Source organism: Sinomonas atrocyanea, from assembly GCF_001577305.1.
Classification (GTDB): domain Bacteria; phylum Actinomycetota; class Actinomycetes; order Actinomycetales; family Micrococcaceae; genus Sinomonas; species Sinomonas atrocyanea.
Genome location: NZ_CP014518.1, coordinates 670,472 through 726,113 on the forward strand (window position 1 = coordinate 670,472; position 55,642 = coordinate 726,113).

53 protein-coding genes, 2 tRNA genes and 2 pseudogenes (2 of these 57 cut by a window edge) are annotated in these 55,642 nt (G+C 72.5%); 29 read left to right on the forward strand and 28 right to left on the reverse strand.

The features are described 5' to 3' along the window. Window positions 1-77, reverse strand: the 5' portion of a protein-coding gene (locus SA2016_RS03175; RefSeq protein ID WP_066495181.1) for an RrF2 family transcriptional regulator. It extends 376 nt beyond the left edge of the window; 77 of the gene's 453 nt are visible here — the first part of the coding sequence; the start codon lies at window positions 75-77; the stop codon falls past the left edge of the window. Between the two features lie 10 nt (window positions 78-87). Continuing rightward, window positions 88-1,023: a LysR substrate-binding domain-containing protein gene (locus SA2016_RS21885; RefSeq protein ID WP_066501925.1), complete on the reverse strand. Its 936-nt coding sequence runs from the start codon at window positions 1,021-1,023 to the stop codon at window positions 88-90. Between the two features lie 72 nt (window positions 1,024-1,095). Between SA2016_RS21885 and SA2016_RS21890 the strand changes: the two genes are divergently transcribed. After that, window positions 1,096-2,022, forward strand: a complete 927-nt coding sequence (locus SA2016_RS21890; protein ID WP_174835373.1) for an EamA family transporter — start codon at window positions 1,096-1,098, stop codon at window positions 2,020-2,022. 45 nt (window positions 2,023-2,067) lie between these two features. Here SA2016_RS21890 and SA2016_RS03190 read toward each other — a convergent pair whose 3' ends face one another. The 3 genes from SA2016_RS03190 to SA2016_RS03200 all read right to left on the reverse strand — a co-directional run bounded on the left by SA2016_RS03190 (window position 2,068) and on the right by SA2016_RS03200 (window position 5,811). Continuing rightward, window positions 2,068-2,508, reverse strand: coding sequence for a hypothetical protein (locus tag SA2016_RS03190; protein WP_066495185.1), 441 nt, complete (start codon window positions 2,506-2,508; stop codon window positions 2,068-2,070). A 3-nt stretch (window positions 2,509-2,511) separates the two neighbouring features. After that, a complete protein-coding gene (locus tag SA2016_RS03195) occupies window positions 2,512-3,975 on the reverse strand; it encodes a phosphomannomutase/phosphoglucomutase (protein WP_229710790.1) in 1,464 nt (487 codons plus the stop codon). A gap of 129 nt (window positions 3,976-4,104) precedes the next feature. Further along, complete coding sequence (locus SA2016_RS03200) at window positions 4,105-5,811, reverse strand: thiamine pyrophosphate-dependent enzyme (protein ID WP_066495187.1); 1,707 nt, start codon at window positions 5,809-5,811, stop codon at window positions 4,105-4,107. Window positions 5,812-5,911: 100 nt separating this feature from the next. Between SA2016_RS03200 and SA2016_RS03205 the strand changes: the two are divergent. Further along, window positions 5,912-8,124, forward strand: a pseudogene (locus SA2016_RS03205) (RecQ family ATP-dependent DNA helicase). Between the two features lie 314 nt (window positions 8,125-8,438). Next, complete coding sequence (locus SA2016_RS03210) at window positions 8,439-9,209, forward strand: hypothetical protein (RefSeq protein WP_141305526.1); 771 nt, start codon at window positions 8,439-8,441, stop codon at window positions 9,207-9,209. A gap of 88 nt (window positions 9,210-9,297) precedes the next feature. On the opposite strand, the gene SA2016_RS03215 is transcribed toward SA2016_RS03210, so the two are convergent. Continuing rightward, a tRNA-Ser gene (locus SA2016_RS03215) sits at window positions 9,298-9,386 on the reverse strand. A gap of 199 nt (window positions 9,387-9,585) precedes the next feature. Beyond that, the gene (locus SA2016_RS03220) at window positions 9,586-11,757 is read right to left on the reverse strand and encodes a prolyl oligopeptidase family serine peptidase (RefSeq protein ID WP_066495191.1); all 2,172 of its coding nucleotides are present in this window, start codon (window positions 11,755-11,757) and stop codon (window positions 9,586-9,588) included. A gap of 38 nt (window positions 11,758-11,795) precedes the next feature. Between SA2016_RS03220 and SA2016_RS03225 the strand changes: the two genes are divergently transcribed. After that, entirely contained in the window at window positions 11,796-13,793 is a 1,998-nt protein-coding gene (locus SA2016_RS03225) for an FAD/NAD(P)-binding protein (RefSeq protein ID WP_066495194.1), read from the forward strand. Window positions 13,794-14,204: 411 nt separating this feature from the next. Here SA2016_RS03225 and SA2016_RS03230 read toward each other — a convergent pair whose 3' ends face one another. Next, on the reverse strand, window positions 14,205-14,996 hold the full coding sequence (locus SA2016_RS03230) for a VOC family protein (protein ID WP_229710789.1): 792 nt from the start codon (window positions 14,994-14,996) through the stop codon (window positions 14,205-14,207). A gap of 337 nt (window positions 14,997-15,333) precedes the next feature. Here SA2016_RS03230 and SA2016_RS03235 point away from each other — a divergent pair, with 337 nt between their 5' ends. Beyond that, on the forward strand, window positions 15,334-15,867 hold the full coding sequence (locus SA2016_RS03235; RefSeq protein WP_503413213.1) for a type IV toxin-antitoxin system AbiEi family antitoxin: 534 nt from the start codon (window positions 15,334-15,336) through the stop codon (window positions 15,865-15,867). A 175-nt stretch (window positions 15,868-16,042) separates the two neighbouring features. Here the strand turns inward: SA2016_RS03235 and SA2016_RS03240 are convergent. Beyond that, window positions 16,043-16,130, reverse strand: a tRNA-Ser gene (locus SA2016_RS03240). Between the two features lie 92 nt (window positions 16,131-16,222). Between SA2016_RS03240 and SA2016_RS03245 the strand changes: the two genes are divergently transcribed. The 8 genes from SA2016_RS03245 to SA2016_RS03280 all read left to right on the forward strand — a co-directional run bounded on the left by SA2016_RS03245 (window position 16,223) and on the right by SA2016_RS03280 (window position 23,549). Next, entirely contained in the window at window positions 16,223-17,206 is a 984-nt protein-coding gene (locus SA2016_RS03245) for an NAD(P)H-quinone oxidoreductase (protein WP_066495200.1), read from the forward strand. A gap of 189 nt (window positions 17,207-17,395) precedes the next feature. Next, window positions 17,396-19,696, forward strand: coding sequence for a carbon starvation CstA family protein (locus SA2016_RS03250; RefSeq protein WP_066495202.1), 2,301 nt, complete (start codon window positions 17,396-17,398; stop codon window positions 19,694-19,696). Next, on the forward strand, window positions 19,696-19,947 hold the full coding sequence (locus SA2016_RS03255; RefSeq protein WP_084249262.1) for a YbdD/YjiX family protein: 252 nt from the start codon (window positions 19,696-19,698) through the stop codon (window positions 19,945-19,947). Before SA2016_RS03250 ends, SA2016_RS03255 begins: the two co-directional genes overlap by 1 nt. Window positions 19,948-20,029: 82 nt before the next feature. Beyond that, on the forward strand, window positions 20,030-20,674 hold the full coding sequence (locus tag SA2016_RS03260; protein WP_066495204.1) for a bacterial proteasome activator family protein: 645 nt from the start codon (window positions 20,030-20,032) through the stop codon (window positions 20,672-20,674). Window positions 20,675-20,682: 8 nt separating this feature from the next. Next, on the forward strand, window positions 20,683-21,123 hold the full coding sequence (locus tag SA2016_RS03265) for a hypothetical protein (protein WP_066495207.1): 441 nt from the start codon (window positions 20,683-20,685) through the stop codon (window positions 21,121-21,123). Window positions 21,124-21,241: 118 nt separating this feature from the next. Further along, complete coding sequence (locus tag SA2016_RS03270) at window positions 21,242-22,096, forward strand: aldo/keto reductase (RefSeq protein ID WP_066495209.1); 855 nt, start codon at window positions 21,242-21,244, stop codon at window positions 22,094-22,096. Between the two features lie 25 nt (window positions 22,097-22,121). After that, complete coding sequence (locus SA2016_RS03275) at window positions 22,122-22,628, forward strand: rhodanese-like domain-containing protein (RefSeq protein WP_306505417.1); 507 nt, start codon at window positions 22,122-22,124, stop codon at window positions 22,626-22,628. A 21-nt stretch (window positions 22,629-22,649) separates the two neighbouring features. Then, window positions 22,650-23,549, forward strand: a complete 900-nt coding sequence (locus SA2016_RS03280) for an aldo/keto reductase (protein WP_066495212.1) — start codon at window positions 22,650-22,652, stop codon at window positions 23,547-23,549. Here SA2016_RS03280 and SA2016_RS21705 read toward each other — a convergent pair. Both SA2016_RS21705 and SA2016_RS03290 read right to left on the reverse strand, forming a co-directional pair. Next, window positions 23,546-23,923: a PilZ domain-containing protein gene (locus tag SA2016_RS21705; protein WP_169803040.1), complete on the reverse strand. Its 378-nt coding sequence runs from the start codon at window positions 23,921-23,923 to the stop codon at window positions 23,546-23,548. The genes SA2016_RS03280 and SA2016_RS21705 overlap by 4 nt on opposite strands. Window positions 23,924-23,937: 14 nt before the next feature. Beyond that, complete coding sequence (locus SA2016_RS03290) at window positions 23,938-25,434, reverse strand: glycosyltransferase family 2 protein (RefSeq protein ID WP_066495216.1); 1,497 nt, start codon at window positions 25,432-25,434, stop codon at window positions 23,938-23,940. A gap of 360 nt (window positions 25,435-25,794) precedes the next feature. On the opposite strand from SA2016_RS03290, the gene SA2016_RS03295 reads away from it, so the two are divergent. Further along, window positions 25,795-25,995 carry a hypothetical protein gene (locus SA2016_RS03295; RefSeq protein ID WP_141305528.1) on the forward strand — a complete coding sequence of 67 codons (201 nt, stop codon included), beginning with the start codon at window positions 25,795-25,797 and terminating at the stop codon, window positions 25,993-25,995. Window positions 25,996-26,067: 72 nt separating this feature from the next. On the opposite strand, the gene SA2016_RS03300 is transcribed toward SA2016_RS03295, so the two are convergent. The 13 genes from SA2016_RS03300 to SA2016_RS03360 form a co-directional block, all read right to left on the reverse strand. Beyond that, entirely contained in the window at window positions 26,068-27,885 is a 1,818-nt protein-coding gene (locus tag SA2016_RS03300) for a complex I subunit 5 family protein (protein ID WP_066495226.1), read from the reverse strand. A 3-nt stretch (window positions 27,886-27,888) separates the two neighbouring features. Continuing rightward, entirely contained in the window at window positions 27,889-28,236 is a 348-nt protein-coding gene (locus SA2016_RS03305; RefSeq protein ID WP_066495228.1) for a sodium:proton antiporter, read from the reverse strand. Next, window positions 28,233-29,006, reverse strand: coding sequence for an MnhB domain-containing protein (locus tag SA2016_RS03310; protein ID WP_066495229.1), 774 nt, complete (start codon window positions 29,004-29,006; stop codon window positions 28,233-28,235). The genes SA2016_RS03305 and SA2016_RS03310 overlap by 4 nt, the downstream gene beginning before the upstream one ends. Next, entirely contained in the window at window positions 29,003-29,296 is a 294-nt protein-coding gene (locus SA2016_RS21240) for a Na(+)/H(+) antiporter subunit B (RefSeq protein ID WP_066495231.1), read from the reverse strand. Before SA2016_RS21240 ends, SA2016_RS03310 begins: the two co-directional genes overlap by 4 nt. Then, a complete protein-coding gene (locus tag SA2016_RS21245; RefSeq protein ID WP_066495232.1) occupies window positions 29,293-29,592 on the reverse strand; it encodes a monovalent cation/H(+) antiporter subunit G in 300 nt (99 codons plus the stop codon). The genes SA2016_RS21240 and SA2016_RS21245 overlap by 4 nt, the downstream gene beginning before the upstream one ends. Continuing rightward, the gene (locus SA2016_RS03325; protein WP_141305529.1) at window positions 29,592-29,918 is read right to left on the reverse strand and encodes a monovalent cation/H+ antiporter complex subunit F; all 327 of its coding nucleotides are present in this window, start codon (window positions 29,916-29,918) and stop codon (window positions 29,592-29,594) included. Before SA2016_RS03325 ends, SA2016_RS21245 begins: the two co-directional genes overlap by 1 nt. Next, on the reverse strand, window positions 29,915-30,418 hold the full coding sequence (locus SA2016_RS03330) for an SUR7/PalI family protein (RefSeq protein ID WP_066495233.1): 504 nt from the start codon (window positions 30,416-30,418) through the stop codon (window positions 29,915-29,917). Before SA2016_RS03330 ends, SA2016_RS03325 begins: the two co-directional genes overlap by 4 nt. Next, window positions 30,415-31,863 carry an MFS transporter gene (locus SA2016_RS03335; protein ID WP_174835375.1) on the reverse strand — a complete coding sequence of 483 codons (1,449 nt, stop codon included), beginning with the start codon at window positions 31,861-31,863 and terminating at the stop codon, window positions 30,415-30,417. Before SA2016_RS03335 ends, SA2016_RS03330 begins: the two co-directional genes overlap by 4 nt. Window positions 31,864-32,017: 154 nt before the next feature. Next, window positions 32,018-33,139, reverse strand: coding sequence for an enolase C-terminal domain-like protein (locus tag SA2016_RS03340; protein ID WP_066495235.1), 1,122 nt, complete (start codon window positions 33,137-33,139; stop codon window positions 32,018-32,020). Then, window positions 33,139-34,929: a thiamine pyrophosphate-requiring protein gene (locus SA2016_RS03345; protein WP_066495242.1), complete on the reverse strand. Its 1,791-nt coding sequence runs from the start codon at window positions 34,927-34,929 to the stop codon at window positions 33,139-33,141. The genes SA2016_RS03340 and SA2016_RS03345 overlap by 1 nt, the downstream gene beginning before the upstream one ends. 1 nt (window position 34,930) lies before the next feature. Further along, window positions 34,931-36,631, reverse strand: coding sequence for a GMC family oxidoreductase (locus tag SA2016_RS03350; RefSeq protein ID WP_066495244.1), 1,701 nt, complete (start codon window positions 36,629-36,631; stop codon window positions 34,931-34,933). Then, complete coding sequence (locus SA2016_RS03355) at window positions 36,628-37,251, reverse strand: gluconate 2-dehydrogenase subunit 3 family protein (RefSeq protein WP_066495246.1); 624 nt, start codon at window positions 37,249-37,251, stop codon at window positions 36,628-36,630. Before SA2016_RS03355 ends, SA2016_RS03350 begins: the two co-directional genes overlap by 4 nt. After that, a complete protein-coding gene (locus SA2016_RS03360) occupies window positions 37,248-37,757 on the reverse strand; it encodes a hypothetical protein (RefSeq protein ID WP_066495248.1) in 510 nt (169 codons plus the stop codon). The genes SA2016_RS03355 and SA2016_RS03360 overlap by 4 nt, the downstream gene beginning before the upstream one ends. A gap of 120 nt (window positions 37,758-37,877) precedes the next feature. Between SA2016_RS03360 and SA2016_RS03365 the strand changes: the two genes are divergently transcribed. Further along, on the forward strand, window positions 37,878-38,447 hold the full coding sequence (locus SA2016_RS03365; RefSeq protein WP_084249265.1) for a very short patch repair endonuclease: 570 nt from the start codon (window positions 37,878-37,880) through the stop codon (window positions 38,445-38,447). Between the two features lie 87 nt (window positions 38,448-38,534). Next, window positions 38,535-39,182, forward strand: a complete 648-nt coding sequence (locus SA2016_RS22070) for a hypothetical protein (protein ID WP_066495251.1) — start codon at window positions 38,535-38,537, stop codon at window positions 39,180-39,182. 149 nt (window positions 39,183-39,331) lie between these two features. Here the strand turns inward: SA2016_RS22070 and SA2016_RS22075 are convergent. Further along, a pseudogene (locus SA2016_RS22075) lies at window positions 39,332-39,670 on the reverse strand (SDR family NAD(P)-dependent oxidoreductase); the annotation flags it as partial. Between the two features lie 80 nt (window positions 39,671-39,750). Here SA2016_RS22075 and SA2016_RS03380 point away from each other — a divergent pair. Next, window positions 39,751-40,734, forward strand: coding sequence for a DNA topoisomerase IB (locus SA2016_RS03380; protein ID WP_066495254.1), 984 nt, complete (start codon window positions 39,751-39,753; stop codon window positions 40,732-40,734). A 77-nt stretch (window positions 40,735-40,811) separates the two neighbouring features. Here the strand turns inward: SA2016_RS03380 and SA2016_RS03385 are convergent, their stop codons facing one another. Continuing rightward, on the reverse strand, window positions 40,812-41,219 hold the full coding sequence (locus SA2016_RS03385) for a hypothetical protein (protein ID WP_066495255.1): 408 nt from the start codon (window positions 41,217-41,219) through the stop codon (window positions 40,812-40,814). 708 nt (window positions 41,220-41,927) lie between these two features. Between SA2016_RS03385 and SA2016_RS03390 the strand changes: the two genes are divergently transcribed. After that, window positions 41,928-42,620: a sigma-70 family RNA polymerase sigma factor gene (locus SA2016_RS03390; protein ID WP_066495257.1), complete on the forward strand. Its 693-nt coding sequence runs from the start codon at window positions 41,928-41,930 to the stop codon at window positions 42,618-42,620. Between the two features lie 145 nt (window positions 42,621-42,765). Here SA2016_RS03390 and SA2016_RS03395 read toward each other — a convergent pair whose 3' ends face one another. Then, window positions 42,766-43,743: a glycosyltransferase family 9 protein gene (locus SA2016_RS03395; RefSeq protein ID WP_066495260.1), complete on the reverse strand. Its 978-nt coding sequence runs from the start codon at window positions 43,741-43,743 to the stop codon at window positions 42,766-42,768. 116 nt (window positions 43,744-43,859) lie between these two features. Here SA2016_RS03395 and SA2016_RS03400 point away from each other — a divergent pair, with 116 nt between their 5' ends. From SA2016_RS03400 to SA2016_RS03440, 10 genes are all read left to right on the forward strand, one after another. Beyond that, window positions 43,860-44,462, forward strand: coding sequence for a D-glycero-alpha-D-manno-heptose-1,7-bisphosphate 7-phosphatase (locus SA2016_RS03400; protein WP_066495262.1), 603 nt, complete (start codon window positions 43,860-43,862; stop codon window positions 44,460-44,462). Next, window positions 44,459-45,484 (forward strand): glycosyltransferase family 9 protein, encoded by a 1,026-nt coding sequence (locus tag SA2016_RS03405; RefSeq protein ID WP_218030593.1) that lies wholly within the window; start codon window positions 44,459-44,461, stop codon window positions 45,482-45,484. Before SA2016_RS03400 ends, SA2016_RS03405 begins: the two co-directional genes overlap by 4 nt. Further along, a complete protein-coding gene (locus SA2016_RS03410) occupies window positions 45,484-46,488 on the forward strand; it encodes a glycosyltransferase (protein WP_066495264.1) in 1,005 nt (334 codons plus the stop codon). Before SA2016_RS03405 ends, SA2016_RS03410 begins: the two co-directional genes overlap by 1 nt. After that, the gene (locus SA2016_RS03415) at window positions 46,485-47,771 is read left to right on the forward strand and encodes a glycosyltransferase (protein ID WP_084249267.1); all 1,287 of its coding nucleotides are present in this window, start codon (window positions 46,485-46,487) and stop codon (window positions 47,769-47,771) included. The genes SA2016_RS03410 and SA2016_RS03415 overlap by 4 nt, the downstream gene beginning before the upstream one ends. A gap of 2 nt (window positions 47,772-47,773) precedes the next feature. Next, entirely contained in the window at window positions 47,774-48,535 is a 762-nt protein-coding gene (locus SA2016_RS03420; RefSeq protein ID WP_084249268.1) for a D-sedoheptulose-7-phosphate isomerase, read from the forward strand. Continuing rightward, on the forward strand, window positions 48,532-49,149 hold the full coding sequence (locus SA2016_RS22465; RefSeq protein ID WP_306505419.1) for a PfkB family carbohydrate kinase: 618 nt from the start codon (window positions 48,532-48,534) through the stop codon (window positions 49,147-49,149). Before SA2016_RS03420 ends, SA2016_RS22465 begins: the two co-directional genes overlap by 4 nt. Before the next feature lie 23 nt (window positions 49,150-49,172). Then, on the forward strand, window positions 49,173-49,940 hold the full coding sequence (locus SA2016_RS22470; protein ID WP_306505420.1) for a PfkB family carbohydrate kinase: 768 nt from the start codon (window positions 49,173-49,175) through the stop codon (window positions 49,938-49,940). A gap of 58 nt (window positions 49,941-49,998) precedes the next feature. Then, window positions 49,999-50,730: an SDR family oxidoreductase gene (locus SA2016_RS03430; RefSeq protein ID WP_066501949.1), complete on the forward strand. Its 732-nt coding sequence runs from the start codon at window positions 49,999-50,001 to the stop codon at window positions 50,728-50,730. A 20-nt stretch (window positions 50,731-50,750) separates the two neighbouring features. After that, entirely contained in the window at window positions 50,751-51,734 is a 984-nt protein-coding gene (locus tag SA2016_RS03435; protein ID WP_066495267.1) for a DUF2332 domain-containing protein, read from the forward strand. A gap of 77 nt (window positions 51,735-51,811) precedes the next feature. Beyond that, window positions 51,812-53,674 carry an HNH endonuclease gene (locus SA2016_RS03440; protein ID WP_084249269.1) on the forward strand — a complete coding sequence of 621 codons (1,863 nt, stop codon included), beginning with the start codon at window positions 51,812-51,814 and terminating at the stop codon, window positions 53,672-53,674. A gap of 198 nt (window positions 53,675-53,872) precedes the next feature. Here the strand turns inward: SA2016_RS03440 and SA2016_RS03445 are convergent, their stop codons facing one another. After that, the gene (locus SA2016_RS03445; protein WP_084249270.1) at window positions 53,873-54,988 is read right to left on the reverse strand and encodes a glycosyltransferase family 9 protein; all 1,116 of its coding nucleotides are present in this window, start codon (window positions 54,986-54,988) and stop codon (window positions 53,873-53,875) included. A gap of 280 nt (window positions 54,989-55,268) precedes the next feature. Between SA2016_RS03445 and SA2016_RS03450 the strand changes: the two genes are divergently transcribed. Further along, window positions 55,269-55,642 carry the beginning of an aldehyde dehydrogenase family protein gene (locus SA2016_RS03450; RefSeq protein WP_169803041.1) on the forward strand. 1,102 nt of this gene lie beyond the right edge of the window, so only the first 374 of its 1,476 coding nucleotides appear in the window; it begins with the start codon at window positions 55,269-55,271; its stop codon lies off the right edge, out of view.

The following is a 55,642-nucleotide window of genomic DNA, read 5'->3' on the forward strand; positions in this document are numbered from 1 at the left end:
AGCGGGACGCCCGAGTCATTGGCTGCCAGGAGCATGAGGGCGCGCAGGCTCACATCCTCGAAGGCCGTCATGCGCATGGGGAGTATTCTACTCGCCGGTTTCACCTGGCGCCGAGCCCGTCGCGTCGGCGCCGGCGGCCGCCTCGTGCAGCAGCCGCACGAGCAGCTGAACGCCGGGACTCGCGGCCATGGTGCGCCGATACGCCGCGGAGATGACACGGCGGGGCCGTTCGCCTGCCACGGGCCGTGCCACGACGGTGCTCGGGAGCGGCGGCCGGCCGAGCCTCGGCACCAGGGCCAGTGCCGCGCCGTCGCCGGCGAGGGCCACGTGGGTGGCGAAGTCGGGATCGGTGAAGGCGACGCGCGGCACCGCCCCCTCGGCCTGGAAGAGGCGCATGAGGGCCTCATGGCAGATCGCGCCCTTCGGGGTGGCGCACCAGGTCTCGTCGAGCAGCTCGCGGCGGTCGAGAGCGAGCCGGCCGGCAAGCCGGTGGTCGCGGGGGAGCACCACGTCGGCCTCGTCCTCGCACAGCTGCTCGACGGCCACATGCGCCGGGACCTCCAGGGGGACCGAGTTCCAGTTGTGCACGACCGCGACGTCCGCGTCCCCGTGGGCCACGAGGGCGACGGCGTCGACCGGATCGACGCTCGTGACCTCGAGGCGGGCCTGGGGGGCCTCCTGGGCGAGCCTGCGAGCGACGTGTCCGAACAGCGCGCGGGTCGCCGTCGAGAACGAGGCGACCGAGAGCGTGCCCTGCGGCGCGTCCCCGGCCGTGAGCATCGCCTCGACGCGCTCGAGATCGGCCAGCAGCCGGGACCCGTGCTCCACGAGGGTCCGTCCGCGCTCCGTGAGCAGGACGCCCCGGCCCTGCCGCTCGAGGAGGGCCGCCCGCGACTGGCGCTCGAGCTTCTTGATCTGCTGCGACACCGCGCTCGGGCTGAAGCCGAGCGCGTCTGCGGCGGCAACGACCGAGCCGTGCCGCTCGACAGCCGCGAGCGACCGGAGGGCCTGAAGGTCAATCATGAAGAAATCGTAGATGGTGGCGTGCACGAATCAACGCTGGTGCTGCATTGTCTTGGCCCGGATGATGGAGGGGTGAAGCCCCGCCATGCTGCCCTCGCCGTCCTCGTCGCCGTCCTCTGGGGACTCAACTTCATCGCGATCGAGCTGGGCCTGCGGGACATCCCGCCGCTCGCGTTCGTGGCGCTGCGGTTCGCCCTGGTGGCGTTCCCCGCCGTGTGCTTCGTGAAGAAGCCCGATCTCCCCTGGCGCGTGATCGTCGGGGTCGGGGTCTTCATGAGCGCCGGGCAGTTTGGCCTCGTCTACCTGGCCATGCACCTCGGGATGCCTGCCGGACTCGCCCCGCTCGTGCTCCAGAGCCAGATGCTCTTCACCATCCTCCTCGCCGCGGCGGTGCTCCGGGAGCGGCCGACGGCGGCGCAGCTCGCCGGGGTGGGGGCCGGCGTCGTGGGCCTCGGCCTCGTCGCGGCCGGGCGCGGGGCCGTCGCGCCCCTCGGCCCGATGCTGCTGGTGGTCCTCGCCGGCCTCTCCTGGGGGATCGGCAACACGATCTCCCGGGCGGCCAAGGGCACCTCCGGGCTCGGGCTCGTCGTCTGGTCCGCGCTCGTGGTGCCCGTGCCGATGCTCGCGCTCTCCGCCCTCGTGGACGGCCCGGCGGCGCTGCTCGGTGCGCTCGGCCACCTCACGCTGCCCGTGTGGCTGAGCACACTCTTCACCGTGATCCTCGCCTCGCTGGTCGGGTACTCGGCATGGAACACGCTGCTCGGGACCTACCCCGCCGCGGCCGTGGTCCCGTACACGCTGCTCGTGCCGCCCGTCGGGATGGTCGGGGCCTGGCTGGCCTTCGGCGAGGTGCCCGAGCCGCTCGAGCTCGTGGGCGGCGCCGTCCTGCTGGCCGGCGTGGCCACGGCCGTTCTCCGTCGCCGCACCACCGGTCCGTCCGGGGGCCGCCGCCCGGACGCCGCGCGGAACGGCGCCCCGGAGGCGACTCTCAGGAGCTGACGTTCAGGAGGTGACCTTCAGGAGCTGACGTTCAGGAGGTGACTTTCAGAAGACGGTGGCCTCGTGGCCGTCCGGCTCGAGCGCGCCGAAGGCATAGCCCTCGGCGGTGAGCTCGTAGGGGACGACGGCGGCCATCACCCCGCCGCCGCGGTGCTCGGCGGCGCCGTGGATGCCGTCAGAGCCGCCGGGGCCGTGCTCGGGCAGGTGCACGTCCGAAGCGAACGCCACGGCCTGGCAGCCCTCGCGGCCCTGCCGCAGGAGCTCGACGACATCCGCCATCATGGCCTCGGCATCGTAGTCGCCGTCCCCTCCGGCCTCAGGGGGAGTGACCATGACGAGCCGCAGCTCGCCCTCGAAATCCAGGGTCACACCGAAGGGCAGGAAGCCGCCGTTCTGCTCGAGGTGCTCCTGGGCCAGGCCCAGCGCGGTCCCGAGCACCTCGCGCAGCTGGGCCTGCTGGGTCTCGAGCGGGATCTCCTCGGCCATGCGTCAGGCCCGCACGATCGCGAGGACGGTGTCCTGGATCGACTCGAGGGTCTCGCGGTCCTTGGCCTCGCCGTTGAAGCGCAGGAATGGCTCGGTGTTGGACGGGCGGAGGTTGAACCACCACGAGCCGTCCGCGGCCGAGAACGTGGTGCCGTCGAGCTCGTCGATCGCGACGTCGTCGCCCTCGTACTCCTCGCGCACGCGGGCCACCGCGGCGTCCTTGTCCTCGATCTCGGAGTTGATCTCGCCCGAGGCCACGTAGGGCTCGTACTCGGCCGCGAGCTCGGACAGCGGGCCGTCCTGCTCGCCGAGGGCCGCGAGGACGTGCATCGCGGCGAGCATCCCCGTGTCGGCGTTCCAGAAGTCGCGGAAGTAGTAGTGCGCCGAGTGCTCCCCACCGAACACCGCGGACTCCTCGGCCATGACGGCCTTGATGAACGAGTGCCCCACGCGCGTGCGCACCGGCCGGCCGCCGTCGTGCTGGACGAGCTCGGGGACCGCGCGCGAGGTGATCAGATTGTGGATGATGACCGGCTCGGCGTCGCCGGCCGCCTTCGCCCGGGCGATCTCGCGGCGCGCCACGAGCCCCGTGATGGCCGAGGGGGATACGGGCTCCCCCAGCTCGTCGATGACGAAGCAGCGGTCCGCGTCGCCGTCGAACGCGAGCCCGAGGTCGGCGCCATGCTCGACCACGGCCTTCTGCAGATCGCGCAGGTTCTCCGGCTCGAGCGGATTGGCCGGGTGGTTCGGGAACGTCCCGTCCAGCTCGAAGTACAGGGGCACGATCTGCAGCGGCAGGGCGGCCAGGAGCTGGTCGCCGAGGACGGCGGGCGTGGTCATGCCCGCCATGCCGTTGCCGGCGTCCACGACCACCTTGAGCGGCCGAATGCCGCTCAGGTCCACGAGGCCGCGCAGGTACCCGGCGTAGTCGGCCAGGATGTCCCGCTGGGTCACGGACCCCGGCTCCGCCACGGGAGGCACGGCAGGCGCGCCGTCCTGCCCGGCGGCGAGGTAGGCCTCGGCCGCGGCCTGGACCTCCTTCAGCCCCGTCTCGGAGGAGACGGGCTGGGCGCCGGCCTTGGCCATCTTGATCCCGTTGTACTGGGCCGGGTTGTGGCTGGCCGTGAAGGTCGCGCCGGCGGCGTCAAGGGCGCCGCACGCGTAGTAGAGCTCGTCGGTCGAGATGAGGCCCAGGGTCACGACGTTGCCGCCGCGGGCGGCGGCCCCCTTCGCGAACGCCGCGATGAACTCGGGCGAGGACGGGCGCATGTCGCCCCCCACGAGCACCGTCTTGCCCGCGAGGCCGAGCACGTCCACGAACCCCGCGCCGACGGCCTCCACCACGTGCGCGTCGATGGTCTCGCCCACGATCCCCCGCACGTCGTAGGCCTTGAACGAGGCCGAGAGGTCGATGGAGGGCCGGGCGCTGCCGGGCAGGCTGGATGCGGCGTTCACGTTGCTGGTCACGGGCTTGATTCTACTGGCGGCCTCCGACACTGCGGGGGCGCGCCGCGGAGCAGGCCAGAAAGCACGACGGCGCGTTCCCCGCCCGAGCGGGGAACGCGCCGTCGTGCGTCCGGGGGTCCGCCTCTGGACTCAGTAGGCCTTGACGCGCTGCTCGACGATGAGGTGGATGAGGGCGAAGGTGCCCTCCTCGTCGATCGCGCGCAGGGCGTTCTCGAGGGCCGCCGGGACGTCGGCGTCCTTCTCGACGCGGACACCGAAGCCGCCGAAGGCCTGGGCCATGAGGGCGAAGTCCGGGTTCTTCAGCTGCGTGCCGGAGATGCGGTGGGGGTAGTGCCGCTCCTGGTGGGAGCGGATGGTGCCGTACTCCTGGTTGTCCATGACCACCACGAGCGGGGTCGCGCCGTACTGGGCGGCGGTCGCGAGCTCCTGGCCGTTCATGAGGAACTCGCCGTCGCCGGCGATCGTGACCACGCGGCGGCCGGGGTGCGCGAGCGAGGCGGCGATGGCCGAGGGCACGGAGTAGCCCATGGAGCCGTTGCGGGCGCTGATCATGGACGCGTAGCGCTGGGTGGGGAAGTAGCGGTGGGCCCAGTTGGTGTGCTCGCCGGCGCCGAGCGTGACCACGGCGTCCTCGGGCAGGGAACGGACGAGGTGGGCCATGAGCGTGTCCATGCGCGCGGGCCCGTCCGTCGGCGTGGCCGGCGGGAGGGCGGCGAACTTCTCCTGCTCGCCGCGCATGCGCTCGGTCCAGGCCTTCCACTGCTCGCGGGCGGGCAGGTTCATCAGGACGAGGTCGCGCACGAACGAGTCGGGCTTGGCCACGATCTGGTAGGAGACCGGGCCGGAGCGCCCGCGCAGGGACGGGTCGATCGTGACGAGGAAGTTCTTCTTCGCCCAGTCCTGGCGCACGAGGAAGCCGTCCGTGATGACGTCCCCGGGGACGGTGCCGACGAAGACGAGGAGGTCCGTCTCCTCGAGGAGGTTGTAGGTCGGCTTGGGGCGTCCGTAGCCGATCGGGCCCACGTAGGAGGGCGAGTCGAACGGGATGGTGCCCTCGCAGCGCCATTCGGCGGCGGCGGGGATGCTGTGGTCCTCGAGCCAGTTGGTCAGGGCAGTGGCGCCCTCCTGGGTCCAGTCGTTGCCGCCGACCACGAACAGCGGCTTCTCCGCCTGGGACAGGGCGGCCTTGAGTGCCTTCCAGTCGGTGACCGTCATGCCGCCCTCGGCGACCGGGATGACCGGGTGGATCGTCGCGTCGATCTCCTGCTGGATGATGTCCTCGGGCAGGCCCACGACGACGGGACCGGGGCGGCCGCTCATCGCGGCGAACATGGCCTCGGCGACGATCTCGGAGGCGCGCTCGGGGTGGTCGAGGACCATGACGCGCTTGGCGCCGGTGTCGAACCAGGACTTGATGTCGAACTCCTGGAACGCCTCGCGGTCGCGGTGGGCGAACGGGATGAGGCCCACGAACAGGACCATCGGGGTGGAGTCCTGCCACGCCGTGTGCAGGCCCACATGGGCGTTCGCGGCGCCGGGGCCGCGGGTGACCATGGCCACGCCGGGAAGCTGGTTCATCTTGCCGTCGGCCTCGGCCATGTAGGCCGCGCCGCCCTCGTGGCGGCACACGATCGTCTCGATGTCGGCGCCGTGCAGCCCGTCGAGCACATCCAGGAACGACTCGCCCGGGACGACGTACGTGCGCTTGACGCCGTGCGCTGCGAGGGAGTCGACGATCACGTGGCCCGCGGACTTGCGCGCGGGCGCGGAGGGTGCGGACTGGCCGGACTCGGCCGGGTGGAGGGCATCAGAAAGGGGCGGCACCGTTGCCGTCATGTCACGTTCCTTCTCGTTGGCACTGAGATGCCCTTACGCTATCGGGCCTCTGGGCCCCCTGGGCCATGAAGTGTCGGAGGTCACGGCCATACTGGAAGGCATGGCAGGCAGCGCGCGTGAAAGTGTCCATTCAGCGGAAAGTGTGACGGACCGTGACGTTCCGTCCGGGGACGCGGGGGGCGGCCGGCCGCTGCGGGCGGAGGCGCTCGCCGTGCTGCGCAACCTCGTGGGCACCGACGCGGCGGACTTCCACCCGGGCCAGTTCGAGGCGATCGAGGCCCTCGTGGCCCACCGCCGCCGTGCCCTCGTGGTGCAGCGCACGGGCTGGGGCAAATCGGCCGTGTACTTCGTCGCGTCCCTGCTCCTGCGCGCCCGCGGCGCCGGGCCGACGCTCATCGTCTCCCCGCTCCTGGCCCTCATGCGGGACCAGGTGGCCGCGGCGGCACGGGCGGGAGTGCGCGCCGTCGCCATCAACTCCGCCAACCGCCTCGAGTGGGACGAGGTCCACGCGGCACTCGAGGCTGACGCGGCCGACGTGGTCCTCATCTCGCCCGAGCGGCTCACCAACCCGTCCTTCCGCGAGCAGCACCTGCCCGAGCTGATGGCGCGGACGGGCCTGCTCGTTGTGGACGAGGCGCACTGCATCTCGGACTGGGGGCACGACTTCCGCCCGGACTACCGTCGCATGGCGGCTCTCATCGACGAGCTGCCCGGCTCCGTGCCGGTCCTGGCCACGACGGCCACCGCCAACGCCCGCGTGGTGCACGACATCGAGGAGCAGCTCGGCTCCGACGTCCTCACGCTCCGCGGGCCGCTGGGGCGGGAGTCCCTGCGGCTCGGCGTCCTGGCGCTGCCCGACGCCGGCCACCGCCTCGCGTGGCTCCTGGCCCACCTCGAGGGCCTGCCGGGCAGCGGGATCATCTACACGCTCACCGTCTCCGCCGCGGAGGACACGGCCCGCATCCTCTCGGAGGCTGGGCACCGGGTCCTGGCCTACACCGGCAAGACGGACACCGAGGACCGCGAGCGGGCCGAGCAGCTGCTCAAGGGCAACGAGGTCAAGGCCCTCGTGGCCACAAGCGCACTCGGGATGGGCTTCGACAAGCCGGACCTCGGATTCGTCGTCCACCTGGGGGCGCCGTCGAGCCCCGTCGCCTACTACCAGCAGGTGGGCCGCGCCGGCCGAGGCGCCGCGAACGCGGACGTCCTCCTCCTGCCCGGCCCGGAGGACCGCGACATCTGGCGCTACTTCGCGACCGCGTCGATGCCGGACCAGGAGAAGGCCCAGGCCGTCATCGCCGTGCTGGCCGAGGCCGGCCGGGCCCTCTCGACGGTGGCCCTCGAATCCGCGGTCGAGCTGCGCCGCACCCAGCTCGAGCTGCTGCTGAAGGTCCTCGCCGTGGACGGCGCCGTCGAGCGCGTCGGCGGCGGATGGCAGGCAACGGGCCTGCCGTGGGAGTACGACGCCGAGCGGTACGCGCGCATCGCCGAGGCCCGGGTCGCGGAGCAGGACTCGATGGTGGTCTACGAGCAGACCGCCGGCTGCCGCATGGAGTACCTCACGAGCGTGCTCGACGACGACACCGCGGCGCCCTGCGGCCGGTGCGACACCTGCGCCGGGCGCTGGTTCCCGGACGACGTCGACCCCTCCCTCCTCGAACGCGCCGGAACCCAGCTGCGCCATGCGGGCATCCCGATCGAGCCCCGCGCGCAGTGGCCCTCGGGCATGGACAAGCTCGGCGTGGCGGTCAAGGGCAGGATCCCGGCGGGGGAGCAGCTCACCGAGGGACGGGCCCTCGCCCGCCTCACGGACCTCGGCTACGGGGGCCCGCTCAGGGAGCTCTTCGCCGCGGGGCGGCGGACGTCGAGGTCCCGCCGGCGCTGGCCCGCGCGTGCGTCGAGCTACTCGCGGCGTGGGCGCGCGGCGAGTCCGCGGCGGGAGCGTGGAGCGGGGCAGGCCGGCCGGCCGCCGTGGTGAGCGTGCCCTCGGCGACGCGTCCGCGGCTCGTCGACTCGCTCGCGCGGGGGATCGCCCAGGTGGGGCGCCTGCCCTACCTGGGCGCGCTCGAGCGCACGGACGCTGCGCGGGCTGGTCAGGGCGGGGGCAACAGCGCCTTCCGTCTCGCCGGGGTCTGGGAAGCGTTCGACGTCGGGCCAGCCCTGCGTGGGGAACTCGCACGGGTGGCCGGCCAGCCCGTGCTCCTCATCGACGATCTGGTGGACAGCCGCTGGACGGTCACGGTGGCCGGTCGCCTGCTGCGCCAGCACGGGGTCGGCGCCGTGCTGCCCCTCGCGCTCGCCCAGGCGGGGTAGTCCATGGCCAATGTGACACGCCCCACGTCACAGGATGGTCACGGATTGATCACGGTTCGGTAGGGTAGATCCAAGAGAACATCTGTGACGTAGACGAAAGGGCCCTCGTGAGCCACCCGGCCCCGCCGATCGCCCGGCGTCTGGCCTGCCTTGCCGTGCTTCTGGGCGCCCTCGCCATCCTGCTGCCCGCGGCCCTGGCCCCGGGCGCCTCTGCGGCGGACGGCCGGGTGCCTGCTTCGCCGACCATCACCGGCCCGAGCCCGTCCCCTTCGGTCACTCCCGCGACTCCCACTCCCGCGCCCCCTTCTGCCCAGGTGGCTCTGACGCGCGCGGCCTGCGACTCCGTGCACCTCACGGCGCGGACGGATTCCACCGCGCCCCTGACGTACCGCGTGGCCGACGAGGCGGGCAATGTGGTGGCCACGGGCACCTTTTCCGGATCCGTGGACCGGATCCTCTCCCTCTCGACGGGCCACGACTACACCGCGACAGTGACAGGGGCGGGCACCGGTCCGCTCGCCACGTCCTCGCCGGCCAGTCTGCGCGACGCCTGCCCGGTCTCCATCACCGCGGACGCCCCCGGCTTCGATGACCCGTGCGGCACCCAGGCGGACGCGGTCGTGGCGCCCACGATCATCGGGGTGGACTACCGCGTGGGTGGCACCGTTCTCGCGCCCGGGGCCAATGCTGCAGTAGGAATGGTGACGGTGGAGGCGGTCGCCCGGCCCGGGTACGTCCTCAAGGGGACCTCGCAGTGGACCCACACCTTCTCCGCCACGCCTTGCGCAGGATCCGCCGAGGCGCCCACGGCGCCGCAGGAAGATGCCCCCGCCGCTGTGCAGCCTCCTGCCGCCCCGCCTGCCGCACCTGCTCCCGGCACCTCCGCGGCGGCGGGGCCGTCCGCTGGGCTGGCCGCCCAGCCGACCTCCGCCCCGACGCCCGGACTCGACGACTCGGCCACACGCTCGGCCGCCCAACCCGCCATGCAGGCATCGGTGGGCGGACCCGGACCCCTCGAATGGAGCATCATGATCGCGATCGCTCTGGCCGGCGGCATCGCCTTCTGGCTCAAGACGCGCCACTGACGGCCCAGAGGCCCCGCCTGCCCAGCGCGCTCGGAGAATGCGCAAAAGACCCCCGGTTCCATGAACCGGGGGTCTTTCCTTCACGCGGCGGAGACGGGGGGATTTGAACCCCCGGTCCAAGTTTCCCCGGACCCTTCATTAGCAGTGAAGTCCATTCGGCCGCTCTGGCACGTCTCCTTGCTGTCGCCAGCCTGACAAGCGTACCCAACCCGGGGGCGAGAGCAAAAACCCTCGCACCCGCGCGTCTGGCAGCCACCTCTTGGAGGTCACCTCGTGCGACCCCCAGGAGGTGCCTCTCAGGAGCTGACTCTCAGGAGGTGCCACCCAGGAGGTGCCACCCAGGAGCTACCCCTCAGGAGGTGACCCCCAGAAGGGGTCAGCGCAGCGTCCCGGTCAGCGCCCGCCATAGGAACGCCTGGCTGCGGGCCTGCAGCGCCGCGGCCTGCCGGTTGTCGGAGGCGCCGGCATGGCCGCCCTCGAGGGCCTCGTGGAACCACACGTTCGGGATGCCCATGGCCTCCATGCGCGCGGCCATCTTGCGGGCCTGCACCGGCCCCACGCGGTCGTCCGAGGTCGCCGTCCAGATGAAGGTGTCCGGGTAGTCCACGCCGTCCCGCAGGAGGTGGTAGGGGGAGAACGTCCGGATGGACTCCCACTCGTCGGGGTCGTCCGGGTCCCCGTACTCGGCGATCCACGAGTAGCCGGCGGAGAGCTTCGTGTACCGGCGCATGTCCAGCAGCGGGACTCCGCACGAGATCGCCCCGAAGAGCTGGGGGTAGCCCACGAGCATGTTCCCCACGAGCAGGCCCCCGTTGGAGCCGCCCGCACAGCCCAGATGCGCGGGAGAGGTGACCCCACGCCGGATGAGGTCCTGCGCCACCGCCGCGAAGTCCTCGTACGCGCGGTGCCGGTTCTCCTTGAGCGCGGCCTGGTGCCACGCCGGCCCGTACTCACCACCGCCGCGGATGTTCGCCACGACGTACACCCCGCCCTTCTCGAGCCACGCGCGCCCCACGGTGCCCGAGTAGGCGGGGGTGCGGGAGATCTCGAACCCGCCGTACCCGGAGAGCTGGGTCGGCGCCGTCCCGTCGAGCCTGAGCCCTCGGGGCCCGACCTGGAAGTACGGGACCTGGGTGCCGTCCGCCGAGACGGCGAAGTGCTGCTCGACCTCGAACCGCGACTCGTCGAAGAACGACGGCGCCCGCTTCACCTCCGCGTGCTCCCCGCCGAGGGTGCCGCGCAACAGCGTGGTCGGGGTCAGGAAGCCGGTGGCCACAAGCCAGTAGTCGTCCCCGGCCTCGGGGTCCTCGTCGTCCACCGCGTACGACTCGACGAGGTGCAGCGGCGGGCACGCGTCGAGCACCCGCGGCGACCACGCGGCGTCGTCCGCGGATTCCGCAGCGGCGGTCCCGTCGCCGGCCGCCGCCCGCGCGGGCGGGGTGAGGACGCGGATCTCGGAGGAGACGTCGCGGAGGAGGTTGAGCAGCAGGTGGCCCTTGGTCCACGACCAGGACTGCAGCGAGGTGTGGGCGTCGGGGGCGAACAGGACAGTGGTCTCCCGCGAGCCGGCCATGAACGCCTCGAAGTCGACAGCGAGCAGCGAGCCGCCGGGGTAGGTGCGCCCTTCCAGGTCCCAGTCCCGCTGGGGCCGGAACAGGATCCACTCCCGGTGTAGGTCCACGTCCACGTCGGTGGGCACGGGAATCTCGTGCCACGCGTCGTCCCACCAGATCGAGTGCGTCACGTCGAAGAAGCTGATGCGGTCGCTCGCGATGAGGCGCTCGAAGCCCGGGGTGTCGTCGAACCCGGCCCCGGCCATCATGTGGTCGGCGGGAACCTCGAAGATCACCTCGGCGTCGGCCAGGTCGGTGCCGCGGGGCAGCCTCCGCACGATCCGCGGGTAGGAGGACGTGGTGACCGCGTCCTCGCCGAGCGTCGAGGAGACCAGGAGCGTGTCCGCGTCCAGCCAGTCCACGCCGCCCTTCGCGGCGGGGAGGGCGAAGCCGCCCTCGGATGGGTCGATGAACGCCCGGTCCTCGACGTCGTACTCCCGCACGGCCGCCGCGTCGCCGCCGTCCGGGGAGAGGCGGAGCATGCAGCGCCGCCAGGAGACGCCGTCGGCCGGGCGCAGGAAGTTCGCCCCGCCCCACACCCATTCGACCCCGTCCGCGGCAGCGAGCGCATCGACGTCGAGCACGGTCTCCCACTCCGGCGCCTGGGTCACGTAGGACTCCCAGCGCGCGCGGCGCCACAGGCCCTTGGGGTGCTCGGCGTCGCGCCAGAAGTTGTAGTACCAGTCCCCGCGCTTGGCGACCATCGGGATGCGGTCGGTCGAATCCATCACCTCGAGGATCCGGGCCTCGAGCTCGGGGTAGTCGCCGGTCTCGAGCACCTCCTCCGTGCGGGCGTTCTGCTCCCGCACCCAGGCGAGCTGGTCCTCGCCGTGGATGTCCTCGAGCCACAGGTTCTCGTCGACGGGCTGGTCCGCGGGGGCCGCGGCCGGGGGAAGGGTGGCGGTGTCTGCGGACACTGGCGGCTGGGCAGTCATGGGGCCATCCTTCCACGCCGCAGGTTAAGCTCAACCCTATGGTTCGGGGCGGGATTCTGCGGGTGGCGGTGGTGGGCGGCGGCCCCCGCGGCGCCTCCGCGGTCGAGCGTCTCCTCGCCGTGCACGCCCAGCGGCCTGCGCCCGCGCACGACGCCGTCGCCTCCCCGGGCGGCCGTCCCGCCGCCCGCGCCGCGCTCCTCGAGATCACGGTGTACGACCCGTTCAGCCCGGGCCCCGGCAAGGTCTGGCGGACGGCGCAGCCGCGCCTGTTCGTCATGAACACCCAGTCCTTCTATCCCACGCTCATCCCCAGCGAGCCCGGCCTCGCGCCCCCGCTCGCGGGCGGCAGCTTCGACGCATGGCGCGAGGCCCAGCGCGCGGCGATCGACGCCGGCACCTGCACCCTCGCGGCCGAGGAGCAGGCCGAGCTCAAGGGCCTCGAGTCGAGGGACTTCCCGCCCCGGGCACTCTATGGGCGCTACCTCGCCCAGACGTGGGATGCGGTGCTCGCCGCGGCGCCGCCCGGGACGACCGTCCGGCACGTGCCTGCCGAGGTCGCCCGGGTGGGGCGCACCCCGCACGGGTTCGCCGTCACGTGCGCCAACGGGCGCGCCCAGGAGGCCGACGCCGTCGTCCTCGCCCTCGGCCATGTGCCCGCCCAGCCGAGCGCGGAGCAGGCCGCGCTCGCGGACGCGGCGGCGCACCTGGGGCTGCACTATCTGCCGCCCGCCGCGCCCGCCGACGTGGACTGGGACCGGCTGCCCGCGGGGGAGACGGTGCTGGTGCGCGGCATGGGGCTGAACTTCTTCGACGTCATGGCTGCGCTCACGGAGGGGCGCGGCGGCCGGTTCACGGAGGGCCACGACGGCCGGCTCGTCTACACGCCCTCGGGGCGCGAGCCGCACCTCGTCGCCGCCTCCCGCCGCGGGGTGCCCTACCGGGGCAAGGCCGACCTCGACGCCTACTACGCGCCGTCCGTCGAGCTGCGCTGGCTCACGCGCGCCGCCGCCCTGGCTGCGCGGCAGGCCGGGATCCAGCCCTCGTTCGACCAGGACCTCTGGCCCCTCCTGCACCGCGACACCCTGTGGGCGTACTACTCCACGCTCGCCCGGGTCGAGCCCGCGGCCGTGTCCGAGGGCTTCCTTGAGGAGCTCTCCGCCGCGCTGGCCGTCGAGGGGCCCGGGTGGGAGCCGCGAGCGTCCGAGGTGGTGCACGACGGCGTGGTCCCCGCCCGGCGGCTCGACCTCCGTGCCCTGGGTGCGCCGCTGGCAGGCTGGCACGCCGCCGACCGCGCCGAGCTCGACGCCCGCGTCCTGGCCTACCTCGACGAGGATGCCGCAGGATCAGCGCGGGGCGAGGACGATCCCGTGAAGATGGCGATCGCCGCCCTCCACCGGGGCCGGGCGGTGCTCAAGGAGGCCGTGGCGGACGGCGGCATCACCGAGGCCTCGTGGGTCTCGGGCCTGCGTGGCTGGTTCGAGGGGCTCGCCGAGGGGCTCGCGAGCGGGCCGCCCGCCCAGCGGATCCGGCAGCTGGCCGCGCTCATGCGCGCCGGGATCGTGGGCACCGTGGGCCCCGAGCCGCGCTTCTGGGTGGACCGTTCCGCGCGCAGCTTCACGGCCACGTCGCCGTGGGTGGGCGGCCCCGAGGTCCGCGCGCGCTGGCTGGTCGAGGCCCTCGCGCCCGCCAACGCCGTCGCGCGGGCCGACTCGACGCTGCTGTCCGGGCTGCTGGCCGACGGGCTGGTGCGCCCGCGCTTCCTCGCCGGCGCGGACGGGGTGCCGCAGCCCGCCACCGGGCTGGACGTCACCGCCCCGCCGTACCGGGCGCTCGACGTCAACGGCCTTCCGGTCGAGGGCCTCTACGTGCTGGGCCTCCAGCTCTCCGCGGTGCAGTGGGGCACCGCGATCGCCGCCGAGGCGCACCCGTTCGCCGCCCCCGGCGAGGCGCACGACGGCGCCCCGTACCCGAGCGGGCAGCGCACCCTCCGCGACGCGGACGCCATCGCGAGGCACATTCTGGGAGTCACCTCCTGAAGGTCAGCTCCTGGGGGTCACCTCCTGAGTGTCACCTCCTGAAGGTCAGCTCCTGGTGTCACCTCCTGGGGGTCACCTCCTGAGGGTCAGCTCCTGGGGGTCACCTTCTGAGGGTCAGCTCCTGGGGGTCACCTCCTGAGGGTCACCTTCTGAAGGTCACCTTCTGAAGGTCACCTCCTGAAGGTCACTTCCTGACGGACTAACAAGACGTGACCTTCAGAAGGTGACTCTCAGAAGCGCCCGCGGGCAGCACGACGACGGCCGCCGACCTCCCCTGGGGAAGCCGCCCGCCGCCGTCGCCCATCACCCTGCCGCGTACCCGGAACGCGGAAAACGCGTCGAGATGCGTACCGGAAACGGGTCAGGGGTGACGAGATGCGTACCCGAAACCGGGGTGGGGGCGAGCCTCGGCTATGCCTGGGCCGTCTGCCCGAGGTCCTGCATGATGCGGAATACGGCCCCGAACGGGTCGGCGAGCGCGGCCATGCGGCCGAAGGGGGTGTCGGCGGCAGGCATGAGCACGGTCGCCCCGTGGGCGACGGCCCTCTCAATGGCCTCGTCCGCGTTCTCGACCGCCCAGTAGACGAGCCAGTGGGCCGGGAGGCCCTCGGGGAGGTCTCCCGCGGCATCGAAGATCCCGGCCTTGGACTCCGGCCCGTCGCCGTAGGTGGAGTACCGGAAATCGGGGGTGTCGCCCATGACCGTGAGGTCCCAGCCCAAGGCCTTCGGGTAGAACTGCACCGCGGCGTCGTAGTCCCGCGCGTGGAGCTCGAACCACGCGGGGGTCCCGGGCTCGGCCAGCCTGCCGAACCCCGTGTGGCCCGTGGACTGCCAGGAACCGAACGCGGCCCCGCCGGCATCGCCGAACACGGCCATGTGGCCCTGCTCGGGAACCTCCATCGGCGGCATCCACACCTGACCGCCGGCTGCGGAGACGGCGTCGGCGGTGGCTGCGATGTCGTCGGTCTTGAAGTACACGGTCCAGACATCAGGCATGGAGGCCTGCTCCTCCATCTTGCCCATCATCCCGGCCACCATCGCGGCGTCCTTGAAGGCGGTGACGTAGCCTCCGTACTTCTCCTGGTCACCGGTCTCGTAGGTCCAGCCGAACAGGTCGGCGTAGAAGGCCTTGGCCTTCTCGACATCGCCCGTCATGAGGTCGGCCCAGCAGGGCGCTCCGGCGACGAAATGTGGAGTGGGCACAGGGAGCTCCTTGGGTCGGTCTGTCTGGATGTTTGCCGAACTAGCCGAACGAGACAGACGCTATGTGGCGCATCCGACATTTTTCAAGGATCCGCGCGGTCCGCTGCCCGCGGCGCCACCGGCATCTGCGCGACCGTGGCCTGTGGATAACTCCGGCTACACCGGGGCCATCTGTGGCTCAATGGTTCGATGACCCGTCGTTCCGAGCTCCCCGCCCACCTGGCCGCCGGTTCGTTCACCGTCCGGGACGCCAGGGCTGGCGCGCCGGGCGGCGCCCTACCTGTCGCTGGCCCCTGGGGCGGTCATCTCGTACTTCAGCGCGCTCGCGCTGCGCGGTCTGCCGCTCCCGGAGGCGCTCAAGCACGATTCGCGCCTCCATCTCACCGTTTCGCCGGGCGGCGTGCAGTTCCGCCGCCGCGGCGTCGCGGGGCACCGGGCCGCGCTGAGGCCGGATGACATCGAGACGGCCGACGGCGTTCCGGTCACCTCGCCCGCGCGCACATTCCTCGACATCGCCGCGGTAGCCGGCGTGACGACCGAAGACCCTGTGGTCCTCGGCGATGCCCTGGTCAGCGAGCACCGGCGGTCGATGTACTCCAAGGTGGCCATGATCCGCCTGCCCGGCCTCCGTGCCGCCGTGGACGCAGCGTTCGGATTCCCGCGGTTCCGCCTGGCCGTGGACTACGACGGCGCCCACCGCCTCACGCCCGCGCAGCAGACGCGCGATGCTCTGCGGACGCAGGAGATCGTCGATGCCGGATGGCGCCTCGTGGTCATCACCAGGGGCGATCTGCGACGTGGCGACGCCTGGGTCGCGGCGCGGGTGGCAGAAGTGCTGCGGCGTCAGGGGTGGCAGGACCCGAGACGCTGACCGAGTGTGCCGCTCCTGCGGGTCCGGCTCGGTGGAACCCGCGACAACCGCACACTCGCGCTGCGCCCCGGGCCGCCCCTGGCCCCGCCCCGTTGTCCACCGCCGAGCAGTGCGCCCCAACCCCGGACGCGGCAGCGCCCCCGATCCACGAGGACCGGGGGCGCTGCGCCTGCGGCGGAAGGTAAGGGATTTGAACCCTTGGTACGGGGTGACCGCACACTGGTTTTCAAGACCAGCTCCATAGGCCGCTCGGACAACCTTCCGTGTCCTAGTAGTGTTTCATAGGCCAGTGATCTCGTGAAAACCAGTGATCTCGTGAAAACTTCACGCCCCCTGGGGGAGGAGGAGCACCGACATGAAGGCCGTGTTCATCACCGAGCCCGGAGGGCCGGAGGTACTGCAGGTGCGCGAGGTCGACGCGCCGGAGCCCGGCCCCGGCGAGCTGCTCATCGACGTCGTGGCCGCGGGTGTCAACCGGGCCGACGTCCAGCAGCGCCGCGGCTTCTATCCGCCCCCGCCGGGCGCCTCCGAGATCCCGGGCCTCGAGGTCTCCGGACGCATCGCTTGGTTCGGTCCCGACGTCACGCGGCCGTTCGCCGTCGGGGACAGGGTCGTGGCCCTCCTCGCCGGAGGCGGCTACGCCGAGAAGGTCGCGGTCCCGGCCGAGCAGGTGGTCCGGATCCCCGAGGGCGTGGACCTCGTGACGGCCGCCGCGCTGCCGGAGACCGCCGCGACGGTGTACTCCAACCTGTTCATGACCGCCCAGCTCCAGCCCGGCGAGTTCCTGCTGATCCACGGCGCCACCGGCGGGATCGGCACGATGGCCGTGCAGATGGCCAAGGCCTTCGGCGCCCGGGTCGCTGCCACGGCGGGCACCGAGGAGAAGGTCTCCACCGCGCGCGCGTTCCTCGGGGTCGACGTCGCCATCAACTACCGCGAGCAGGACTTCGTCCAGGCCGTGCGCGAGGCCACGGACGGCCGCGGCGCGGACGTGATCCTCGACGTCGTGGGCGCGAAGTACCTCGAGCGCAACGTCGAGGCCCTCGCCCCCTACGGCCGGCTCGTGGTCATCGGGCTCCAGGGCGGGGCGAAGGCCGAGCTCAACCTGGGCACGCTCCTGAGCAAGCGCGCCGCCGTGATCGCCACCTCGCTCCGGCCGCGCCCGGTGGAGGAGAAGGGAGCCATCATGGCCGCCGTCAAGGACCACGTGTGGCCCCTCGTCGCCGACGGCCGCATCAAGCCCCTCGTCGACAAGGCCTTCCCCCTGGCCCAGGTGGCCGCCGCCCACGAGTACTTCGACTCGGGCGAGCACGTGGGCAAGATCCTCCTCACGATGTAGCGGGCCGCCGGACGCGCACGACGCCGCCCGCTCGCCTCGGGCGCGCGGCGCTCCGGCGCGCCGCCGCTCGCCGCAGGCCCGCTACCGCTCGTCGCAGCGCCCGTCCCGCACGGGATCCTTCGCACTGTGGCGGTGTGCCCTCTGACTAGGGTCGGGAGTATCCATCACTCTCGCTCGAGGAGGAGCAGCATGAGTACCGTCGCACGCCGCGCTGGGGGAGCGCCCGAGAGCGACCCAGCCGAGGCTGACGTCGTCCAGGACCCGGCGCTGCCGCCGGTCGCCGTCGACCCCGCGAGGCTCGAGGCGGAGGAGAAGCGCTGGACCCCCGCCAAGATCGCGATCTGGGTCGCCATCGCCCTCCTCGGAGGGCTCGCGTGGGTCATGCTCGCACTGGTGCGCGGCGAGACCGTGAACGCGATCTGGTTCGTCTTCGCGGCCGTGTGCACCTACCTCATCGGCTACCGGTTCTACTCCAAGTACATCGAGAAGTACCTGCTCAGGCCCAATGACGTCCGCGCGACGCCGGCCGAGTACAACGCTGACGGCAAGGACTTCGTCCGCACCGACCGGAACGTCCTCTTCGGGCATCACTTCGCCGCGATCGCCGGCGCCGGCCCGCTCGTGGGCCCGATCCTCGCCGCGCAGATGGGCTACCTGCCCGGAACGATCTGGATCATCGTGGGCGTGGTGCTGGCGGGCGCGGTGCAGGACTACCTCGTCATGTTCTTCTCGATGCGCCGCGGCGGCCGTTCGCTCGGCCAGATGGCCCGCGAGGAGCTGGGCGTGGTCGGCGGGACGGCGGCGCTGCTGGCGACCCTGCTCATCATGATCATCATCGTGGCCATCCTCGCCCTCGTGGTGGTCAACGCGCTCGGCGAGAGCCCCTGGGGCGTGTTCTCGGTGGCCATGACCATCCCGATCGCCCTCTTCATGGGCATCTACCTGCGGTTCATCCGCCCGGGGAAGGTCATGGAGGTCTCGGTCATCGGGTTCGTGCTCCTGATGGCCGCGATCATCGGCGGCGGCTGGGTCTCGCACACCGACTGGGGCCAGGCGCTCTTCCACCTCGACCGGCTCCCGATCGCGTGGGGCATCATCGTCTACGGCTTCGTGGCGGCCGTCCTGCCCGTGTGGCTCCTGCTCGCCCCGCGCGACTACCTCTCGACCTTCATGAAGGTCGGCGTCATCGCGCTCCTCGCGGTCGCGATCATTGTGGTGCGCCCCGAGATCACGGCGCCCGCCTTCAGCGAGTACGCGTTCAAGGACAACGGCCCCGTGTTCGCCGGCGGCCTCTTCCCGTTCCTGTTCGTGACGATCGCGTGCGGCGCGCTGTCCGGCTTCCATGCCCTCATCTCCTCGGGCACCACCCCGAAGCTGATCGAGAAGGAGCGCCAGACCCGCTTCATCGGCTACGGCGGCATGCTCATGGAGTCCTTCGTGGCGATCATGGCGCTCGTCGCGGCGGTCTCGATCGACCGGGGCCTGTACTTCGTCATGAACGCCCCGGCCAGCCTGACCGGCGGCGCGGTCCAGTCCGCCGCCGCGTGGGTGAACGGCCTGGGCCTGGCGGGCGTCAACGTCACCCCCGCCGAGCTCGCGGCCACCGCCCAGGGCGTGGGCGAGTCCTCGATCGTCTCCCGCACGGGCGGCGCCCCGACCCTCGCGGTGGGACTGAGCCACATCATGGCGCAGCTCATCGGCGGCGCGGGACTCGCGGCCTTCTGGTACCACTTCGCCATCATGTTCGAGGCCCTCTTCATCCTCACCGCGGTGGACGCCGGCACCCGCGTGGCCCGGTTCATGCTGCAGGACTCGATCGGGAACTTCATCCCGAAGTTCAAGGACACCTCGTGGCGCGCAGGCGCGTGGATCTGCACGGCGGTCATGGTGCTGGGCTGGGGCTACATCCTGATCCTCGGTGTGACCGACCCCCTCGGCGGCATCAACACGTTCTTCCCGCTGTTCGGCATCGCGAACCAGCTCCTCGCTGCGATCGCGCTCGCGGTGTGCCTCGCGATCGCGGCGAAGCGCCGCACGTTCCGGCACCTGTGGGTCGTGGCGCTGCCGCTCGCGTTCGCGGCGGTCGTGACCATCACGGCGAGTGCGTACAAGATCTTCTCGCCGGTCCCCGCGGTGGGCTACTTCGCGCAGAACGCGCAGTTCGCCAAGGCCCTAGCGGACGGGAAGACCTCGTTCGGCACCGCCAAGAGCGTCGCGGCGATGGAGGCCGTGGTCCGCAACACCATGGTCCAGGGCGTGCTGAGCGTGGTCTTCGTGGTCCTCTCGATCATCGTGATCATCGCCGCCCTCGTCGCCACCTTCCGGGCCTTCCGCGGGGCGGACCCCGCGGCGCTGGCGGACCAGGAGGACCCGGCCGTGCCCTCCCGCGTCTTCGCACCCGCGGGGATGCTGCCGACTGCGGCCGAGCGCGAGGTCCTGGCGGAGTGGAAGGCCGCCGGGATGAGCACGACGCCGGCCGGGCACCACTGATGTCCCCCTCGCCGAGGCCGTCCGGCGGCTCCGGGCGCACGACGGCGGTCGCCGCCGTGCGCTCGGTCCTCGCCGGGGCGCGGGCCTACGCGCGCGGCGTCCTGGGCGCCGACGCCTATGAGAGGTACCTCGAGCACCACCGGGCCGAGGAGGCTGCGGGCAGGTGCGCGGCGCCGGCGATGACCGAGCGGGAGTTCTGGCGGGACCACGCCGACCGCCAGGATGCCAACCCCCAGGGCCGGTGCTGCTGAGCCCCGCGCTCCCCGCCGCGGGGCGCCGTCACGCGGCCCTTCGCCCCGGGGCCCGGCGCCGGCCGCGTGAGAGGATGGCGTCATGACGTCAGCGGGGAACGAGCACACGGACGGGATGGGACCGGCCCACGCGGAGGAGCCAGTCGAGGGGACCGCCATCGACGGCGACGCCGCCACGGAAGCCGGCCACGCGGCGTCGTCCGCGCAGCAGCCGAGGCGGGCGAGCCTGCAGGAGCTCGTGGACGAACCGGCGAAGGTCATGCGGATCGGCACGATGATCCGCCAGCTCCTCGAGGAAGTGAAGGGCGCCCCGCTCGACGAGGCCGCCCGCGAGCGCCTCGCCGAGATCCATGAGCGCTCGATCCGGGAGCTCGAGGACGGTCTCGCGCCCGAGCTCGTCGACGAGCTCCACCGCATCTCGCTGCCGTTCTCGGACGAGTCGGTGCCCTCGGAGTCCGAGCTGCGTGTGGCCCAGGCCCAGCTCGTGGGCTGGCTCGAGGGCCTCTTCCACGGCATCCAGACGGCCATCGCCGCGCAGCAGGCCGCCCACCAGCTCGCCGCGGCCCAGGTGCAGCTGCGCCAGCTCCCGCCCGGGACCATGATCGCGCCCGGCGTGGTCATCGGCCCCAACGGCGAGCCGCAGCGCGCCCAGGGCCCCGGCCAGGTGCCCGGCCAGCGCCAGGGCGTGCCCCGGGACCCGGACCACGGCCCGGGCCAGTACCTCTGAGCGCCTCCGTGGGATTCATCAAGTCCGCCCTCGCCGGCCGGCGCGACGACGCCGAGCTCGGCAAGGGCCTGTGGCGCCGCGCGCACGACCGCTTCCGCAGGGGCCTCGACCGCTACCACCAGGTCCTCGAGGGGATCGACGACGAGGCGCTCTACAGCGAGCTCGTGGTCATCGCCGACGGTCTCGCCGGGCTCCTTCCCCGGGTACGGGCCGTCTGCGTCGAGGCGCAGCGGCGCTCCCCGAGCGAGGGGCTCGACGTCCCCGGCGACTACGCCGCCGTGCACCGGGCGCTGTCCCGCGCCGGCAACGCCCTCGCCACCACGGCCGAGGCCGCCGCGATGCTGCGCCTTGCCGTCGGCCCCGTGCCCGTGGGGGCGCTCTCGGTGCAGCGCCGCGCCACCACCGTGCTCGAGCACGTGCAGGAGGCCGAGGAGCTCATGCGCCGGTGACCGCCGGCGGGACGCCGCGGCGCCCCGGTTCTATTCCGGGGTTCGCGGTGCGCGAAGTCCCGCGGAAAATCGTGCAGAACCCCTGGCCTGGCGGCGCCGCGGTGGCAGGATGGGCAGCATGACTTCTGCTGAGACCCTGACCTCCCCTGTCCTCTCCTTCCACGATGGCCGCACCATCCCCCAGCTCGGGTACGGGGTGTGGCAGGTCGAGGACGACGTCGCCGAGCGCGTGGTCGGCGAGGCGTTCCGCGTGGGCTACCGCCACATCGACACCGCCGCCATCTACGGCAACGAGGCCGGCGTGGGCCGCGCCATCGCCTCCTCGGGGCTGGACCGCGAGGACCTCTTCATCACCACGAAGCTCTGGAACGCAGACCAGGGCCGCGACAAGGTGGCCCCCGCCTTCGAGACCTCGCTGGACAAGCTCGGCCTCGACTACGTGGACCTGTACCTCATCCACTGGCTCCAGCCGAAGCGCGGCCTCTACCTCGAGACCTGGGAGGAGTTCGCGAAGCTGAAGGAGTCCGGCCGCGTCCGCTCGATCGGAGTCTCCAACTTCACGGTCGAGGCGCTCGAGGAGATCCAGCGCGAGACCGGTGTGGTCCCCGTGATCAACCAGGTCGAGACGCACCCGTACTTCCCGCAGGCCGAGCTGCGCGCCTACGAGGAGTCCAAGGGCATCCTGCACGAGTCCTGGTCGCCGCTGGGCCAGGGCAAGGACCTCCTCAAGGACCAGGTGCTGCGCGAGATCGCCGAGAACCACGGCGTGAGCGTCCCGAACGTGGTCCTCGGATGGCACCTCGCCCTTGGCAACGTGGTGATCCCCAAGTCCGTCACGCCCGAGCGCATCGCCCAGAACTGGACCGCCGTCGCCCTCACCCTCGAGCCGGCCGAGATCGAGGCCATCAACGGCCTCGACAAGGGCGCCGCCGGCCGCATCGGCGCCGACCCCGCCCAGGCCGACTTCGCCTGATCTGCGCACCAGAAGCACGACGCCGGTGACCCGCCTCCCCGAGGCGGGTCACCGGCGTCGTGCGGCCGGACGAATCGAGGAAGCCGTGGACGTCGTGGACGTCGTGGAAGAGCAGGCTGATGCGCCCGTGGGGGCCGGCGCGGACGGGGACGGGGCGTCGAGGATCGATCGCCTGCTCCTCGAGAGCCGCGCGGGACTCGAACGCGTCCATCCCGAGGATCTGGACGACGAGGTGTCGGCGGGCGCCCTGGTCGTCGACACGCGCCCGCTCGATCAGCGCGACCGCGATGGTGCGCTTCCGGGGGCGCTCGTCATCGACCGCAACGTCCTCGAATGGCGCCTCGACCCGACCTGTCCCTTCCGCCTGCCGGTTGCTGACGACCCCACGCGGCGGATCGTGATCGTCTGCAACGAGGGCTACAGCTCGAGCCTCGCCGCCCACACCCTGCAGCGCCTCGGCCTGGCCCGCGCGACCGACCTCGTCGGCGGCTTCCAGGCATGGGCGGCGTTCCAACACCAGGCCGCACGCTGACCATCGAGGAGAGGCTTTCCCATGAAGTACAGGCGCCTTGGCAGGACCGAGCTGACCGTATCGACGGTCGGGGTGGGGACGTGGCAGTTCGGCGGAGAGTGGGGGAAGGACTTCTCGCAGGCGGAGGCCGACGCGATCCTGGGCAGGGCCCGCGATCTGGGCATCAACCTGGTCGACACCGCCGAGTGCTACGGCGACCACCTGTCCGAGGAACTCGTCGGAAGGGCCATTGCGCGCAACCGCGCCGACTGGGTGGTGGCCACGAAGTTCGGCCACCGCTATCACGGCCTGCACGAGCGCACCCAGGAGTGGTCCGCCCAGGAGGTCATCGCCCAACTGGAGCGATCGCTGCGCGCCCTCGGAACCGACTACATCGATGTGTACCAGTTCCACTCCGGCGGCGACGACGTCTTCGACCAGGACGAGCTGTGGGAGGCCCTCGGCACGCAGGTCCGTGCCGGGAAGGTCCGCCACCTCGGGATTTCCATCGGCAGCAACGCCAACGTGTACCAGACCGACCGCGCGGCCGAGGTCGGGGCGAGCGTGGTCCAGCTCGTGTACAGCCGCCTCGACCGGGAGCCGGAGAAGGAAGTCCTCGCCTCGTGCGAGCGGCAGGATCTCGGGGTCCTCGCCCGCGAGGCGCTGGCCGGCGGGCTGCTGTCGGGCAAGTACGCCCCGGGCACCCGGTTCACCGATCCCGCCGATACCCGGTCCCGCAGGCCCGACGGTCGGACCCAGGAGCGGCTTTCGGAGGTCCAGCGGATTGCCGAGGAGGAGGTGCCGCCGGGTACGGACATGGCCGCCTGGGCCCTTGCCTGGTGCCTGCGCCAGCCGTCCGTCGCCGCCGTCATCCCGGGCTGCAAGTCGGTCGCGCAGCTGGACTCCAACGCCGCCGCTGCCGAGCTCGACCTCGCCGACTAGGGCGCGGAGTGCAGGGTGGCGCCGCTGGCCGGCGCGGCGGCGGGGCCTCGGGCTGCCGGGCCCGCCGCACGCGCCGTGCACGCCACGGCCGGAACGCCGGGGCCGAGGCTGGGCACAGCTCCGGCGGGGGTGTGGAAGAGCCAGAGGGAGAGAACGCGGTAGGCGCCCCAGTCCCCGGGGCGCACCTTGAGCGAGACGGTGGGGGGCCCGCCGAGCCCCTCCGAGGCGGAGACGACCTCCAGGACCACAGGCTCCGCGCCGGCCAGCGTGACGGTCACTTCGCCGGCTGGTGGCGGTGTCCCGGCCGGGAGGTTGACGCGCGCACCGCCGACCGAGATGTCCACCAGAGTCCCCGAGGCGCCCCCAACGGTCACCGGAGCGCAGACCATCACCCTGTGGGCGTTGCGCCGCGACGTGGCGAACTTCTCGGACCTGATCCTCGCGGCACCGAGGACGAGCAGCACGAGGGACAGCAGCAGCCAGGCCCCCGCCGTCTCCGTCGAGGCCGGGGACGCGCTCCACGGCACCAGTCCCGCCAGTCCGGCGCCGGCCCAGAGGAGGACCCCCGTGACCAGGAGCAGGAGCGCCACGATGACCGCTGGGAGCTGCCCCCTGGCCCGGCCGCCCTCAGCACCCTTGGGGTGACCTCGAATTCGAGGCTCCTGCGGGTGACGAGCCACCAGAGGCACGCCAGGCCCACGGGGATCCGGAACACTCGCAGGGCGAACGCGGTGGGCCACTGGATCTGGCGGCGCATGAGCCGTTTCGCTCCCCACAGCCGCACCGTGAAGGCCGCGGTGAAGATGCCGGCGAAGACCAGGGGATCGGCCGTGGACGTCTGTGCGCCGGACGCGAGCGCCAGGGCGGGGACGGCGAAGGCCCCGACGGTTGCGACCCCTTCAAGCCACCAGAGGGTGCCGTTGAGGTACTCGTGGAAGTTGCGCCACGACATCCAGCGTTTCGCGGCCCACAGCTTCTCGAGGGTGAGGATCTGCATTGCGCCCAGCCCCCACCTCCGCCGCTGCAGCAGATACTGCCCGGGGGTGGCCGGCGCGAGCCCCAGCGCGAGCGTCTGATGGTGGTAGACCGTCCTCCAGCCGCGCCGGATCAGCTTCAGGGTGGTGTGCATGTCCTCGGTGATGGTCTCGGTCGCGACCCCGCCCACCTCGCGCAGCGCCTCCACCCGCAGCAGCGCCGTCGACCCGCACCAGAATGGGCCGGCCCCCGCTGCGTTGCGGGCCCGCATCTGCACGTTGAAGAAGAGGCCCTGCTCGCCCGTGATGCCGTCGTCGTCGAAGGCCCCGCCGTTGTAGAAGGTCTGCGGCCCCTGCACGAGGGCGATCTCCGGGTCCGCGAACCACCCGAGCGTGCCGGACAGGAAGGACGGCAAGGGGACATGGTCGCAGTCCAGCACGGCGACCACATCCACTGCCTCGGCTCCCGCCGCGGCCTCGCGTTCCATGAGCCCGAGCGCGTGATTGATGTTCCCCGCCTTCGCATGGCGGTGCTCGTCGCGGCGCACGTAGCGGGCGCCGTACGCCCGGCTGAGATCGGCGGCCCATCCGCGGTCGCCGTCGTCGAGCACCCAGGTCTCGTGTGCCGGCGTGAGGGCGCAGGCGGCCGCTATGGTCGGGGCGAGGACTTCGGCCGGCTCGTTGTAGGTGGGGATGAGCACCACGACCTTCAGGCCGAGCCCTGCCCCCTCTGTCGGCGGAGCGCTGGAATCGAGGTTCCACCAGGCCACGGTGTTCATGATCATCCCGGGCAGCGGCAGCGTCTCGAAGACCAGCAGCGCCCACGCCGCAGCTTGGTCGGCGGGCGCGGTGGGCAGGCTGAACATCACCCGCCAGAGCAGGTAGAGGACCAGCGATGTCACCGCGGCCACCCCGCCAAGATGGGCCATCCTCCGGGAGATGACGTCCTCCAGCTCGGGCGGCCCGAGGTGGGCAGCCCACGTCGCAACCCCCCGAGCACGCAGCTCGTCCAGGCCCAGACGCCGACGACGGCCCTCGGGCCTGCGGCCCGAGGGCGCTGCCCTCAGAGCAGGACTTCTCCCCACGCCGATACCCCTTTGTCCACGGATCCCGAAGAGCCACGCCATTCGCATGCTACCCATGCAGATGAAGCGGGCTGCGACGTCCATGCCCGACGGCGCGCGGACCGTGACCAGAAACGCCGTCTAGGCTACTTTCCAGTAGCCTATCGTGTTGTGACGGTCGTCACGTCAGCCATGGGGAGGGGCATCTTGGACATCAGGACCACGCGCGAACTCGCGCTCCAGATCAGCGGGATCGGCAAGATCGTGTACACCGGCTCGCGGCGCCGGCAAGGAGCGGCCGAGCCGGTGCGCGCGTCCGCCGAGCGCCCGCAGCCCGGGCTGGCCCGGTCCGCCGCCGAGGGCTGTGGGTGCGCGAGCGAGGACGCCCTCTGCCAAGGGGCGGACTGATCCCGCTCCGGGCAGGACACCGGGACCGCCCGCTGACCAGCACCTGACCTGCATCCTGGCCAGCGAACAGTGCTAGAACAGCACGATCGCGCCCGAGGCCGTGATGCCGAGCACGAGCCAGACCGTGTAGTCGCCGACCCGCCCAGAGTGCAGGCTCCGCAGGAAGCGCAGCGGCGGGTCGAGGACGGTGAAGGGACGGCGTCCCGCCGCGGGGAGGCGGTGCCGGTAGAGGTCCACGGCGGCCGCCCCGAGCGCCGCGAGGGTCGTCACGGACCCCCAGAGGATCCCCGAGGAGTCCCACCCTGAGGCGGGAACGCCCGGCGACGCACTGGCCGCGCCGCCGAGGGCGGCCGCGACGTAGCCGGCCCGGTCCATGAACTGCTGCGCTGCCCCTGAAGCGGCATCCGTGATCCCGGGCACGAAGCCGAGCAGGGCGCCGGCGCCGAGGAGCGCGGCCACCGGAAGGCTCATCGAGAGCGGGACCCGTTCCCGGCCTATGCGCACCTCGATCATCTCCTCGTCCCCGCTCATGCCCTCGGCCTCGATGCCCTCAGGCGGGGAGCCGAGCCCGAGGAAGATCCGCAAGCCCACGCGCAGCACGGCGCCGGCCGTGAGGGCGGAGACCGCGATCATGAGCGCCATCCCCCAGGACTGCCCCGCCTCGCCGAGGGCGTGCTCCGTGACGGCCTTGCCCAGGCCGGTGGCGAAGGGGGGAGCGCCGGCGAGGGCCGCCGCGGCCACCAGGAACGCACCGCCGAGCAGGGGGGCGTCCCGGCCGCGGCCCTGGAGCGTGTACTCGTCCACGCTCCCGTACCGGTCCAGGACCACGCCGCTGAGCAGGAACAGCGAGCCCTTCACGGCAGCGTGGCCGAGGACGTACACCGCGAGCCCGGCGAGCGCCGATTCCGTCGCGGAGCCGAGGGCCACGAGGAAGACGCCCATGTGCGCGATCGTCGAGTAGGCCAGGAGCCGCTTGAGGTGCCGCTGGATGAAGCACATGAGGGTCGCGACCACGGCGGTGAGGACGCCGAGGACCAGGAACAGCGTGCGGATCCCCTCCGCCGCCGGGGTGCCGCTGAACACCGCCCAGTACACCCGGGCCACCCCGTACAGCCCAAGTTCGACCATGACACCGGAGAAGAGGACGCACACGGGGGAGGGGGCGACGGCGTGGGCGTCGTCGAGCCAGAAGTGGAACGGTGCCAGGGCGCCCTTGACGAGGAAGCCGGTGCACAGCAGCACGAACGCGATGGGCACGAGGATGCCGTGGTCGCCCTCGAGCTGGTGGGAGAGGGCCGCGAGGTTGAGGCTGCCGGTGTGCGCGTAGACGAGCCCCACCCCGGTCAGCGACAGATAGGCGGCAAGCGAGTTGATGATGCCGAAGTTGATGGCCCCGTGGACCGCCGAGGGGTCCTCGCTTTTGAGCCCGGTCAGCGCATAGGCCGCAACGCCCATGAGCTCGAAGAAGACGAACATCGTGAAGACGTCCCCGGCGAACGCGAATCCCGTCATGCCGGCGAGGAACAGCAGCATGAGGCCGTGGTAGTGGGAGCTGTCCGACTCGAAGTACCGCCATGAGAACACGAGGGCCGCGGCCATGAGGGCGGCGGCGAGCAGTGCCAGGCCCACCCCCACGCCGTCGCCCACGAGGGCGATCCCCACGGTGCGCCCGTCCCGCGCTGACCAGCCCCCCATCCAGTAGACGAGCCTAGTGGAGGAGGTGCCGGCGAGCAGCACGCCGTCCACGCAGACGGCGGCGGCGGCCGCGGCGATGGCCAGGAGGTCCGCGAAGGGCCTGCGGACGTACCGCCCGACCGCCATGAGCACCCCGGCAGTGAGCACGAGCCCCACGACGAGGGCCGGCATGAGCGGCGCGAGTCCGGTCTGCATGCCTCAGCCCTCCAGGGGGCCGAGGTCGTCGGGATCGATGGCGCGCCGGCGCTTGGCCATCTGGATCACCAGGGCCAGGAGCATGGAGGTCACGGCCGCGGAGACCACGATGTCGGTCAGGGTCAGCGCCTGCACGACGGGGTCGACGACGGCGGTGTCCCGGCCCACCTGCGAGCCGAAGATGGGAGCGAGGCCGCCGTTCTGGTAGCCGACTGCGATGAGCAGGATGTAGGTGGCGGACTGGGCCACGGAGAGCGAGACGACGGCGTGGACGAGGTTCCGGCTCGTGGCGATCCCGGCGATGCCGACGAGCATGACGGCGCCGGCCACGATGTAGGCGTAGACGGTCACGCGGCTCCCTCCTCGTCCTCGTCCCGCGGACCCTTGCGGGGATCGGCGCGGATGGCGAGCGTCTGGTCGAGGAACCCCGAGAGGAGGATGACGACGCTGCTGGCCACCGTCATCCCGACGGCGATGTTGAACAGGGGAACGGTCCCTGCGGACACGAGGTCGCCGAGCTGGCCCTGGGGGACGGCGTTGGCGAACAGGTCTGCCCCGAGCGCCACGCCTGCGAGGCCGAGGGCGCCGAAGAGCACCACGCCTAGTGATTCCCCCTGCGCGAACCAGTCGAGCGGGCGCAGCCGTTCCAGGAGCCGGTAGTGGCCGCCGACGTAGAGCAGGTGGATGCCGGTGGCCAGGACCACCCCGCCCTGGAAGCCGCCCCCCGGGGTGATGGCGCCGTGGGCCACGACATCGGCGCCGAGCACGAGCGTGAGCGGGAAGAGGACGTAGACGACGAGGCTCGTGGACTCGAGGGTCTGGCCGCCGCTGCCCACCTCGCGCCGGCGTTCGCGGTGGACGGGGCGCAGGAGGGCCACCACGCCCGCCACGGCGCAGAAGAGGATCGTCTCCTCCCCGAACGTGTCGAAGCCCCGCTGGTCGAAGTTGATGCTCGAGACGGCGTTCGCCGTTGCATGGGCGAAGGTCGCGGCCACCGCGAGGTCCCGGTAGGGGTGGCTCGCACCGCCGAAGCCCGGCAGCGCCGCGAACGAGGCCCACAGCATCGCGCCGAGGGCCGCGAGCCCCGCAGCCAAGAGGTACACCCGGACGCGGCGGCTCACTGCTCGTCCTGCCCGCTGCGGGACTCGGCCTGCTCCGAGCGGATGCTCTCGACCTTCCGGATGGCGAGCACCACGATCAGGGGCACGACGGCGGTCCCGATCGCCACCTGGCTCAGGGCCACATCCGGCGCCTGCAGCACCATGAACATCAGGGCCAGCACCAGACCGTAGGCCGAGAGCGCCACGGCCTGGCGCGACGGCCGCCGCGTGAGCACCACGACGACTGCCCCGGCGAGCACGAGCGTGAGGCTCACGGCGAGGAGAAGGTCAGTGAGGAGCGAGTCGCTCATTCGGGCTCCTTCCCGACATCTGCTCCCGCCTCGGCGGCGAGGGCGCGCCCCACGGCGGCGGTCAGCGCGGGCCCGCTCACGGCGATCGCCGCCGCCGTGACCACGACCGACGCGCTCCCCAGGGACACCCCGAAGGCCAGCACGGCCGCCACCGCGAGGAGTGGGACGGCGAGGGTGGTGACCGGGGCCAGGAAGTGCAGCCGGGCCAGCGGCGACCGGGCGAGCAGGGCCCCGCCGGCGGCATAGGCGGTGACGAGCACTGCGAGGGCGGCGCACACGGCTTGGGCGGCGATCATCACTGGCCTCCAGCCCCGCCGCTGGCTCTGCCATCCGCGCCCGGGCCGGCCTCTCCCGCGGCCGCGGCCTCGGGCGTGAGGAGGCGCGTGTAGACGAGGGTGCCTGTGGCGGTCAGCACCGCGAGGACGAGCGGCACGATGAGGTACGAGGACTGGTTCACGGCGGCGGAGAGGGCGATCATGGCCAGGATCGCCGAGGCCCCCAGCAGTTCGAGGCCGACCAGCCGTGCGATCGCGGTCCCCCGGGCGCACAGCAGGAGGCCCGGGGCCACGCCCACTACGAGGAACGCGAGGGCGGCGCCGGCCCACAGGGCCTCGGAGCTCATCGCCCCGGCTCCTTGTCCCGGAGGACCTGCTCGTCGAGGCGGGGCCAGCCGGACGTGACCGAGTGCACGGTGACAGCCCCTGAGTCCGGGTCTGAGGCGACGACGACCGAGCCCGGCGTGGCCGAGAGGGCCACGATGCCGCCCGCCCGCCAGCCGGTCTGACGGTCGCCGCCCGTGGGCATCGCGGCCTCGCGCAACTGCTCCGGCTGCCCGGAGCGCAGCCATCCGGGCAGCCGGAGGAGGTCAGCGCAGGCTGCCAGCGGCACCACGGCCGCCCAGCGCAGCCACTCGCGGCCCGGACGTGCACGGAACGGCAGTGCGCGTCGGGCCAGCCGGGCGAGCACCGCGCAGACGAGGGAGACGGCCGCGGCGATGCCCGTCTCCACGGCGGTCACCGTGGAGGCGGTGGCGAGCCAGAAGAGCGTGCCGACGGCCGTCCACAGCACATACTCCAGGAAGGCGCGGACTGGGGCGGGGCGGGTGTGCCGCGGCGGTGTCACACCGCCTCCTGCTGGGCCGTGATGGGCCGCGCAACCTCCTCGAGCGAGGTGCGGGAGGCCTCGACGCCGAGGAACACCTCGACGAGGCCGGCGGCGACCATCAGGCCGGCACCGATGAAGTAGCCGACGGCCACGGCGCCGACCCCCTGACCGATCAGGCTGCCGAAGAGGAGCGGGCCGATGATGCCGCCGAGGCCGGTGCCGACCGCATAGAAGAACGCGATCGCGAGCGCCCGGGTCTCCAGCGGGAAGACCTCGCTTACGGTGAGGTAGGCGCTGCTCGCCCCGCACGAGGCCACGAAGAACACGATGGTCCAGCAGGCGGTGAGCCAGAACCCGTCCAGGATGCCCGCCTGGAACAGGGCGCCCACGATGGCGAGGAGGACGCCCGAGCCGATGTAGGTCGCCGAGATCATGACCTTGCGACCCACGGAGTCGAACAGGTGGCCGAGCGTGAGCGGACCCGCGAAGTTGCCGACGGCGATGGCCACGAGGGCCCACGGCGCCACGTCCTCCGGGACGTGCAGGAGCTTGGTCAGGACGAGCGCGTAGGTGAAGAACACGGCGTTGTAGAGAAAGGCCTGGCCGACGAAGAGCGACAGGCCCAGGACCACGCGCTTGGGGTACCGCTCGAGGGAGACCCGGATGATCTCGCCGAAGCCGATCGAGCGGCGCTGCTCGATGGTGATGGAGTTGTCGACCTCGCTGAGCCGGCGCCCGGTCTCGTCCTCGATCTCGGACTCGATGTCCTTCACGGTCTTCTCGGCGGCGTCCTCGTGGCCGTGGATGAACATCCACCGCGGGGACTCGGGCACGTTCCGCCGCACGAGGAGGATCAGGAGGCCCAGGACGGCGCCGAGCCCGAACGCGAGCCGCCAGCCCAGCCCGGCGGGAAAGAGGGCGGTGTTGAGCAGGACGACCGAGAGCATGGCCCCGAAGGCCGTGCCGAGCCAGTAGGAGCCGTTGATGGCGAGGTCCACGAGCCCTCGGCGCCGGGCCGGGATGAGCTCGTCGATCGCTGAGTTGATCGCGGAGTACTCCCCGCCGATCCCCGCGCCGGTGAAGAACCGGCAGATGTAGAAGTACACGGGGTTGAAGGAGAACGCCGTGGCGACCGTGGCCAGCAGGTACAGGCCGAGAGTGATGATGAACAGCCGCTTCCGGCCGAACCGGTCGGTGAGGTAGCCGAAGACGAGGGAGCCCACGCAGGCGCCCGCCACGTAGATCGCGGCCGCGAGGCCGATCCCGGCGGTGGAGAGGCCGAGTCCCCCGGAGGGCTGGGTCAGCCGGTCGCTGATCGACCCGACGATCGTGACCTCGAGCCCGTCGAGGATCCAGACCGTGCCGAGGCCGATCACGACCATCCAGTGCCATCGGGCCCAGGGCAGGCGATCCAGCCTGCCCGGGATGCTGGTGCGGATGGTGCCGAGCGTGCTCTGACTCATGGTCCCTCCTGAACGAAACCCTCCCGGCGACCCCCGCCAACAGGCGCGCCGTTTTTACCCCCCGCGCCGCGGCGCGAAACGGTGCCCGCAGTTGGGGCCGTCCCGCGCCGCAGGACCCTCAGGCCCAGGGGCGTCGCGCGACGGCCCCGGGGCATCACGCGACCCGGTACTGCTCGGCGTCCGCCGAGCGGAGCACCAGCCCGTTGCCGAGCAGGGTGGGATCCGGGGAGATGGTCCCGCCGTCCGGCTCCGGGACGCCGTCGAAGAGCATCGCCTCGAGGCGGACGTGGTCGTGGAACCACTCGAGGTGGCGCAGCCCGGGGGCGGCGGCGGCCGGGGCGGCGGAGATCGCCGGGGCGCAGTGGCCCGAGAAGCCCAGGCCATGGGCCGCCGCGACCGCGGCGATGCGCAGCCAGACCGTGATCCCGCCGCAGCGGGTCACATCGGCCTGCAGGCAGTCCACCGCACCGGCGGCGCACATCCGCTCCGCGTCCTTGAGCCGGGTGAGGTACTCGCCGGCCGCGACATCGGGCGAGGTGCGCTCGCGGACGAACCGCAGACCGTCGAGGTCCTCGCTCGAGACGGGCTCCTCGAACCACATGATCCGGGCCTGGCCGGCGGCGTCCGCGACGCGCACGGCCTGCTTCGGGGTATAGGCCCCGTTGGCGTCGACGAACAGGTCGGTGTCATCGCCGATCGCCTTCCTCGCGGCCAGCATGCGTGCGATGTCGCGGGACTCGGACGCGCCGCGGTCCTGCCCGATCTTGATCTTCACGCGGGGGATCCCCCGCGTGACCCAGCCTGTGAGCTGCTCGGTCATGCGGGCATCCGTGTACGTGGTGAAGCCGCCGCTGCCGTAGACGGGCACCTCGGCGCGGGCGGCGCCGAGGAACTGGTGCAGGGGCAGCCCGGCGTGCCGCGCCGCGGCGTCCCACAGCGCACAGTCGACGGCCGACGCCGCGTACGCGCCGGCCCCGGACTGGCCCGCGTTGCGCAGGGCCCGGGCCATCGCCTCGGAACAGGCCGGGACGGAGAAGACGTCCGCACCCAGGACCGCGGGTGCGAGGAGCTCCTGCACCAGGCCCACCAGGGCCGCCGGGCCGTACGTGTACCCCGTCCCGTGCGTGCCGCCGGCCTCGACCCGCACCACCACGATGGTGGTGGAGCCCCACGCGAACGTCCCGTCGGCCTCGGGCTCGTCCGTCGGGACGGTGTACGCGGCAGCGGTGACGGCCGAGACCGTGGCGCCCGATCCGGCGTCGTGCGCCACTGCCATCACTCCCGGTGCCCGGGGAGGAGCTCCTGGGCCTTGACCTTGAGGCCCTCCTTGATGAACTGCCACGCGTTCTCGTCCCCCTTCGCGGCGCTCTTGGCCGTGTTGAGGGCCTGCTTGAGCGTGGCGTGCGGCGGGATGGGAGGAACGTTGGGGTCGGTGCGGACGTCGAGGAGGGTGGGGCGCGTCGCGGTGAGCGCCGTGTCCCACGCCCCGCCGAGGGCGTCCGGGCTGTCCACCGAGATGGCGCCGAGGCCCAGGCTCGCGGCGAACCCGGCGTAGTCCACGTCCGGCAGCTCCTGCGTCATCGGCACCGTCGGCGAGCCGCTGAATGCGCGCAGCTCCCACGTGACCTGATTGAGGTCGTTGTTGTGGAGCACGACGACCACGAGCCGCGGGTCCGGCCACTCCTTCCAGTAGCGCGCCACGGTGATGAGCTCGGCGAGGCCGTTCATCTGCATGGCACCGTCCCCTTCGAACGCGATGACCGGCCGGTCCGGGTGCCCGAACTTGGCGCCGATCGCGTACGGGACGGCCGGGCCCATGGTGGCGAGGTTCCCGGATAGGCTCCCGCGCACGCCCGCGGGGAAGCGGACCTGCCGGGCATACCAGTTCGCCGCGCTGCCCGAGTCGGACGTCACGATCGCGGAGGCCGGGATGCGCTCGGAGAACTCGGAGAACACCCGGAGGGGATTGACCGGATCAGCCTCGACGAGGGCCTCGTCGTGCATGTCCGCCCACCACTTCGACACCTTGTCCTCGATGTCCTCGCGCCACCCACGGTCCTCCTTGCGGTTCAGGAGCGGGATGAGCGCGCGGAGCCCTGCGGCGGCGTCGGCGACGAGGTTGACCTCGTAGGGGTAGCGCATGCCGATCATCGTCGGATCGACGTCGATCTGCACGCCCCGCGTCTTCTCCGGCTCCGGCATGTACTGCAGGTAGGGGAAGCTCGAGCCGATGGTGAGCAGGGTGTCGCAGTCGCGCATCATCTCGTAGCTCGGCCGCGTCCCGAGAAGCCCGATCGAGCCGGTGACGAAGGGCAGGGTGTCCGGCAGGGCGTCCTTCCCGAGGAGCGCCTTGGCCACACCGGCGCCGAGGAGCTCGGCGACCTGCTGGACCTCCGCGGCCGCGTTCCTGGCGCCCTGCCCGATGAGGATCGCAACCTTCTTGCCCTCGTTGAGCACCTCGGCGGCCCTGCGGAGTCCCTCGGTGTCCGGAGCCAGCTCCGGCCACTCGATGCCGAGGCTCGAGGGCACCATCTTCATCTCGTGGGGAGGCGCGGAGTATTCGAGCTCCTGGACGTCGGAGGGGATGATGACGGCGGTGGGCGCCCGCCGCGCGCAGGCCACCTTGATGGCACGGTCGATCACGTTGGGCAGCTGCTCGGGGACGGTGACCAGCTGGACGTAGTCGGAGGCCACATCCTTGAACAACGAGGGCAGGTCGATCTCCTGCTGGTACGAGCCGCCGATCGAGGTCCGCGCCGCCTGGCCCACGATCGCCACGACCGGGACGTGGTCGAGCTTGGCGTCGTAGAGGCCGTTGAGGAGATGGACCGCGCCGGGACCCGAGGTGGCCATGCACACTCCGACCCGGCCGGTGAACTTCGCGTAGCCCACCGCTTCGAAGGCGGCCATCTCCTCGTGCCGCGCCTGGACGAACCGGGGCCCCTCGCCCTTGCCGAGGGCAGTGACGATGCCGTTGATGCCGTCTCCGGGGTAGCCGAACACGGTGCTGATGTCCCAGGCCTTGAGCCTCTCGAGCAGGAATTCGGCCACATTCTTCTCGGCCATGTCAGCTCTCCTTTGCTGGTTCACGTGCTGGTTCGCGTGCTGGTTCGCGCTGTGGTCGGCGCAGCCCTCCGCGCGCGCCCGCCCCGAGGCGGGCCGCTGTGCGCGCGGCGAGCGACATGATGGTCAGCGCTGGATTGGCGCTGCCCTGGGTGGGCAGCACGCTGCCGTCGGTGATGAGGAGGTTCGGCACGGCGAAGGTGCGGCAGTCGGCGTCCACCACGCCGTGCCGCTCGTCCGCCGCCATGCGCGCGCCGCCCACGAGGTGGGCGTAGCGCTCGATGGTCATGACCTCGCTCGCCCCCGCGGCGGTGAGGATCTCCTCCATGGTCCCGGCGGCGGCGGCCATGAGCCGGCGGTCGTTGCCGCAGCGGCTGTAGGTGAAGCGCGCCACGGGCATGCCGCGGCGGTCCTTCTCCTCATCCAGGGTGACCCGGTTCTCCGGCTGGGGGAGGAACTCGCACAGGGCGCCGAGGCAGGCCCAGTGGACGAAGTCGGTCATCCGGCGGCGCAGCTCGGTGCCCCAGTGCCCCTGTGCGGCGATGTGCTCTGCCCAGGTGATCGGCAGCGGGGAGACGGTCTGGATCGAGTAGCCGCGCTTGTACGGCTTGGAGGGATCCGTCTCGTAGAAGGCCTCCGAGCTGACCTCCGGCGGCGGCGCCTTGTACATGCGCACCTCCTCCTCGAACCGGCCGCCGGTCTGCGGGGCGCCCTGCACCATGAGGTAGCGGCCCACGAGATCGTGGTCGTTGCACAGGCCGTCGGGGAACTGCGGCGAGGCCGAGTTGAGCAGGAGCCGGGGGGTCTCGATCGAGTAGGCCGCCACCGCGACGTTCCTGGCGCGCTGGAAGTGCTCGACGCCGCCGTGCTCGTAGTGCACGCCCGTCGCCAGGCCGGTGCGCGGATCGACCGCGACTCGGGTGACCATCGAGTCGGCCCGGATCTCCGCCCCGTGGGCGATGGCGTCGGGGACGTGGGTGATGAGGGGCGAGGCCTTCGCGTCCACCTTGCAGCCCTGCAGGCAGAACCCGCGGTAGATGCAGTGCCGGCGGTGGCCGAAGCGGCCGTTGGAGATGGCCACCGGCCCCACGCGGGCCTCGATCCCGCAGGCGAGGGCCCCGCGCAGGAACGCCTCGCCGTTGCCGCCCACGGGGTGCGGGGTGTGCGGGTAGCTGTGCGGATCGCCCCACGGCCAGTCCTGGCCGGCCACCGGAAGCTCTTCCTCGATGTCCTCGTAGTACGGCTTGAGGTCCTCGTACCGCAGGGGCCAGTCGGCGCCGACCCCGTCGAGGGTCTCGGTGTGGAAGTCGCTCGGGTGGAAGCGGGGCGTGTAGCCGGCGAAGTGCACCATCGAGCCGCCGACGCCGCGGCCGGAGTTGTTCGAGCCGAGCGGGACCGGGTCGTCGCCGTCGATCACCCGGGGCTCCGTCCAGTAGAGCCGGTGCGATCCGGCCTCGTCGCTGACCCAGTCGCGGTCCGGCTCCCAGAACGGTCCCGCCTCGAGGACCACGATGCTCCACCCGGCCCGCGCGAGGCGCTGGGCCATGGTCGACCCGCCGGCGCCGCAGCCGACGATCACGAGGTCTACCTCGTCGTCGTCCCCGAAGCGGCGCATGCCGGTGTCCACGTCGGGGTCGGCGAGGGGCAGGAGCCAGGCCGATTCGTTCCGCGCCCGGACGCCGCGCAGCCCCCGTCCCGCGCTCATGCGCTCTCACCCGGGCGCGCGTCCCGGACCTCGAAGTGCTCGCGGCGGCCGATTCCCAGATTGGCGTAGCCGCGCGGGTAGGCGGGGCCGGGGAAGCCGATCTCGTCCCACGCCGAAGGATGGGAGTAGAACGCCGTGCATGCGTACCGCAGCCACAGGTTCCACACGTGGCCGGCCGGGAAGCCGTGCCAGGGGCCGTCTGTCGAGTGCAGCTGTTTCAGGACGGTCTCCTGCTGCTCCGGGCCCGCGGTCGCGAAGCCGGTGCCGCAGTGCTCGCGGGCGTCCTCGTCGAGGAAGCGGAGCCCCTGCCGCCACACCTCGGCGTCCTCGGGCAGGTCCGCGTAGTGCCATCCGTCCGTCTCGCCGGCCGCGAGCCGGGCGTCGACGAAGTTCACGAGCGGGATGCGCGGCTGCGCGTCCGGCTCCTGGCCCACCAGCTGGTCGAGCAGCGCGGAGGCGATGGCCTGCTCCTCGGCCGTGAAGAAGCTGACGTCCGGCGGTCGCTGGGTCCGGGCGACGACGAGCGCGGCCGTGGCGTCGTCCCAGTGCCCGCGCTCGTCGAGGGCGTGCTGGCCCGGGAAGCGTCCGCCGCCGTCCTCGGCGGGCAGCGGCAGCGTCACGGCTCCCTCCTCAGGATCGAGGCGAGGATCCCCATTCCCCCGACCAGGGTCACGAGCAGGGGAGCCAGGAGCGGCGGGCCCATCTCGACGTTGTAGCGCAGTTCCCGGAACCCGCCGGGTCGCTGCGCGATCCCGCGCAGGTGGAGGTAGGTCCCCTGGAGCCCGTTGGCGACGATGGCGGCGCTCGCGATGGGCAGTGCGGTGTGGGCGAGCCGCGCGCTGAACACTCCGCCGATCCCGGCTGCGGCGCCGAGCGGGCCGAGGGCCACGGGGGCCCACATCCACGGATTGCCGAAGCTTGCCTTGTCGTGCTCGAGGTAGATCTCGGCCGCCGTCACGAGCGCCCCGGCGGCGGTGAGGCCGGAGAGGGTCCGTTCGAACCTGCCGGTCTCGACGTTGCGGACGAGCTTCTGGATCCCCCGGGGCTCCACTGCGCTGAGGGGCCCGCCACGGCTCAGAGGCCCGCGCCCCGGGCTCTTCGCGCCCAGGAATGCCAGTGTTCCCATCGGGGTTCCTTCCGTCCACGGACCGGGCGGTGTCCAGCCCTCTTTCTTCAGCGCTACCCGTGGCGGAGCAGGCAAAACGCCCTCCCAGCACCTTCCCAGCCGCCAGCGTACGCTGGCCGCATGAGCCAGGCCGGGGTCCCGGAGGAGACGCACGACGCCGGTGACGCACCGGCGGCGGGCGCGTCACCGGCGTCGTCCGCTTCGGGCGGCACCCGCCGGAGCCGGAAGGGCGAGCCGTCCTGGGCCACCACGCCGGCGATCCGCCGCACGATGCTCGGCAACCGCTCGCGGGACACGGCGCCCGAGCTCAAGGTGCGCCGGGCGGTCCACGCGATGGGGCTGCGGTACCGCGTCGCCTACCGCCCGGTCCCCGCCCTGCGGCGCACAGCGGACCTCGTGTTCACGCGGGCGCGCGTGGCGGTGTTCATCGACGGGTGCTACTGGCACGGGTGCCCGCAGCACTACATCGAGCCGGCGAGCAACGTGGACTACTGGCGGCCCAAGATTGCCCGCAATCGCGAGCGGGACGCCGAGACGACAGCGGCCCTCAGCGCGGCCGGCTGGCAGGTCCTGCGGTTCTGGAGCCACGAGGACCCTGCTCGGGTGGCCGCCGAGATCGCCGAGGCCGTGCGTCCCGCAGGAGCCGGCCCTGCGGGACCCGGTCCTGCGGGCGCCGCTGGCTCCGCCTAGGAGCTGCTGCCGCGAGCGGGCGGGAGTGATTGGATCCGGCCGCCGGCGGGTAGAGGGAGGGAAACCTGACACCCAGGAGGTTGACCTATGGACCCGACCCAGCTCACGGCGGTCATTGTCGTCGCCGTGATCGTCATCATTGCGATCATCGTGGCCATCGTGGTGTCCCGGAAGCGGGGCGAGGCCCGGAGGCAGCACCAGCGCGAGCATGCCGAGGAGCTGCGCGCGGAGGCCGCCCGCCGCGAGATCGATGTCCGAGACCGGGAGGTCAAGGCCCGCGAGGCACAGGTTCGTGCCGACCGCGCCGAAGTCGAGGCAGCCCGCCTGCGCCAGGAGGCACAGGGGCACAGCGAGAGCACCCGCGAGGACCGGGAGCGCATCGAGGAGCAGCGCCGCAAGGCCGACGAGCTCGATCCGGACCGCCGCGGCGACGCCGACGCCTCCCGTGAGCAGGCCGCCCGCGAGGGAGTCGACCGTGAGGGAGTGGCCCGCGAGGGAGTCGACCGTGAGGGAGTGGCCCGCGAGGGAGCCGTCCGCGAGGAGAGTGCCCGCGAGGGAGTGGCCCGCGAGGATGCCGTCGTCAGCGAGGAGACCGACCATGGCCGGCATGGCCGCCGCGAGACCCACGTGATCCGGGAAGACCTCCGCACCGACGGGACGGATGGATCCCTGCCGCGCGACGCCGAGCGGGGCGGGGCGACCGGGACCACCACACCGACAGAGGGAACCCGCTGAGCGGGTTCACGACGAGAGGAGAGCCATGACAGATTCCGCGAACCCGATCCAGATCCAGAAGTTCCTCGAGGGCGTCGACTATCCGGCCGGATGTCCAGCTTCCCGAACTTCTCCAGCGTGCGCCCGGGCAGCGAGGAGGCGAAGTCCTCCTCGCGAAGGTCGCCCTCGAAGTGCGCCGCCCGCGTCCCCGCCTCCGAGATGGCAGCGGTGGCCTCCGCCGCGTCCTGGGCCTCCTCGGGCATGGCGGTGATGGCCACGTCCGCACCCTCCCTCGCGAACGCGAGGGCGACGGCGCGGCCGATCCCGGAGTCGCCGCCCGTGATGAGGGCGGCGCGCCCTGTGAGGCGCCCGTGGCCCTCGTAGGTGCTCTCACCGTGGTCCGGGCGGGGCTCGGTCTCCCCGGTGGTCCCGGGGGCCCCGAGGTCCTGGGGCGGGACGGTGCCCGTCACCCGGGCGCTGCGCGGGTCCTGGGGGTGCGATGCGTTCATGTGTGGCTCCTTCGGTAACGGGCCGGCCGGCGGCCGGACGGGCTGGTTCCATCCATGGGGCTGCGGGTAAGTAGCTGCCGATGAAGACGCGCAGCAGGCGGACGGCGCACGGGACGATCACCCGGCGCCGCGCGGGCAAGGGGTTCAGCTACCGGGACGCGGACGGCCAGCGGGTCGACTCGCCGGAGGTCCTCGCGCGGATCGAGGCGCTCGCCATACCGCCGGCCTGGCGGAACGTGCGCATCGCGGCGTCGCAGCGAGCCAGGGTCCAGGCGACCGGCATCGACGCCGCCGGCCGGAAGCAGTACCTGTACCACAGCACGTGGCGCGAGCGGCAGGAGGCCCGCAAGTTCGACCGCGCCGTGGCCCTGGCCCGCAGGCTTCCCGCGATCCGCCGCGCGGTCACGGAAGACCTCCGCGGCAAGCACGGCCCCAAGGAACAGGCCCTCGCGGCGGCGCTGCGCATCGTGGACCGGCTCGGAGTGCGGGTGGGAAACCGCAGGTACGCCCGCCAGCACGGCTCCTTCGGCGTCACCACCATCCAGCGCAGGCACCTGCGCCTCGACGGCGAAACGATCTCGCTGGAGTTCCCGGGCAAGTCCGGGATGCAGTGGTCGGTGGAACTGCGCGATCCCGATCTGGCCGAGTACCTCCGCAGCCTGCCGAAGGGCCCGAAGTCCCGGGCCGCCCTGGGCTACGAGTCCGCGACGGGGTTCCAGCGCATCGGATCCGAGTCCCTCAACGGGTACCTGCGCGTACGGGCCGGCATGGGCGCGAGCGCCAAGGACCTGCGCACGTGGCGCGGCACCGTGATCGCGGCGGAATCCCTCGCCCGCAGTGCGGAGCAGGGCTTCGACGCCGAGGAGGCGTGGCGGCGCGCCATCGCGGACGCTGCGGACTGGCTCCACAACACCATTGCGGTGGCCCGCGGATCCTACGTGGACCCACGGCTTCTCCTCGCCTACCACGAGGGCCGGAAACTCACGACGCCCGGCGGCAAGGTCTCCGACGCGGCGCTCGCCGAGCTGCTCGACTCGACGCCGCGCACCGGGCCGGGCACCTAGACGGCGCACGCCCGCCCAGAGCCCCGGGCACTGGGCCCGTGGGCACTGGGCGGGCGGGCGGACGCTGAGGGTCGGTATCAGTGGTCCGGGAAGTCGTCGCGTGCCGGCTGTGACGCGGTCTCGGCGCCCTCGCGAGGAGTCAGGTAGTGCTCGCCCTCCTCGGTGGTCGCGATCTCGTACTCCTCGGCGACCGCATCGATGCGCGCCTGGTCATCGGGCCCGGGCGGGCGGACCGGGCCGGGGTTGGGGGTGCGCTCGGCATCGCCCCAGACCGCTCCGGCACCCTGGGATGAGGGGGTGACGTCGCTGGGGCCGTCCGCGACGGTGTCGTCCACCCCGTGCCGGGGGACTGGGGTGCCCGGGTGCACACCCGAGCTCCCCTCAGGGCGCTCCTCGCCCGGCTCGCGCTCCGCGAGGCGCGCCTCGTCGTCGACGGGCACGCCGTCCCGTCGCTCGGGCTCGTCAGGAAGATTCCGCTGGTCCATGGCGTCCTCTCGATTACGTGGAAGGCGGGACTGGTCCGCTCCCGTCTTCATACCCGGAGCGGGCCCGCCCCAAAACCGCGCCCCGCGGTTTGAACGGCCGCCCGCGCGGGCCCAACTCGGAGTGCTCCTCTCGGTAAGCCCGCCAGATAATCTGCCCCTGGAATGCCAAGAGACAGCATTGCTCCTTCTCAGCCGGTTGTATCTGAAGAGCAGGCGTGCCTACGGTGGAAACCGGAGTCAAGCAGCTGGCCCGCACTTGGAAGCCGGACGGCCGGGTGAATGCAGTTGCATCCGCATCATCATCGCGATGCAGATGCGCACGCTGCCGCAGGCCCAGCGCCGCCGAGAATCCGTCTCGGCGACCGGGAGGCGGCGGCCGCAGCGCTTGCAGCCACCCTCGGCCCCTCCTTCATTCCAGGCGACATGAAGAACCGGATGTCAGGACCGACAGATCGCCGCTCGGTCCCCGTTCTTCTACCTTGCGCGGCGCCCCCGTTCCAGGAGGCGCCCGGCAGTCCCTGACGGCCTACGATTTCTCCGACCCCAGCGAGGAAGGAACTCGCCATGAATGAAGTTCCCCGGCAGAATCATCTTTCTCCAGCCCCCACGGACCCGGGCTCAAACCTCACTCCGGACAGCGTCAAAGGCGCCGTTGACGGAGCCACAGCTCACGACGCGCCGTCCGGAGGCGACGGGCGTTCGGCGGCGGTGACAGAGGAAGCCGAAGCGGGCCGGCTCGCCGTCGAGTACCTCGGGGTGGCCGACGCGCTCGCCCGCCGTTTCCGCTGCGCGGGCCACGACGCGGACGACCTGCGCCAGGTGGCCCGCCTCGGCCTCCTGAAGGCGGCCCACCGCTACCAGGAGCCCCTCGGCCACGGGTTCGTACCCTATGCGGTGCCCACCATCACGGGCGAGCTCAAGCGCTACCTCCGCGACCAGTCGTGGGTCGTCCGGCCGCCCCGTGCCCTCCAAGAGCTCCGCCTCAAGGTCAATGGGCTGCGCCCCGGCCTCGCCCAGGAGCTCGGCCACGATCCCACCACAGCCGAACTGAGCCGGGCGGCCGGAGTGCCGGCCTCGGAGATTGCGGAGGCCCAGATCGCGGACTCGGCCATGGTCGGCCAGCCCGTCGAGCACGGGGACTCGTCCGAGGATCCCGAGGAACGCCGGCTGAACGTGGTCCTCGGCGCCGAGGACCCGGGCTACGAGCACGTCGAGCAGATGCACGCGCTCGCCGGCGCCATGTCCGACGCGACAGACAACGACAAGCAGCTCCTCGAGCTCCGGTTCGTCCAGGAACTCACCCAGGACGAGATCGCCAAGGAGCTCGGGGTGAGCCAGATGCAGGTCTCGCGGCTCCTCAAGCGACTGCTCGACAGGCTGCGGAGGAGGATGGCGGCGTGAGAGCCGGGTCCCGTCCGTGTCCGACGCCGGGGGCAAAGGGGGGCGGCATCAGGCCCGGGCGTGGCCAGGAGGAAGGGCGCGGTGCGTGCACCGCGCCCTTCCTCCTGTCTGGGAGCCCTGTGGTCTGAGGACAGCTGCGCCGACCCTAGGTGAAGGCGACCTGACCGCCCTCCCGGCCAGCGGCGTCGTCCGCTTCGAGTGCATCCAGCGCATCCAGGACCTGGCCGGGCAGCACCGCGAGGAGGGCCGGGTCGGGGTCCTCGGCAAAGGGATCGCCGGCACGCACGCTAGCGTCCGTGAGGACCACATGCGGGCCGTCAGCGGGCGGGCCCCACTGCTCCGGCGCGGCGGGTCCGAAAATGACCACCGAGGGGATCCCGTAGGCCGTGGCCAGGTGGCCCGCCGAGGTGTCAGCGGTGACCACGGCCCGCGCCGCGGCAACCGCCGCGGCGAACTCGTCCAGCTCCCACCGTCCCGCCACGCAGGCGGAGGCAGGCAGGCCTGCCGCCTTGGCGACCGCGGTGGCGCGGAAGACGTCGTCTGGTCCACCGGTGACCACCACCTGGTGGCCGCGCAGCGAAAGCACGGCCGCGACGTCCGCGAACCGCTCGATGGGCCAGCGCCGGCTGCCGTAGGCGGCGCCCACATGGAGGATCGTGGCACGGTCCACCGGGGCCGGCGTCTCGGGCGGGCACAGCCGGAAGTCCGCGGAATCGGCCACAATGCCGTTCCATGTCAGCAGGCGCACCCAGCGGTCGCGCTCGTGGACGAAGTCGTCCCATTCCGGTCCGGCCCAGCCGGGCGCGGCGTGTCCGATCCGGTACGTGGGCTTCAAGGCATCGAGCCGGCCCCTGCTCTCGGGCCCGTTTCCGTGCAGGTTGACGGCCACGTCCACGGGACGGCGCCAGGCCAGCGGGCGGTCGAGCCCCGGGGTGGGCAGAAGGGCGTTCACACCGCCGATGAGGGGGACGATCGGTGCCAGCCAGCGGGGCGCGGCGAGGATGAGCTCGTGGTCCGGGAAGGCCCGGCGGAGGCCCCGGAGCGCGGGGACGGCGACAAGGAGGTCGCCCAGTTTGAGTGCCCGCAGGGCGAGGACGGTCGGCTTCGTTGCGCGCTGTGCCACGGCTGCTCCCTGAGTGTGGGTGACGGTACGCCCGCGGCTTGAGCGATTTCGAGAGGAGGAGAAGAAGTAGTCCCGAGTTCCGTTTAGTGTACTGCTGCAAGGGCACTGCTTCTCCTATGAGGAAGACCATTGGCGAGAGGAAGCGGCGGCCTGTGCCGTCCGCGATCCTCTTCGACCGCGACGGGACGCTCGTCGCCGACGTTCCGTACAACACTGACCCCGATCTGGTGGTCCCGATGCCGGGAGCGCTGCAGGCGCTCGGCCGCCTCCGCGCGCTCGGGATCGCCTGCGGAGTGGTGACCAACCAGTCCGGGGTGGGCCTGGGGCTCATCGCGGAGCACGAGCTTCGAGCCGTCAACGCCCGCATCGAGAAGATCCTCGGCCCATTCGACACCTGGCAGGTCTGCCCGCATGCCCCCGAGGACCGGTGCGAGTGCCGCAAGCCCAAGCCAGGACTCGTGCACGCCGCATGCCGCGACCTGGAGGTCCAGCCCGAGGACGTCGTGGTCATCGGCGACATCGGCAAGGACATGGAGGCAGCCCGCCGAGCCGGCGCGCGCGGCATCCTGGTGCCCACGCCCGTGACCCTGCGGCCGGAGATCCTCGCGGCTCCAGCCGTTGCCGGGGACCTCGCCTCCGCGGTCATGCTCGCGCTGGGCCCGGAGCTCGTACGGAGTGGCCGGCCCGATCAGGGAATCCCCCAGGGGAGCGCAGCGTGAGGCGCGTGCTCGCCGTCCGGCTCGACAGCCTCGGAGACGTGGTCATGGCCGGCCCCGCCGTCCGGGCGATCGCCGCCCACGCGGAGCCCTACTTGCTGACCGGGCCCCGCGGAAGCGGTGCCGCCCGCCTGCTGCCCGAGGTGCGCCATACCTACGAATGGGACTGCCCCTGGATCGGCAATCCGGCGCCGGAGGCAACGCCGCGCCACCTCCACCGCCTCGAGCGGCTGGTCTCGGACATCGCACCCGACGAGGCGGTCATCTTCACCTCCTTCCACCAGTCGCCCCTGCCCCTCGCCCTGGAACTGCGGCTCTGCGGCGTCCCCCGGATCACGGCGCTCTCGGAGGACTACCCCGGCTCGCTGCTCGACGTCCGGATGACCTCGCGAGAACTCCCATGGGCCACCCACGAGGTGGACCGGGCGCTCGGCATCGCCGCCGCGGCGGGCTTCACGCTTCCGGCGGACGACGACGGCCTGCCCGCCCTCGTGCCGCAGCACCGCAGCGGCCTCCGGCCCGACGGCCCCTACGTCGTGGTGCACCCGGGGGCGGACGCACCCGCACGGTCCTGGCCGGCCGAGAATGCGGCGGCACTGGTCGAGCTGCTCGCGGCCGCGGGCCTGCGCGTGCTGGTGACCGGCGGCCCGGACGAGCGCGCGCTGACCGCCCGCGTGGCAGGCTCCCGCGGCATCGACCTCGGCGGACGCACGGGGCTGCCCGGCCTCGTCGATGTGCTCGCCGGCGCCAGCGTCGTCGTCGCCGGCAACACCGGTCCGGCGCACCTCGCGGCCGCCGTCCGGACGCCCGTGGTGAGCCTCTTCGCCCCCGTGGTCCCCGCCGAGGTCTGGCGGCCGAGGGGAGCGCCCAGCGTCCTCCTCGGCGACCAGGAGGCACCCTGCGCAGGCACCCGGGCGCGGATCTGCCCGGTCCCCGGCCACCCCTGCCTGGCCGGTGTGCGCGCCGAGCAGGTCGTCGAGGCGGTGCAGGACCTGATCACGGCGCAGACCGGGGCGGTGGCCTGATGCGCATCCTTCTCTGGCACGTCCATGGCGGCTGGATGGACGGATTCGTCCGCGGCCCGCACCGCTACGTGGTGCCTGTCGACGCGGAGCACGGGCCCTGGGGTCTCGGCCTCGCGGGCAGGCCGTGGCCGCACGCCGTGGAGGCCACGGCCGAGGACCTCGCGTCCCGCGGAGGCGAGGTCGACGCCGTCGTGCTCCAGCGCACCGAGGAGATCGAGCTCGTCCGGTCGCTGACGGGGCTGCGGCCGGGAGTCGATGTCCCCGCGGTGTTCGTCGAGCACAACACCCCCAAAGGATCGGTCCCGAACACGCGGCATCCGCTCGCCGACCAGACCGACATCCCGATCGTGCACGTGACGCACTTCAACGCGCTGATGTGGGACAGCGGCCGCGCGCCCGTCTTCGTGGTCGAGCACGGCGTCCGCGATCCCGGGCTGGGCTACACGGGAGAGCTCGAGAGGCTCGGAGTGGCCGTGAACGAGCCCGTCCGCCGCGGCCGGGTGGCGGGAACGGACCTGCTGCCGGCCTTCTCGGAGGCCGCGCCCATCGACGTCTTCGGCATGGGCGGCGGAGGCCTCGCCGAGGCGACGGGGGTGGGCCCCGACCGCCTCGCCTGGGCAGGCGACCTGCCCTCGGAGGCACTGCACGCCGAGCTCGCCCGACGGCGCGCCTACCTCCACCCCTTCCGCTGGACCTCGCTGGGGCTCGCCCTCATCGAGGCCATGTTCCTCGGCCTTCCGGTGCTCGTGGTGGGCGCCACGGAAGCCTGGCGCGCCGTCCCCCCGGAGGCAGGCTGCGTCAGCTCCGACCCGAAGGAACTCATCGCCGCCGCCCGCCGCTTGCTTGCCCACCCGGGCGAGGCCGCGGAGATGGGGCACAACGCACGCAAGGCTGCCCAGGCCCGCTATGGGCTGGACCGGTTCCACGCCGCGTGGGACGAGGTGCTCGCTGAAGCCGCCGGAGGGACCCGCGGCGCGAACACGCTGAAAGGAGCACAACGATGAAGATCGCCATGGTCTCGGAGCACGCGAGCCCGCTCGCCGCCATCGGGGGCGAAGACGCGGGAGGGCAGAACGTGCACGTCGCTGAGCTCTCCGCGGCGCTCGTCCGCCGCGGGCACGCCGTCACCGTCTTCACACGCCGCGACAGCGACAGGCTCCACTGGGAGCAGATGCTGCCCACCGGCGTCGGCCTCGTCAACGTCGACGCAGGGCCGCCGCGCGCCGTTCCGAAGGACAGGCTCCTGCCCTTCATCCCCGAGCTCGCGGACCGGATCAGCGAGTACTGGGCGCAGGATCCCCCGGACGTCGTGCACGGGCACTTCTGGATGTCCGGCGTCGCCTGCATCGAGGCAGCCGAGAAGGTGCAGCGCCTCGGTCTCACGCCGCCCGTCGTGGCAGAGACGTTCCACGCCCTCGGCGTGGTCAAGCGCCGCCACCAGGGAGTCGAGGACACGAGTCCCCCCGAACGCGAGACGCTCGAACCCTGGGTTGCGCGCTCGGTGGACCGCGTCATCGCCACCTGCCCCGACGAGGCCTTCGAGCTGCGTGCCATGGGCGTGAACCGCCGGCACATCTCCCTTGCGCCCTGCGGCGTCGACACCCGCCTCTTCACGCCCGAGGGACCGGCCAGGGCGCGGGGACAGCGGTTTCGCATCGCCACGATCGGCCGCCTCGTGCCGCGCAAGGGCGTGGACACGGTGATCCGTGCGCTCGCCCTCCTCGCCGAGTCCGGGCGCAGGGACATCGAGCTCCTCGTGGTCGGCGGCTCTGTGGCGAAGGAGCGCGTGGCCGGCGACCCGGAGGCTCGCCGCCTGCGCGACCTCGCCGACTCCCTCGGGGTCGGCGGCCAGGTCATCTTCACGGGCCAGGTGGCCCGGGACGCCATGCCCCAGCTCCTGCGCAGCCTCGATGCCGTGGTCTGCTGCCCCTGGTACGAGCCCTTCGGCATCGTCCCGCTCGAGGCCATGGCCTGCGGCGTCCCCACCATCGTGGCCGCCGTGGGCGGACTCGCCGAGACCACGGTGGACGGTGTGACGGGCCTCCACGTCCCGCCCAAGGACCCGGACGCCCTCGCCGACGCCGTGGCCGCGCTCGCGGACGATCCGCAGCGGCGCGCGGCACTCGGCGCGGCCGGGGTCGAGCGCGCACGGAGCCGCTACACGTGGGACAAGGTCGCATCCGACACCGAGCGCATCTACCGGGTGATGCGCGAGCACTGGCAGCAGCCCGAGCCGGACGTCCTCCGGTCCCGGCGTCGGCTGCGCCGCATCGAGGAGGGAGCCTGAGGATGTGTGCAGCTCACCGAGGACTGGACGCCGCGCGGGCCACGCCCCGCTCCCGGGCGGCCCTGCGGACCGTACCCGGCGCCGCGAACGCCGCCTTCCGCTCCGCCGCCCAGCGCGGCCGGCCCGCCAGCGACCCCACCGCTGCGCTCGCACGCAGCGTGGCCGCGCACATCGCCGAGTCGATGGTGGCCCTCGAGGTCCTCGAGCGCCACTCCCTCCTGCTCGCGCGCTGGGGGCATGATCTGGCCCATCGGCTCTCCCACGGCGCCAGACTGCTTGTGGCCGGCAACGGCGGCTCCGCGGCCGAGGCGCAGCACCTCACGGCCGAGCTTGTGGGGCGGTACGACGGCGAGCGGGCTCCGTTCTCTGCGATCGCCCTCCACGGGGACACCTCCGCGATGACGGCGATCGGGAACGACTACGGCTACGACGAGGTGTTCGCCCGGCAGATCCGGGCCCACGCCCGGGAGGGGGACGTCGTCGTGCTCCTCTCCACGTCCGGGAAGAGCCCCAACCTCCTCTGCGCCGCCGCGGCCGCCCGGGAGGTCGGCGCGGTGAGCTGGGCCATGACGGGCCCTGGACCCAATCCGCTCTCGTTGGCGGTGGACGAGGCGGTGCTCCTCGACGGGAGGAACTGCCACGTCCAGGAGTCCCAGCTGGTGGCGATCCACGCACTGTGCGCGTGCTTCGACGCGTGCATCGCGGACGCTCCGGTGCCGAAGCCACGGGCCGCACGAACCGCTCCAGGAAGGGAGCCCCGATGAGGCTTGCCGTGGTGGGAGACACCCTGATGGACATCGACCTGCACGGCCACGCGAGCCGGCTCTGCCCGGACGCGCCCGCGCCCATTGTCGAGGTGAGCCGGCGGCTCGAGCGTGCGGGCGGGGCCGGACTGGTGGCGGCGATGCTCGCGGAGGACGGGCACGACGTCGATCTCATCACCGCGCTCTCCAACGACCAGGCGGCGGCCCGCCTCCGCGCCCTGCTCAGCGGGGTGCGCGTGAGCGCCGGGGCGCTCGGCGGCCCGACCCCCGTCAAGATGCGCCTCATCGCGGACGGCCAACGAGTCGCGCGGATCGACGAGGGCTGCGGCCAGAAGCCCTTCCCCCTGGTCGACGAGACGATGCTCGAGCGGATCCGCGGCGCGGACGCCATCGTCGTCGCCGACTACGGCCGCCGGCTCGCCGAGGCCCCCACGCTCCGGGCCATGATCGAGTCCGTGGCCCGGCACGTGCCTGTGGTGTGGGATCCGCACCCCCAGGGCGCCCGGCCCGTCTCCAGGGCTGCGGCCGTGACGCCGAACCTGCCCGAGCTGCTCGCGTTCTCGGGGCGCGCCGTCAACGGACTCGGCGCCGTCGCGACCGCGGGGGCCGGCTGAGGGAGCGCTGGAACGCGGACTCGGTGGTGGTCACCCTGGCCGAACGGGGTGCCCTCATCTGCGGGCCTGAGGCCGACACCCACATCGCGGCCCCCGCGGCCGGGCTGAGGATCGAGGACTCGTGTGGGGCGGGGGACCGCTTCGCCGCCTCGCTCGCCGTCGCGCTCGCCGCCGGTCACGGGCTCGAGAAGGCGGTCGAGGCCGCCATCTCGTCAGCGGTGGAGTTCCTCGGCGGGGGCGGCGTCTCCTCGCTTGAGGGCAGCCAGGCGCCCCTGCCGCCCGCGGCTTCCGGGGACAGCTCCCAGGCGCTGCCGGCGGGGGAGGGCGAGCCGGAGGAGAGTGTGGCCTTCGCCCTCGGGCGGCGCGTCCAGTCCACCGGCGGCCGAGTGGTGGCCGCCGGAGGCTGCTTCGACCTCCTGCACGCGGGCCACCTCCGGCTCCTCGAGGCCGCCCGCGGCCTCGGCGACTGCCTCATCGTGTGCCTCAACTCCGACGAGTCCATCCGACGCCTCAAGGGCGACTCCCGCCCGCTCATGTCCCAGGCCGACAGGGCGGACCTGCTCCTCGGGCTCAGCTGCGTGGACGCCGTCGAGGTCTTCTCCGAGGACACCCCGGAGCAGCTGCTCAAGGAGCTCCGCCCCGATGTCTGGGTCAAGGGCGCCGACTACGACGCCGAGCAGCTGCCCGAGACCGCGCTCCTGCGGGGGTGGGGCGGCGACGTCGTGACCGTACCGCTCGAGCCGGGACGGTCGACGACGGGCCTCGCCTCCGCGATCGCGGGGCTGGGCTGACGCTGGCGAGACCAACCAAGACCATCACCACACAACAGGAAGGAACCCCATGACGACGATGAGCACGAGCACCAGCCCAGAGGTCGAGCAGTCCACCCAGGAGCCCCTGCGCGGGGCCCGGATCCTCGTGACCGGGGGCGCCTCGGGCCTCGGGGCAGCGATCGTCGATGCGGCCGCGGCGCAGGGGGCCCGGCCCATCGTGGTCGACCGGCAGCCTGCTCCCGAGGGCGTGACCGGCGTGGTCGCGGACCTCTCCGTGCGCGAGGAGGCGGAGGCCGCCGTCGCCCGTGCCGCCGAGGAGGCGGGCGGCCTCGACGCGGTGGTGTGCGCCGCAGGCATCGACCGCTGCGGCGAGCTCACCGAGGTGGCCGCCGACGAATGGGAGCGCGTGCTGCGCGTGAACCTCATCGGCACGGCCGCCGTAGTGCGGGCCGCCCTTCCTCATCTGCTCGAGTCCCATGGGCGGGTGGTGACCGTCGCGTCGACCCTCGGCCTCCGGGGGGCGGCAGGGGCCACCGCCTACTGTGCCTCCAAGTTCGGCGTGATCGGCTTCAGCAGGGCTCTGGCCGCCGAGCTCAAGGGCAGGGTCGGCGTCACCACGCTGATCCCGGGAGGCATGGATACGGCCTTCTTCGACGACCGCCCAGAAGACTACAAGCCCCACGACCGCAGCACCCTCAACCGACCCTCCGATGTGGCCCGCTCGGTGCTCTTCGCCCTCTCCCAGCCGCGGGGCTGCGAGATCCGCGAGCTGCTCGTGGCCGGGTCGATGGAGGATTCCTGGCCGTAGGCCGGCATAGATTGGGGCCCATGGAGAACCGGACCGCCGAGGTCTACAGGGCCTTCGCCGAGGGCGAGGCACGAGGGGTATCCGACGTCTTCTTCGACTGGGCGAGCTCCATCGCAGAGGATGCCGCTGTCGTAGGACTCCTCGAGTCCCTCCCACAGGCCAAGCGACAGCCCAACCTCGTCTTCGCAGCGGCCCGCCTCCAGGGGGCGCCGGTGGGGCCCTACGCGGGATTCCGCTCATGGCTCCTGTCTCACTGGCCGGCCGTGGAATCCCTGGTCCTGGAACGGTCCACCCAGACCAACGAGGCGGCCCGGTGCGCGGTCCTCCTCCCCGTGCTGAGCCGCCTGGTGGGACCGCTGGCGCTCATCGAGGCCGGCGCCTCCGCAGGACTGTGCCTCTACCCGGACAGGTACAGCTACCGCTACGACCTCGGCGACCGCACGGTGTCCCTCGATCCCGCCACGGGGACGAGCACCGTGGAGCTGCCCTGCCGCATCGATGCGGGGAGCGTCCCCGATCGACTGCCTGACGTCGTGTGGCGTTCCGGCGTCGACCTGAATCCGGTCGACGTCGGCGACCCATCGCAGATGGAGTGGCTCGAGACGCTCGTCTGGCCCGAACACCAGGACCGCCGCGACCGTCTGCGCGCCGCCGCGGCGGTTGCGGCAGCGGATCCCGCGACCATCCTGCGCGGCGACCTCGTGGACAGCATCCGGGGGCTCGTGGAGGAGGCCCCGCCCGGTGCACGCGTGGTCGTCTTCCACAGCGCCGCGCTCGTCTACCTCGATCCGGCTCGGAGGGCCCAGTTCGTCGATCTCGTGCAGTCGCTGCCCGGAGTCACCTGGGTCAGCAACGAGGGCGAGCGTGTCCTGCCCCCAGTGGCTGCCCAGCTCACCGAGTCTGCGCTCGGGCGGACGGTCGTCTCGCTGAACGGGAGGCCCAGCGCGTTCGCCGGACCGCACGGCCAGAGCTACCAAAGACTGACCGGGCCTGCTGACGACTGAGACGCACAGCCGCTCGATTTTCGAAAGTATCAACCCATGATCTTTTTTATATCGAATCCATGTACTAAAATTGGTGTATGGAGCGAGATGGCCGGTCGGAGTCGGAGGCAGCGGTGCCTCCCGACGACGCCGTGTCGTCCGTAGGGTTCCCGTCCGAGCCGCCGGAGTGGTTGCGGCTGGAGTGGGAGCTGAACGATCTGGCGCGGCCGCAGGGGGGTGGCCCGGCCGCGCTCGGGCCAGTGCTCTCGGCAGCGTTCCGGCGCGTCCCGGACAAGGACCTCGCCGTGTCCGTACGGGGAGGGGTGGACGCGGCACTGTTCGCTTCTGTGGATGCGGGACTGTTCGCGGACCCGGAAGAGCTCGAGGTCTTCCCCGCCCCGGTGGTGCGGGCGGAACTGCGCGAGGTGGCCGCTGCCGGGCTCGTACGCCGCCTGGTCCGCCTCGAACAGGTCGAGGCCGCACGCCTGGCCGAGCAGGCCGCGGTTCTAGGTGCCCTCGTCGACCTCTGCGCCGGTGACGGCACCGACCCCTTCCGAACGGCGGAGGCGGCCTCGATCGCGGCCTCGGAGGTCTCGGCGGCCCTGAAAGTCTCCGCCCGCACCGCCAAAGGCCTTGTCGCCGAGGCCCTGTCCCTGACCGACCCGGCCGCCGCCCCCATCCTGGCGGCGCTCGCCGGCGGGCGGCTCTCCCGCCGCCGGGCCAAGGCGGTCCTGGACGCGGCCGTCCCCGTGCCTGCGGAACGCCTGCCGGCATTCCTGGCCGCCGCCGTCGAGGCCGCCTGCCCCTCCGACCCCGACCGGATACCGTCCCCGGCCGCCCTCACCCGTCGGCTGCGCCGCCTCGTCGAGGACCACGCTGACGAGCCGCTGACCGCTCGCAAGGCCCACGCCGCCGCCGGCCGCCGCGTCGACCTCGACCCGGCCCCCGACGGGATGTGCTGGCTCACCGCGTACCTGCCCCTCGAACAGGGGGCCGCGATCGACACCCGCCTCGAGGCCATCGCCCGCTCCCTCCAGGCCCCCGACGAGGCCCGCACCCTCGCACAGCTGCGCGCCGACGCCTTCGCCGACCTCCTGACCGCCGGCACCACGGTCCCGGCCGGCACCGCGGTCCCGGGCGGGATCACGGGCGTCCGCGGGACCACGGGCGCCGGCGACACGGCCCCCGCCGCCGGGCACCCGATGGCCGCCACGGCGGCGGAGCCGGCCATCCCCGGCGCGCCAGCCAAGTCAGCCGGGTCAGCCAAGTCAGCCGGGCCAGCCAAGTCAGCCGGATCAGCCAAGTCAACCGGGTCAGCCAGGCCCGCTGGCCCTGCGGGGTCCGGGGTGCGGTGCGAGGTCGTCCTCGTCCTGCCCGCCGCGACCGCAGCCGGGACCTCCGAGACCCCGGCCGAACTCCTCGGCTACGGCCCCGTCGACCCCGCAGCGGCCCGGCTCCTCGCCGCCCAGGCGGCCACCTGGACGAGGCTGTGGGCCGACCCCGCCACGGGCGCGCCCCTGGCCATCGGCCGCGCCCGCTACGCCCCGACCGCCGCGATGCGTCGCTACCTCGGCGCCCGCGATGCCACCTGCCGCTTTCCCGGCTGCGACCGCCCCGCCCCCACCACCGAGGCCGACCACACCACCGAGTGGCACGCCGGTGGCCACACCGCTGCAGACAACCTCGCCCTTCTCTGCCGCGAACACCACCGTCTCAAGACCCGCGGCCACTGGACCCTCCGCCAAGCGGCCACCACCCAGCCCATCCCGCCCACCCAGAGCCGCAACGCCCCACCCAGCCCACCGGCACCGAACCCCACGGCACCCAGCCCACCGGCACCCAATCCACCGGTATCCAGTCCACCGGGAGCCTTCACACCGCCGGGCACCCTCCACTGGACCTCACCAGCGGGACTGGCCTACACCACCTACCCCCACCACGACCCGCCCCCGCCCTTCTAGGAAAGGGCTCACTCCAAGGAATGGCGCACCAAGGACTTCCGGGCAGCCGAAGCCCTCGTGACCCCTCGTCACGGGGCTGCGGGGAATGCTGGAACGGTTGTGCGGCTGCGCGGGAAGGTCGCGGGCCGCGCCGGACGGGGTGCCGCGCGGGAAAGTCATGGTGGCGTGCGGGCCGGGGCAGAGGAGCGGGGTCCCGCCTTACCGTCCGGCGAGGAGGGCCCGGGCGTCGTCGAGCACGTCGTCGGCCTGCACGTCGGCGACCCACGGATCGGAGTGGTCGCAGGACCTGCCGAACGGGTCGGTGCCATCGGCCCCGCACACAGGGCACAGCTGGCGCCAGGAGATCTGGACGCGGTGCATCCTCCGCTGGCGCGGGCCGGCGTTGACCAGATTGGGCCCCCAGTAGACGGAGGCCGTTGGGGTCCCCAGCGCCTGAGCGAGATGCCGGGGACCGCTGTCGTTGGCGACCACGAGCCGCGCGGCATCGAGCAGCCCCACCAGCGCGTGCAGGTCGGTCTGCCCCGCCGCCGACCCGATCCGGTGCGCGGCGCTGGGAGCCGTCGCCACGGCGTCGTGCGCGATCCCCTCGGCGAGCTCGCGCTCGCCCGGATCGCCGACCACGAGGACTTGCCAGCCCTCCTCGGCGAGCGCCGCTGCCACATGGGCGAACCGATGGGCGGGCCAGCGCCGCCGCGGATCGGTCGCCCCGGGATGGACCACGACGAGGCCCCTCGCCTCGGTCTGCAGCCACGGGGCGGCAGCCTCGGCGTCGGCGGGGACGGCCGCCAGCCGCGGTTCGAGGCGGCTCGTCTCTGCCCCTGCCAGCGCGACGACCTCGAGCCAGCGGTCCACCTCCCGCTGGTAGTAGAGGTGTGTGAGCTGGCGTTCGAGCGGGTCCGCGTCAGGGGTGGAGCAGCCCACGGTGTGGGCGGCGCCCAGGGCGAGGACGAACGGGTTCGAGTTCTTGCCGCCGCCGTGCAGCTGGGCGGCGAGCCCGATCTGCTCGGCCTGCAGCGCCGAGACGAGCTCGCCCGTGCGCGGGTCGTCCCTCCACGTGTGCCCGGACGCGTCGGGCGCGTCGGGGAAGGTCGGCACGACGGCAACGCGGTCCCACGGGCCCGGCCGGTCCTCGAGCAGGGCCGCTAGCAGCGGCGTCGTGAGCAGGGTCAGGTGCGCCGGCCGGTAGGTCTGGGACAGCGCGTCGAGCGCGGGGAGGGCCGAGAGCAGATCGCCGATCCCGCCGCCGCGGAGCACCGCGATGCGGTCCACGTCGTCGAAGGGTCCGTCCTCACCGTGGGCGGCTCGCGCCATCATTCCTCCTTGGTCCTTGCCGGTTCTCCACCCGTCAGCGCCGGCCAGCGCCGGCCAGCGCCGGCCAGCATCGGTCCGCTGGTATCCGCCGGTCCGCCGGTCCGCCGGTCCGCCGGTCCGCGCGCCGCCGCAGACGGCACCGTGCGGATCCGCTACCCCCACCGCCGATGTGCAAACGCGCTCAGAGAAGTCCTCAGCACGCGCGAGAGAAGTCCCCGGAAGGGGCCGCTTGGGAGAGGGAGGCAGGGGTAGTAGGCCCAGAGAAGTCGCACAGGAGGTTGACATGAGCGCTGTCCTGCCGGGCAAGGCAGACTACGCGGGTGCGCCGCACCCATCAGGAACGGAGATGCCCCGACCGGAATCCGCCGGAATGGGCGTAGCAGGAGAGGCCGCCGCCCCCGGAACGGACACCGAGGCAGGGACCCTCGCAGCGCCGGACGCCCAGCGGGTCGAGAGCGCACTCCAGGCGGCGCGCCGGGCCTCAGCGCTGTGGCGACGCACGCCGCAGGCTGAGCGCTCAGCGGCGCTGCGCGAGATTGCAGCAGCCGTGGAGTCCGCCGCGCACGAGCTCGCCGACCTGAACTCCCAGGAGACCGGCCGTCTGTTCGACGACGCGCTCGAGGGCGTGCGCTCGGGAGCCGAGGCCCTCCGCCGGTT

Bases quoted from the DNA above. Each gene is read 5' to 3' on its own strand.
- SA2016_RS03430 (WP_066501949.1), top strand. From the start codon at position 49,999: ATGAGCACGAGCACCAGCCCAGAGGTCGAGCAGTCCACCCAGGAGCCC.
- SA2016_RS03410 (WP_066495264.1), top strand. From the start codon at position 45,484: ATGCGCATCCTTCTCTGGCACGTCCATGGCGGCTGGATGGACGGATTC.
- SA2016_RS03225 (WP_066495194.1), top strand. From the start codon at position 11,796: ATGGTTCGGGGCGGGATTCTGCGGGTGGCGGTGGTGGGCGGCGGCCCC.
- SA2016_RS03435 (WP_066495267.1), top strand. From the start codon at position 50,751: ATGGAGAACCGGACCGCCGAGGTCTACAGGGCCTTCGCCGAGGGCGAG.
- SA2016_RS03415 (WP_084249267.1), top strand. From the start codon at position 46,485: ATGAAGATCGCCATGGTCTCGGAGCACGCGAGCCCGCTCGCCGCCATC.
- SA2016_RS03350 (WP_066495244.1), bottom strand. From the start codon at position 36,631: ATGAGCGCGGGACGGGGGCTGCGCGGCGTCCGGGCGCGGAACGAATCG.
- SA2016_RS03345 (WP_066495242.1), bottom strand. From the start codon at position 34,929: ATGGCCGAGAAGAATGTGGCCGAATTCCTGCTCGAGAGGCTCAAGGCC.
- SA2016_RS03270 (WP_066495209.1), top strand. From the start codon at position 21,242: ATGACTTCTGCTGAGACCCTGACCTCCCCTGTCCTCTCCTTCCACGAT.
- SA2016_RS03340 (WP_066495235.1), bottom strand. From the start codon at position 33,139: ATGGCAGTGGCGCACGACGCCGGATCGGGCGCCACGGTCTCGGCCGTC.
- SA2016_RS03250 (WP_066495202.1), top strand. From the start codon at position 17,396: ATGAGTACCGTCGCACGCCGCGCTGGGGGAGCGCCCGAGAGCGACCCA.
- SA2016_RS03365 (WP_084249265.1), top strand. From the start codon at position 37,878: ATGAGCCAGGCCGGGGTCCCGGAGGAGACGCACGACGCCGGTGACGCA.
- SA2016_RS03335 (WP_174835375.1), bottom strand. From the start codon at position 31,863: ATGAGTCAGAGCACGCTCGGCACCATCCGCACCAGCATCCCGGGCAGG.
- SA2016_RS03220 (WP_066495191.1), bottom strand. From the start codon at position 11,757: ATGACTGCCCAGCCGCCAGTGTCCGCAGACACCGCCACCCTTCCCCCG.
- SA2016_RS03260 (WP_066495204.1), top strand. From the start codon at position 20,030: ATGACGTCAGCGGGGAACGAGCACACGGACGGGATGGGACCGGCCCAC.
- SA2016_RS03400 (WP_066495262.1), top strand. From the start codon at position 43,860: ATGAGGAAGACCATTGGCGAGAGGAAGCGGCGGCCTGTGCCGTCCGCG.
- SA2016_RS03280 (WP_066495212.1), top strand. From the start codon at position 22,650: ATGAAGTACAGGCGCCTTGGCAGGACCGAGCTGACCGTATCGACGGTC.
- SA2016_RS21240 (WP_066495231.1), bottom strand. From the start codon at position 29,296: ATGAGCGACTCGCTCCTCACTGACCTTCTCCTCGCCGTGAGCCTCACG.
- SA2016_RS03420 (WP_084249268.1), top strand. From the start codon at position 47,774: ATGTGTGCAGCTCACCGAGGACTGGACGCCGCGCGGGCCACGCCCCGC.
- SA2016_RS03200 (WP_066495187.1), bottom strand. From the start codon at position 5,811: ATGACGGCAACGGTGCCGCCCCTTTCTGATGCCCTCCACCCGGCCGAG.
- SA2016_RS03440 (WP_084249269.1), top strand. From the start codon at position 51,812: ATGGAGCGAGATGGCCGGTCGGAGTCGGAGGCAGCGGTGCCTCCCGAC.
- SA2016_RS03360 (WP_066495248.1), bottom strand. From the start codon at position 37,757: ATGGGAACACTGGCATTCCTGGGCGCGAAGAGCCCGGGGCGCGGGCCT.
- SA2016_RS03255 (WP_084249262.1), top strand. From the start codon at position 19,696: ATGTCCCCCTCGCCGAGGCCGTCCGGCGGCTCCGGGCGCACGACGGCG.
- SA2016_RS03380 (WP_066495254.1), top strand. From the start codon at position 39,751: ATGAAGACGCGCAGCAGGCGGACGGCGCACGGGACGATCACCCGGCGC.
- SA2016_RS03445 (WP_084249270.1), bottom strand. From the start codon at position 54,988: ATGATGGCGCGAGCCGCCCACGGTGAGGACGGACCCTTCGACGACGTG.
- SA2016_RS21885 (WP_066501925.1), bottom strand. From the start codon at position 1,023: ATGATTGACCTTCAGGCCCTCCGGTCGCTCGCGGCTGTCGAGCGGCAC.
- SA2016_RS03190 (WP_066495185.1), bottom strand. From the start codon at position 2,508: ATGGCCGAGGAGATCCCGCTCGAGACCCAGCAGGCCCAGCTGCGCGAG.
- SA2016_RS03385 (WP_066495255.1), bottom strand. From the start codon at position 41,219: ATGGACCAGCGGAATCTTCCTGACGAGCCCGAGCGACGGGACGGCGTG.
- SA2016_RS03300 (WP_066495226.1), bottom strand. From the start codon at position 27,885: ATGCAGACCGGACTCGCGCCGCTCATGCCGGCCCTCGTCGTGGGGCTC.
- SA2016_RS21245 (WP_066495232.1), bottom strand. From the start codon at position 29,592: ATGATCGCCGCCCAAGCCGTGTGCGCCGCCCTCGCAGTGCTCGTCACC.
- SA2016_RS03245 (WP_066495200.1), top strand. From the start codon at position 16,223: ATGAAGGCCGTGTTCATCACCGAGCCCGGAGGGCCGGAGGTACTGCAG.
- SA2016_RS03325 (WP_141305529.1), bottom strand. From the start codon at position 29,918: ATGAGCTCCGAGGCCCTGTGGGCCGGCGCCGCCCTCGCGTTCCTCGTA.
- SA2016_RS22465 (WP_306505419.1), top strand. From the start codon at position 48,532: ATGAGGCTTGCCGTGGTGGGAGACACCCTGATGGACATCGACCTGCAC.
- SA2016_RS22070 (WP_066495251.1), top strand. From the start codon at position 38,535: ATGGACCCGACCCAGCTCACGGCGGTCATTGTCGTCGCCGTGATCGTC.